The 57,260-nt window shown below is 60.9% G+C and carries 51 protein-coding genes (1 of these 51 only partly in view); 21 read left to right on the forward strand and 30 right to left on the reverse strand.

Annotated elements, in window-relative coordinates; all coding sequences use genetic code 11:
- From HBJ59_RS19625 to HBJ59_RS19650, 6 genes are all read left to right on the forward strand, one after another.
- Positions 1–181 carry the 3' end of an ABC transporter ATP-binding protein gene (locus tag HBJ59_RS19625; protein WP_167664494.1) on the forward strand. It extends 854 nt beyond the left edge of the window, so the window shows 181 of its 1,035 coding nt (coding positions 855–1,035); the start codon falls outside the window, past its left edge; its stop codon occupies positions 179–181.
- 1 nt (position 182) lies between these two features.
- Positions 183–1,112: an ABC transporter permease gene (locus tag HBJ59_RS19630; RefSeq protein ID WP_076017498.1), complete on the forward strand. Its 930-nt coding sequence runs from the start codon at positions 183–185 to the stop codon at positions 1,110–1,112.
- Positions 1,102–1,911, forward strand: coding sequence for an ABC transporter permease (locus tag HBJ59_RS19635; RefSeq protein ID WP_003209553.1), 810 nt, complete (start codon positions 1,102–1,104; stop codon positions 1,909–1,911). The genes HBJ59_RS19630 and HBJ59_RS19635 overlap by 11 nt, the downstream gene beginning before the upstream one ends.
- A 178-nt stretch (positions 1,912–2,089) precedes the next feature.
- A complete protein-coding gene (locus HBJ59_RS19640) occupies positions 2,090–3,514 on the forward strand; it encodes a gamma-aminobutyraldehyde dehydrogenase (protein WP_167664495.1) in 1,425 nt (474 codons plus the stop codon).
- 179 nt (positions 3,515–3,693) lie between these two features.
- On the forward strand, positions 3,694–5,556 hold the full coding sequence (locus HBJ59_RS19645; protein WP_167664496.1) for an FAD/NAD(P)-binding protein: 1,863 nt from the start codon (positions 3,694–3,696) through the stop codon (positions 5,554–5,556).
- A 361-nt stretch (positions 5,557–5,917) separates the two neighbouring features.
- A complete protein-coding gene (locus HBJ59_RS19650; RefSeq protein WP_167664497.1) occupies positions 5,918–7,543 on the forward strand; it encodes a glucan biosynthesis protein D in 1,626 nt (541 codons plus the stop codon).
- A gap of 45 nt (positions 7,544–7,588) precedes the next feature.
- Here HBJ59_RS19650 and HBJ59_RS19655 read toward each other — a convergent pair whose 3' ends face one another.
- The 5 genes from HBJ59_RS19655 to HBJ59_RS19675 all read right to left on the reverse strand — a co-directional run bounded on the left by HBJ59_RS19655 (position 7,589) and on the right by HBJ59_RS19675 (position 12,248).
- Entirely contained in the window at positions 7,589–7,774 is a 186-nt protein-coding gene (locus HBJ59_RS19655; protein ID WP_076017733.1) for a hypothetical protein, read from the reverse strand.
- A 201-nt stretch (positions 7,775–7,975) separates the two neighbouring features.
- Positions 7,976–8,467 (reverse strand): ATP-binding protein, encoded by a 492-nt coding sequence (locus HBJ59_RS19660; protein WP_167664498.1) that lies wholly within the window; start codon positions 8,465–8,467, stop codon positions 7,976–7,978.
- An 81-nt stretch (positions 8,468–8,548) separates the two neighbouring features.
- Positions 8,549–9,655, reverse strand: coding sequence for an NADH:flavin oxidoreductase/NADH oxidase (locus HBJ59_RS19665; RefSeq protein ID WP_076017503.1), 1,107 nt, complete (start codon positions 9,653–9,655; stop codon positions 8,549–8,551).
- Between the two features lie 151 nt (positions 9,656–9,806).
- Entirely contained in the window at positions 9,807–11,516 is a 1,710-nt protein-coding gene (gene recJ, locus HBJ59_RS19670; protein ID WP_167664499.1) for a single-stranded-DNA-specific exonuclease RecJ, read from the reverse strand.
- Between the two features lie 189 nt (positions 11,517–11,705).
- Positions 11,706–12,248 carry a YaeQ family protein gene (locus HBJ59_RS19675; RefSeq protein ID WP_003209567.1) on the reverse strand — a complete coding sequence of 181 codons (543 nt, stop codon included), beginning with the start codon at positions 12,246–12,248 and terminating at the stop codon, positions 11,706–11,708.
- A gap of 145 nt (positions 12,249–12,393) precedes the next feature.
- On the opposite strand from HBJ59_RS19675, the gene HBJ59_RS19680 reads away from it, so the two are divergent.
- The gene (locus HBJ59_RS19680) at positions 12,394–13,593 is read left to right on the forward strand and encodes a CaiB/BaiF CoA-transferase family protein (protein WP_076017505.1); all 1,200 of its coding nucleotides are present in this window, start codon (positions 12,394–12,396) and stop codon (positions 13,591–13,593) included.
- The gene (locus HBJ59_RS19685; protein WP_167664500.1) at positions 13,593–14,471 is read left to right on the forward strand and encodes a TIGR02285 family protein; all 879 of its coding nucleotides are present in this window, start codon (positions 13,593–13,595) and stop codon (positions 14,469–14,471) included. The genes HBJ59_RS19680 and HBJ59_RS19685 overlap by 1 nt, the downstream gene beginning before the upstream one ends.
- Positions 14,472–14,642: 171 nt before the next feature.
- On the opposite strand, the gene HBJ59_RS19690 is transcribed toward HBJ59_RS19685, so the two are convergent.
- Complete coding sequence (locus tag HBJ59_RS19690) at positions 14,643–14,927, reverse strand: DUF3509 domain-containing protein (RefSeq protein ID WP_076017507.1); 285 nt, start codon at positions 14,925–14,927, stop codon at positions 14,643–14,645.
- Between the two features lie 303 nt (positions 14,928–15,230).
- On the opposite strand from HBJ59_RS19690, the gene HBJ59_RS19695 reads away from it, so the two are divergent.
- A complete protein-coding gene (locus HBJ59_RS19695; protein ID WP_076017508.1) occupies positions 15,231–15,431 on the forward strand; it encodes a hypothetical protein in 201 nt (66 codons plus the stop codon).
- Between the two features lie 154 nt (positions 15,432–15,585).
- A complete protein-coding gene (locus HBJ59_RS19700) occupies positions 15,586–16,239 on the forward strand; it encodes a response regulator transcription factor (protein WP_167664501.1) in 654 nt (217 codons plus the stop codon).
- Here HBJ59_RS19700 and HBJ59_RS19705 read toward each other — a convergent pair.
- The 12 genes from HBJ59_RS19705 to ffh all read right to left on the reverse strand — a co-directional run bounded on the left by HBJ59_RS19705 (position 16,208) and on the right by ffh (position 30,212).
- Complete coding sequence (locus tag HBJ59_RS19705; RefSeq protein ID WP_167664502.1) at positions 16,208–17,452, reverse strand: EAL domain-containing protein; 1,245 nt, start codon at positions 17,450–17,452, stop codon at positions 16,208–16,210. The two genes, HBJ59_RS19700 and HBJ59_RS19705, sit on opposite strands and share 32 nt — an antisense overlap.
- Before the next feature lie 72 nt (positions 17,453–17,524).
- The gene (locus tag HBJ59_RS19710) at positions 17,525–21,106 is read right to left on the reverse strand and encodes a transporter substrate-binding domain-containing protein (protein ID WP_167664503.1); all 3,582 of its coding nucleotides are present in this window, start codon (positions 21,104–21,106) and stop codon (positions 17,525–17,527) included.
- A 109-nt stretch (positions 21,107–21,215) separates the two neighbouring features.
- A complete protein-coding gene (thrC, locus tag HBJ59_RS19715) occupies positions 21,216–22,625 on the reverse strand; it encodes a threonine synthase (protein ID WP_167664504.1) in 1,410 nt (469 codons plus the stop codon).
- Between the two features lie 67 nt (positions 22,626–22,692).
- On the reverse strand, positions 22,693–23,997 hold the full coding sequence (locus HBJ59_RS19720; protein ID WP_003209580.1) for a homoserine dehydrogenase: 1,305 nt from the start codon (positions 23,995–23,997) through the stop codon (positions 22,693–22,695).
- Between the two features lie 126 nt (positions 23,998–24,123).
- The gene (gene dsbC, locus HBJ59_RS19725) at positions 24,124–24,855 is read right to left on the reverse strand and encodes a bifunctional protein-disulfide isomerase/oxidoreductase DsbC (RefSeq protein ID WP_063032964.1); all 732 of its coding nucleotides are present in this window, start codon (positions 24,853–24,855) and stop codon (positions 24,124–24,126) included.
- Positions 24,856–25,009: 154 nt separating this feature from the next.
- Positions 25,010–25,906 carry a site-specific tyrosine recombinase XerD gene (gene xerD, locus HBJ59_RS19730; protein ID WP_167664505.1) on the reverse strand — a complete coding sequence of 299 codons (897 nt, stop codon included), beginning with the start codon at positions 25,904–25,906 and terminating at the stop codon, positions 25,010–25,012.
- A gap of 237 nt (positions 25,907–26,143) precedes the next feature.
- Positions 26,144–26,557, reverse strand: coding sequence for an acyl-CoA thioesterase (locus tag HBJ59_RS19735; protein ID WP_063032965.1), 414 nt, complete (start codon positions 26,555–26,557; stop codon positions 26,144–26,146).
- A gap of 84 nt (positions 26,558–26,641) precedes the next feature.
- Positions 26,642–26,992, reverse strand: coding sequence for a 50S ribosomal protein L19 (rplS, locus tag HBJ59_RS19740; RefSeq protein WP_003175895.1), 351 nt, complete (start codon positions 26,990–26,992; stop codon positions 26,642–26,644).
- 45 nt (positions 26,993–27,037) lie between these two features.
- Entirely contained in the window at positions 27,038–27,748 is a 711-nt protein-coding gene (trmD, locus tag HBJ59_RS19745; protein ID WP_256670863.1) for a tRNA (guanosine(37)-N1)-methyltransferase TrmD, read from the reverse strand.
- A 43-nt stretch (positions 27,749–27,791) separates the two neighbouring features.
- The gene (rimM, locus tag HBJ59_RS19750; RefSeq protein ID WP_049711676.1) at positions 27,792–28,328 is read right to left on the reverse strand and encodes a ribosome maturation factor RimM; all 537 of its coding nucleotides are present in this window, start codon (positions 28,326–28,328) and stop codon (positions 27,792–27,794) included.
- 5 nt (positions 28,329–28,333) lie between these two features.
- The gene (gene rpsP / locus HBJ59_RS19755) at positions 28,334–28,585 is read right to left on the reverse strand and encodes a 30S ribosomal protein S16 (protein ID WP_003209587.1); all 252 of its coding nucleotides are present in this window, start codon (positions 28,583–28,585) and stop codon (positions 28,334–28,336) included.
- Positions 28,586–28,835: 250 nt separating this feature from the next.
- A complete protein-coding gene (gene ffh / locus HBJ59_RS19760; RefSeq protein WP_003209589.1) occupies positions 28,836–30,212 on the reverse strand; it encodes a signal recognition particle protein in 1,377 nt (458 codons plus the stop codon).
- A gap of 234 nt (positions 30,213–30,446) precedes the next feature.
- On the opposite strand from ffh, the gene HBJ59_RS19765 reads away from it, so the two are divergent.
- From HBJ59_RS19765 to HBJ59_RS19775, 3 genes are all read left to right on the forward strand, one after another.
- Positions 30,447–31,259 carry an inner membrane protein YpjD gene (locus HBJ59_RS19765; protein ID WP_076017511.1) on the forward strand — a complete coding sequence of 271 codons (813 nt, stop codon included), beginning with the start codon at positions 30,447–30,449 and terminating at the stop codon, positions 31,257–31,259.
- Between the two features lie 12 nt (positions 31,260–31,271).
- Positions 31,272–32,489, forward strand: a complete 1,218-nt coding sequence (locus HBJ59_RS19770) for a transporter associated domain-containing protein (protein WP_167664507.1) — start codon at positions 31,272–31,274, stop codon at positions 32,487–32,489.
- Between the two features lie 231 nt (positions 32,490–32,720).
- On the forward strand, positions 32,721–34,031 hold the full coding sequence (locus HBJ59_RS19775) for an MFS transporter (RefSeq protein WP_167664508.1): 1,311 nt from the start codon (positions 32,721–32,723) through the stop codon (positions 34,029–34,031).
- Between the two features lie 94 nt (positions 34,032–34,125).
- On the opposite strand, the gene purT is transcribed toward HBJ59_RS19775, so the two are convergent.
- The 5 genes from purT to HBJ59_RS19800 form a co-directional block, all read right to left on the reverse strand.
- Positions 34,126–35,307, reverse strand: coding sequence for a formate-dependent phosphoribosylglycinamide formyltransferase (gene purT, locus HBJ59_RS19780; RefSeq protein WP_076017513.1), 1,182 nt, complete (start codon positions 35,305–35,307; stop codon positions 34,126–34,128).
- Positions 35,308–35,376: 69 nt separating this feature from the next.
- Entirely contained in the window at positions 35,377–35,844 is a 468-nt protein-coding gene (locus HBJ59_RS19785; RefSeq protein ID WP_003209599.1) for a hypothetical protein, read from the reverse strand.
- A gap of 164 nt (positions 35,845–36,008) precedes the next feature.
- Complete coding sequence (locus HBJ59_RS19790; RefSeq protein WP_167664509.1) at positions 36,009–36,224, reverse strand: DUF1289 domain-containing protein; 216 nt, start codon at positions 36,222–36,224, stop codon at positions 36,009–36,011.
- Positions 36,221–36,745, reverse strand: a complete 525-nt coding sequence (locus tag HBJ59_RS19795) for a gamma carbonic anhydrase family protein (protein ID WP_003209603.1) — start codon at positions 36,743–36,745, stop codon at positions 36,221–36,223. Before HBJ59_RS19795 ends, HBJ59_RS19790 begins: the two co-directional genes overlap by 4 nt.
- A gap of 39 nt (positions 36,746–36,784) precedes the next feature.
- The gene (locus tag HBJ59_RS19800; RefSeq protein WP_076017515.1) at positions 36,785–37,387 is read right to left on the reverse strand and encodes a CoA pyrophosphatase; all 603 of its coding nucleotides are present in this window, start codon (positions 37,385–37,387) and stop codon (positions 36,785–36,787) included.
- A 146-nt stretch (positions 37,388–37,533) separates the two neighbouring features.
- Here HBJ59_RS19800 and HBJ59_RS19805 point away from each other — a divergent pair, with 146 nt between their 5' ends.
- The 7 genes from HBJ59_RS19805 (at position 37,534) to nagE (ending at position 46,047) form a co-directional block, all read left to right on the forward strand.
- Positions 37,534–38,082: an NUDIX hydrolase gene (locus HBJ59_RS19805; protein ID WP_076017516.1), complete on the forward strand. Its 549-nt coding sequence runs from the start codon at positions 37,534–37,536 to the stop codon at positions 38,080–38,082.
- 42 nt (positions 38,083–38,124) lie between these two features.
- Positions 38,125–38,628 carry a murein L,D-transpeptidase family protein gene (locus HBJ59_RS19810; RefSeq protein ID WP_010176835.1) on the forward strand — a complete coding sequence of 168 codons (504 nt, stop codon included), beginning with the start codon at positions 38,125–38,127 and terminating at the stop codon, positions 38,626–38,628.
- Between the two features lie 263 nt (positions 38,629–38,891).
- On the forward strand, positions 38,892–39,650 hold the full coding sequence (locus HBJ59_RS19815) for a GntR family transcriptional regulator (protein WP_076017517.1): 759 nt from the start codon (positions 38,892–38,894) through the stop codon (positions 39,648–39,650).
- Between the two features lie 10 nt (positions 39,651–39,660).
- Positions 39,661–40,767, forward strand: coding sequence for an N-acetylglucosamine-6-phosphate deacetylase (gene nagA / locus HBJ59_RS19820; RefSeq protein ID WP_167664510.1), 1,107 nt, complete (start codon positions 39,661–39,663; stop codon positions 40,765–40,767).
- Positions 40,748–41,770 (forward strand): SIS domain-containing protein, encoded by a 1,023-nt coding sequence (locus HBJ59_RS19825; protein ID WP_167664511.1) that lies wholly within the window; start codon positions 40,748–40,750, stop codon positions 41,768–41,770. Before nagA ends, HBJ59_RS19825 begins: the two co-directional genes overlap by 20 nt.
- Before the next feature lie 36 nt (positions 41,771–41,806).
- A complete protein-coding gene (ptsP, locus tag HBJ59_RS19830; RefSeq protein WP_167664512.1) occupies positions 41,807–44,314 on the forward strand; it encodes a phosphoenolpyruvate--protein phosphotransferase in 2,508 nt (835 codons plus the stop codon).
- Positions 44,315–44,340: 26 nt separating this feature from the next.
- Positions 44,341–46,047, forward strand: coding sequence for an N-acetylglucosamine-specific PTS transporter subunit IIBC (nagE, locus tag HBJ59_RS19835; protein WP_167664513.1), 1,707 nt, complete (start codon positions 44,341–44,343; stop codon positions 46,045–46,047).
- Positions 46,048–46,214: 167 nt separating this feature from the next.
- Here nagE and HBJ59_RS19840 read toward each other — a convergent pair whose 3' ends face one another.
- From HBJ59_RS19840 to purL, 5 genes are all read right to left on the reverse strand, one after another.
- A complete protein-coding gene (locus tag HBJ59_RS19840) occupies positions 46,215–46,553 on the reverse strand; it encodes a DUF6124 family protein (protein ID WP_167664514.1) in 339 nt (112 codons plus the stop codon).
- Between the two features lie 359 nt (positions 46,554–46,912).
- On the reverse strand, positions 46,913–47,365 hold the full coding sequence (locus HBJ59_RS19845) for a hypothetical protein (protein WP_076017523.1): 453 nt from the start codon (positions 47,363–47,365) through the stop codon (positions 46,913–46,915).
- Positions 47,349–47,918: a DUF6036 family nucleotidyltransferase gene (locus HBJ59_RS19850; protein WP_083676738.1), complete on the reverse strand. Its 570-nt coding sequence runs from the start codon at positions 47,916–47,918 to the stop codon at positions 47,349–47,351. The genes HBJ59_RS19845 and HBJ59_RS19850 overlap by 17 nt, the downstream gene beginning before the upstream one ends.
- 298 nt (positions 47,919–48,216) lie before the next feature.
- Complete coding sequence (locus tag HBJ59_RS19855) at positions 48,217–48,528, reverse strand: NGG1p interacting factor NIF3 (protein WP_167664516.1); 312 nt, start codon at positions 48,526–48,528, stop codon at positions 48,217–48,219.
- Between the two features lie 4 nt (positions 48,529–48,532).
- On the reverse strand, positions 48,533–52,429 hold the full coding sequence (gene purL, locus HBJ59_RS19860; RefSeq protein ID WP_076017525.1) for a phosphoribosylformylglycinamidine synthase: 3,897 nt from the start codon (positions 52,427–52,429) through the stop codon (positions 48,533–48,535).
- Between the two features lie 287 nt (positions 52,430–52,716).
- Between purL and mltF the strand changes: the two genes are divergently transcribed.
- Positions 52,717–54,177 (forward strand): membrane-bound lytic murein transglycosylase MltF, encoded by a 1,461-nt coding sequence (mltF, locus tag HBJ59_RS19865; RefSeq protein ID WP_076017526.1) that lies wholly within the window; start codon positions 52,717–52,719, stop codon positions 54,175–54,177.
- A gap of 139 nt (positions 54,178–54,316) precedes the next feature.
- Here mltF and HBJ59_RS19870 read toward each other — a convergent pair whose 3' ends face one another.
- Complete coding sequence (locus HBJ59_RS19870) at positions 54,317–54,619, reverse strand: PTS transporter subunit EIIB (protein ID WP_167664517.1); 303 nt, start codon at positions 54,617–54,619, stop codon at positions 54,317–54,319.
- Position 54,620: 1 nt separating this feature from the next.
- On the reverse strand, positions 54,621–57,152 hold the full coding sequence (gene ptsP / locus HBJ59_RS19875; protein ID WP_167664518.1) for a phosphoenolpyruvate--protein phosphotransferase: 2,532 nt from the start codon (positions 57,150–57,152) through the stop codon (positions 54,621–54,623).
- Between the last annotated feature and the right edge of the window lie 108 nt (positions 57,153–57,260).

Raw genomic sequence — 57,260 nt, forward strand, 5'->3', positions numbered from 1 at the left:
GTACCAGGGCAGCGCCACCCGCTACGAACTGAAACTGGAAAACGGCCAGGCCCTGAACATCAGCCAGGCCAACAATCAATGGCTGGACACCACCGCCGGGCATCAGGTCGGCCAGTCCATCACCGCGCGCTGGGCGCGGGAAGCCATGACGCCGTTGACCGACATCGCAGGCGAGGTGTGACATGAGCCTGGCCCTGTCCCAACCCCCGATGCGCAGGTTTTCCAACCTGCTGTACAAGAAGCCCAACCTGTACCTGTCGTTGCTGCTGGTGCCGCCGCTGATCTGGTTCGGTGCGATCTACCTGGGTTCGCTGCTGACCTTGCTGTGGCAAGGCTTCTATACGTTTGATGACTTCACCATGGCGGTCACGCCGGACCTGACCCTGGCCAACTTCGCCGCCCTGTTCCAGCCATCGAACTTCGACATCATCGTGCGCACCTTGAGCATGGCGATTGTGGTGTCGATCGCCAGTGCCGTGGTGGCCTTCCCCATCGCCTATTACATGGCGCGCTACACCACGGGCAAGACCAAGGCGTTTTTCTACATCGCGGTGATGATGCCGATGTGGGCCAGCTACATCGTCAAGGCCTACGCCTGGACCCTGCTGCTGGCCAAGGGCGGCGTGGCGCAGTGGTTCGTGCAGCACCTGGGCCTGGAGCCGGCGCTGCAATTCATCATGGGCATTCCCGGCGTGGGCGGCAGCACCTTGAGCACCTCGCACCTGGGGCGGTTCATGGTGTTTGTGTACATCTGGCTGCCGTTCATGATTTTGCCGATCCAGGCCTCGCTTGAACGCCTGCCGCCGTCGTTGCTGCAAGCCTCGGCCGACCTCGGCGCCAAGCCGCGCCAGACCTTCATGCAAGTGATTTTGCCGCTGTCGGTGCCGGGGATTGCGGCGGGTTCGATCTTCACCTTCTCGCTGACCCTGGGGGACTTCATCGTGCCGCAACTGGTGGGCCCGCCGGGTTACTTCGTCGGCGGCATGGTCTACGCCCAGCAAGGCGCTATCGGCAACATGCCCATGGCCGCTGCATTCACCTTGGTGCCGATCGTGCTGATCGCGGTTTACCTGTCCATCGTCAAACGTCTGGGGGCCTTCGATGCACTCTGAAAAAGCCTCACTCAGTTTAAAAATCGCGGCTTGGGGTGGGTTGGTTTTCCTGCACTTCCCGATCCTGATCATCTTCCTCTACGCCTTCAACACCGAAGAGGCAGCCTTCAGCTTTCCACCCCAGGGCTTCACCCTGAAGTGGTTCAGCGTGGCCTTCTCGCGGCCGGACGTGCTGGAAGCCATCAAGCTGTCGCTGCAAATCGCCGCCATCGCCACGCTGATTGCGATGGTGCTCGGCACCCTGGCGTCGGCGGCGTTGTATCGCCGGGAGTTCTTCGGCAAGCAAGGCATCTCGCTGATGCTGATCCTGCCGATTGCACTGCCGGGGATCATCACCGGTATCGCGTTGCTGGCGACCTTCAAGACCCTGGGGATTGAACCGGGGATGTTCACCATCATCGTCGGCCACGCCACCTTCTGCGTGGTGATCGTCTACAACAACGTGATCGCGCGCTTGCGCCGCACTTCCCACAGCCTGATCGAAGCCTCGATGGACCTCGGTGCCGACGGCTGGCAGACCTTCCGCTACATCATCATGCCCAACCTCGGCTCGGCGTTGCTGGCCGGCGGCATGCTGGCGTTTGCGCTGTCGTTCGACGAAATCATCGTCACCACCTTCACCGCCGGCCACGAGCGCACCTTGCCGCTGTGGCTGCTCAACCAGTTGAGCCGGCCACGGGATGTGCCGGTGACCAACGTGGTGGCGATGCTGGTGATGATCGTGACGATGTTCCCGATTCTGGGTGCCTATTACCTGACCCGCGGCGGCGAAAGCGTGGCCGGTAGTGGCGGTAAATAACTGACAACACATTGCCACTGAAGGAATGAGATTCAAATGTGGGAGCGGGCTTGCTCGCGAAAGCGGTGTATCAGTCACGTGATGTATCAACTGAAAGACCGCATTCGCGAGCAAGCCCGCTCCCACACTTGAACCGGTTTCGGCAGGGGAAACGATGCAGCTTTAAGAGGACTGAACCATGCAAACCAAACTGCTGATCAACGGCCATCTGGTCGAAGGTGAAGGCCCGGCGCAGCCGGTGTTCAACCCGGCGTTGGGCCGGGTGCTGGTGGAGATCAAGGAAGCCAGCGGAGCCCAGGTCGACGCCGCCGTGCGCGCCGCCGACAGCGCCTTTGAAGGCTGGTCGCAAACTCCGCCGAAAGACCGCTCGCTGCTGCTGCTGAAACTCGCCGACGCCATCGAAGCCCACGGCGAAGAGCTGGCCAAGCTGGAGTCGGACAACTGCGGCAAACCCTACAGCGCCGCGCTGAACGACGAGATCCCGGCAGTGGCCGATGTGTTCCGTTTCTTCGCCGGCGCCAGCCGCTGCATGAGTGGTTCGGCCGGCGGTGAATACCTGCCGGGGCACACCTCGATGATCCGCCGCGACCCGGTGGGCGTCATTGCCTCCATCGCGCCGTGGAACTACCCGCTGATGATGGTCGCCTGGAAAATCGCTCCGGCGCTGGCCGCCGGTAATACCGTGGTGCTCAAGCCGTCGGAACAAACCCCGCTGACCGCGTTGCGCCTGGTGGAACTGGCCGCTGAAATTTTCCCGGCCGGTGTGCTCAACCTGGTGTTTGGTCGTGGGCCAACCGTTGGCAGCCCGCTGGTGAATCATCCGAAAGTGCGCATGGTGTCGCTGACCGGTTCGATTGCCACCGGTGCCAATATCATTTCCAGCACCGCCGACAGCGTCAAACGCATGCACATGGAACTGGGCGGCAAGGCGCCGGTGATCATCTTCAACGACGCCGATATCGACGCGGCCGTGGAAGGCATCCGTACCTTCGGTTTCTACAACGCTGGCCAGGATTGCACCGCTGCGTGCCGGATTTATGCACAGGCCGATATCTACGATGCGTTTGTCGAGAAGCTCGGCGCGGCAGTCGCCAGCATCAAATACGGTTTGCAGGATGATCCGGAGACCGAACTGGGCCCGCTGATCACCGCGCAGCATCGCGACCGTGTGGCCGGGTTTGTGGAGCGTGCCGTGGCGCAATCCCATATCCGCCTGGTGACCGGCGGCAAGGCGGTGGAAGGCAACGGGTTCTTCTTTGAGCCCACCGTGCTGGCCGACGCGCAGCAGGACGATGAGATCGTGCGCCGCGAAGTGTTCGGGCCGGTGGTGTCGGTGACCAAATTCAACGACGAGGCCCAGGTATTGGGCTGGGCCAATGACTCGGACTACGGCCTGGCGTCGTCGGTCTGGACCGCCGACGTCGGCCGCGCCCACCGCCTGGCTGCGCGCTTGCAGTACGGCTGCACCTGGGTGAACACCCACTTCATGCTGGTCAGCGAAATGCCTCATGGCGGTCAGAAACTGTCCGGCTATGGCAAGGACATGTCCATGTACGGCCTGGAGGACTACACCACCGTTCGCCATGTGATGTTCAAGCACTGACACCCTTTACCCCTGTGGAGCGGGCTCACTGTGGCGAGGGAGCTTGCTCCCGCTGGAGTGCGAAGCGCTCCCAGGATTTTTGGGGCCGCTACGCAGCCCAGCGGGAGCAAGCACCCTCGCCACAACGGCCCGCTCCCACAGGGGGTCTCCTAATAACAATAAATAATTCGTAGGTTCCCATGGACATCACCCGCCGCGACTTCCTCAACGGCGTCGCCATCACGATTGCCGCCGGTATGACCCCGCTGCAAATCCTCCAGGCCGCTCCCGATGGCCGCTACTACCCACCTGGCCTCACCGGCTTGCGTGGCAGCCATGTGGGTTCGTTCGAAATCGCCCACCAGATGGGCTGGGAAAAGAAGGTGTTCGACACCGATAAATTGCCGATCACCGAAGACTACGACCTGGTGGTGGTCGGCGGTGGCTTGAGCGGTTTGTCGGCGGCGTGGTTCTACCGTGAGAAGCATCCAAAGGCGAAGATCCTGATCCTGGAGAACCACGACGACTTCGGCGGGCATGCCAAGCGCAATGAATTCCAGGCCGGTGGCCGGCTGATCATCGGTTACGGCGGTAGCGAAGCGTTCCAGTCGCCAAACCATCTCTACAGCAAGGAAGTAAACGGGCTGTTGAAGAAACTCGGGGTGAACATCAAGCGTTTCGAGACCGCCTTCGACCGCCAGTTCTACCCGGGCCTGGGGTTATCCCGCGGGGTGTTCTTCGACAAGGAAAACTTCGGCGAAGACAAACTGGTCACCGGGGACCCGACGCCGATGGTGGCCGACGATATCGCCCCGGACCAATTGCATGCGCGCTCCATCAGCGACTTCATCAATGATTTCCCATTGCCGGAGGCCGACCGTCAGGCGCTGATCGCCCTGCACGTCGCGCCCAAGGATTACCTGCCGGGCAAATCCGCCGAAGAAAAGGCCGACTATCTGGCGGCCACCAGCTACCGCGACTTCCTGCTCAAGGACGTAGGCTTGTCGGAAGGCGCGGTGAAGTACTTCCAGAGTCGCACCAACGACTTCATGGCTCTGAGCATTGATGCCGTGGCTTCGGCCGATGCCTACAGCGTGGGTTTCCCGGGCTTTGGCGGCATGAACCTCGCGCCCATCAGCGAAGAAGCCGCCGCAGAAATGGAAGAGCCCTACATCTACCACTTCCCCGACGGCAACGCGTCCCTCGCTCGGTTGCTGGTGCGTAGCCTGATTCCGGCCGTGGCGCCCGGGCACACCATGGATGACATCGTGCTGGCGCCGTTTGACTACGCCAAGCTCGATCAGCCCAAGACGCCGGTACGGGTGCGCCTCAACAGCACGGCAGTCAGTGTGCGTAACGTCGGCGACGGCGTGCATATCGGCTACAGCCGTGGCGGCCAACTCGCACAGGTACGCGGCAAACGCTGCATCCTGGCGTGCTACAACATGATGATCCCGTACCTGCTGCGGGACCTGCCAGCGGAACAAGCCCAGGCCCTGAGCCAGAACGTGAAGTACCCGCTGGTCTACACCAAAGTGGTGGTGCGCAACTGGACGTCATTCCAGAAGCTGGGGGTGCATGAGATTTATGCGGCTACCCAGCCTTACAGCCGGATCAAGCTCGACTACCCGGTAAGCATGGGCGGCTACGAGCACCCACGCGACCCGACACAGCCGATTGGTTTGCACATGGTCTACGTGCCCACCAGCCCCAACAGCGGCATGAACGGCCGCGACCAGGCCCGCGCCGGCCGGGGCAAGTTGTATGGCCAGACATTTGAACAACTGGAAACGCAACTGCGGGATCAACTGCAACGCATGCTCGGCCCGGGCGGTTTCAACCACCAAACCGACATTCTGGCGATCACTGTCAACCGTTGGTCACACGGCTATGCGACCTTCTCCAACAGCTTGTTTGACGATGCCGATGAAAGCGAAAAACTGAAGGACCTGGCGCGTAAGCCGCTGGGGCATGTGAGCATCGCCAACTCGGACGCAGCGTGGAGTGCGTATGCCCATGCGGCGATTGATGAGGCGTATCGGGCGGTTGGAGAAGTGGGCTAATCCCGGCTTTCCTGAAGAAAGAGGTTATTGTGGCGAGGGAGCTTGCTCCCGCTGGGCTGCGCAGCAGCCCCAAACCAGGCGATCGAGATATTCCTGAAAGATTTCGATCGCCTGAGCCGGGGTCGCTTCGCGACCCAACGGGAGCAAGCTCCCTCGCCACACGGCTCCCGCAGAAACGTCTTGTTTCACATGCACTGCCATCAACCCGCCATCAATCATTTTTCCTTCCGCACCGAACCGCTTAAGCTATTTGGCATCTGTTTAATGTCCGTTGCGTTTGGCCGAAGGCATGTCCGAACCGTTTTCCTTGATCCAGCACGTGCCAGGAACGGCGCGGGATTGTTCACGACAGGTTGTATTTATGCACCGCAGGAATTTGCTCAAAGCGTCCATGGCCATTGCGGCTTACACCGGTCTATCGGCCAGTGGCCTGCTGGCCGCCCAAGCCTGGGCGGGCAATCGCGCCGCTGATGGCGAGGCCCAGGCCTTCGATTTCGAGGCGCTGAAGATCCAGGCCAAGCAACTGGCCGGCAATCGCTACCAGGACACCAAGCAGGTATTGCCGCCGACCCTGGCGACCATGACCCCGCAGAATTTCAATGCCATCGGCTACGACGGCAAGCATTCGCTGTGGAAAGAATTGAACGGCCAACTGGACGTGCAGTTCTTCCACGTCGGCATGGGCTTCAAGACGCCGGTGCGCATGTACAGCGTCGACCCGAAAACCCGCCAGGCCCGCGAGGTGCACTTCCGCCCTTCGCTGTTCAACTATGAAAAAACCACGGTAGACACCAAGCAACTGACCGGCGACCTGGGTTTCTCCGGCTTCAAGCTGTTCAAGGCCCCGGAACTGGACCGCCATGACGTGCTGTCCTTCCTCGGCGCCAGCTACTTCCGCGCGGTGGATTCCACCGGCCAGTACGGCCTTTCCGCACGTGGCCTGGCGATCGATACCTACGCGAAGAAGCGCGAGGAATTCCCGGACTTCACCAAGTTCTGGTTCGAAACCCCGGACAAGGATAGCACCCGCTTCGTGGTCTACGCCCTGCTGGATTCGCCGAGCGCCACCGGTGCCTACCGCTTCGATATCGACTGCCAGGCCAACCAGGTGGTGATGGGCATCGACGCCCACATCAATGCGCGCACCGCCATCGAACAACTGGGCATCGCGCCGATGACCAGCATGTTCAGCTGCGGCACGGTTGAGCGGCGGATGTGCGACACCATCCACCCGCAAATCCACGACTCGGATCGCCTGGCCATGTGGCGCGGCAACGGCGAGTGGATCTGCCGCCCGCTGAACAACCCGGCCACCCTGCAATTCAACGCATTTGCCGACAAAGACCCGAAAGGCTTCGGCCTGGTGCAGACCGACCATGAGTTCGCCAGCTATCAGGACACCGTGGACTGGTACAGCAAGCGCCCAAGCCTGTGGGTAGAACCTACAACCTCGTGGGGCGAAGGCTCTATCGACCTGCTGGAAATTCCTACAACCGGCGAAACCCTGGACAACATCGTGGCCTTCTGGACCCCGAAGAAACCCGTGGCAGCCGGTGAATCCCTGAACTACGGCTACAAGCTCTACTGGAGCGCCCTGCCGCCGGTCAGCACGCCACTGGCGCAGGTCAATGCCACCCGTTCGGGCATGGGCGGCTTTACCGAAGGTTGGGCACCGGGCGAGCATTACCCTGAAGTATGGGCACGGCGTTTCGCTGTGGATTTTAACGGCGGCGGGCTGGATCGGTTGCCGGAAGGCACCGGGATCGAGCCGGTGGTGACGTGCTCCCATGGCGAGGTCAAAGACTTCAGCGTATTGGTGCTGGATGCCATCAAGGGTTATCGAATCCTGTTTGATTGGTACCCGACCAGCGACAGTGTCGAGCCGGTTGAACTGCGGCTGTTCATTCGCACCCAGGACCGCACCTTGAGCGAAACCTGGCTGTACCAGTACTTCCCGCCTGCGCCAGACAAGCGCAAGTACATCTGATACCGAACGTTCCCACGCTTGCGTGGGAACATCCCTTCGGCGCTTTCAGAACCGCGAAATACTCTTCATCGCCCCAATCAAGTACCGCATCGCCACCTGATCACTCTCGGTCAGGGCGCGGTACTGTTCCAGCAATTCAGCCTCGTCCGAACTCAAGCGTCGGCCACGCAGCGACATCCTGCGGGCCAGAAAAGACGACAAAAAACCTGCAACACTGTAAGACTTGGCCATGGACTGTCTCCTCGTATCAATCAACTGCTCCTGGTTGCCCATAACCTTGTCCCGCAACCCGCAATGCCTGCGGGGACCAACAGACTGACTTCCTGGGCCAGAAATCAGACTCACTGTAAGCGTAGAAACTATCTTGCCGGGCGTGGGACTTTTTTAGAGTAATCACTTAAAAAAGTGCTTATAGGGCAATGGCCTACAGCGTTATCCCACGTCACTCCCCGACGGCTCATAGCGAATAATGTTGAAGTCCTCTTCTAGGCGGGGCGCTTCGAAATAGCCGGTGATCAAATCGAACTGGGCATCACTGGTTTCGAACGCGTGGGTGCCCGCAGCGTTGCGCGCACGCAAGCGCGCCTTGCAGACCTCGTCCGGCACATCCAGGTAATGCAATTGATGGTCGGCGCCCGCGCCTTCGAACAAAGACCGCATCCATCGACGGCTGGCCAGGGTGTTGGCGGGAAAATCCAGCACCACCGAAACGCCAGCCTTGAGCAGCGAGATGATATGGGCCGTCAACGCATCGCGCAGGTGGCCGGTGCAGCGCACGTAGTCGCCCAGGGCCTGGATCTGTCCGGGATAGAGGCGTGACAGCCACTCATCCTCGCTGATCAATACCGTCTGGGGAGACTGGGACAACTGCTGGGTCAGGGTCGATTTGCCGGATGCTATTTTGCCGCAGATCAGGTGCAACATGGGTTCCTCCGGTGTTGAAGCTAATAAAAAACCCGCCGGTTCAAGGGCGGGCTTTCATGTTTACCATTATTGCTATGCAGATCAATCCCGCAAATCCGACTCATGAATCGGCTGGTCGCGATGTGTGGCCCGCTGATACTGCGCTGGCCAGATCGCCTTGCGGCCACCCAGGTCATCGTCGGCATGCAACGGCCAGTAAGGGTCACGCAACAGCTCGCGGGCGAGGAAGATGACATCGGCCTGGCAGGTGCGCAGGATGTGCTCGGCCTGGGCGGGCTCGGTAATCATGCCCACGGTGCCGGTGGCAATTCCCGACTCTTTGCGCACACGCTCGGCGAAGCGGGTCTGGTAACCGGGGCCTGTGGGAATTTCCGCATTGGCCGCAGTACCACCGGAGGAGACGTCGATCAGGTCGACGCCCAGGTCTTTCAGGCGGCGCGCCAGTTCGACGGTTTCATCCGGGTTCCAGCCGTCCTCGACCCAATCGGTGGCCGACACTCGCACAAACAGCGGCAGCTCTTGCGGCCAGGCTTCACGCACCGCCGTGGTCACTTGCAGCACCAGGCGGATGCGGTTTTCGAACGAGCCGCCGTACTGGTCCTGACGCTGGTTGCTCAGGGGCGAAAGAAACTGATGCAGCAGGTAGCCATGGGCTGCGTGGATTTCCGCCACTTTGAAACCGGCGGTCAACGCACGTTTGGCGGCAGCCACAAAATCAGCGATCACTTGCTGGATCTGCCCTTCGTCCAGTTGCTTGGGTGAGGTGTGCTGCGGATCGAAGGCAATCGGCGATGGCCCCACCGGCACCCAACCGCCGTCTTCCGGCTTGACGCTGCCGTGCTTGCCGATCCATGGCCGGTGCGTGCTGGCCTTGCGCCCGGCGTGGGCCAGTTGAATGCCCGCCACCGCGCCCTGGGCGTTGATGAAGCGCGTGATGCGTTGCAAGGGTTCGATCTGTTCGTCGTTCCACAGGCCCAGGTCCTGGGCGGTGATGCGACCATCGGCGGTAACGGCGGTGGCTTCGGTAAAGATCAACCCGGCGCCACCAACGGCACGGCTGCCGAGGTGCACCAGGTGCCAGTCATTGGCCAGGCCATCGACGCTGGAATACTGGCACATCGGTGACACGGCGATGCGGTTGAGCAGGGTCAGTTGGCGCAGGGTATAGGGTTCAAGCAGCAGACTCATGGGGCACCTCTTTTATGCAGTGGGCAGGCTCCAGGGTTCTGTTTGAAAGGTCGACGAAAAACCCGTCCCCGGCGGGCTGAAATAAGACAAGGTCACAAGACCGATCACACAGTGCTTAGAGACTAGTCGACAACAGAGGATTGCACAGGGTTCAGCGTGGCTCGATATGGGCAATCATCAGTTGCACGGTTTCCTGGCCACGGAACTCGTTCACGTCGAGCTTGTAGGCCAGTTCCACCCAGCGAATGGTCGGGTTGGGCCAGATCTCGCGGTCGATGCCGAAGGCAATGCCATCGAGCTTCACCGAACCGCATTCGCTCTTGAGCACCACTTTCAGATGGCGCTCGCCGACGACGCGCTGCTCCACCAACTGGAACACCCCGTGAAACAACGGCTCGGGGAAATGCTGGCCCCACGGCCCGGCATTGCGCAGGGCGCGGGCCAGTTCCAGGTGAAACTCTTCAACCGCCAGGGTGCCGTCGGACAACAGCCGGCCAGTCAGGTCTTCTTCACGCAGTTGCCGGCGCACTTCGGCGTCAAAGGCCTCGGCGAACAGTGGGAAGTTGGCCTCGGGCAAGGTAAGACCTGCCGCCATGGCGTGACCGCCGTACTTGGCGATTAGCGTCGGATGCTGGCTGGCCACCACGGCCAGCGCGTCACGGATATGAAAGCCCGGTACGGAACGCCCGGAGCCCTTGAGCAGACCGTCACCGGCATCGGCAAAGGCGATGGTCGGGCGGAAGTAACGCTCTTTCATCCGCGAGGCGAGGATGCCGATCACGCCCTGGTGCCATTCCGGGTCGAACAGGCACAAGCCATACGGCATCGACTCCACCGGCAAGTCCTTGAGCTGGGCCAGGGCCTCGCGCTGCATGCCTTGTTCGATGGATTTACGGTCCTGGTTCATGCCGTCCAGTTGCGCGGCCATTTCCCGGGCAGCGGCGAAATCCGTGGTCAGCAGGCATTCGATGCCCAGGCTCATGTCATCCAGGCGACCGGCGGCGTTCAGCCGCGGACCAAGGATAAACCCGAGGTCGGTGGACGTGATACGCGCGTGATCGCGCTTGGCCACTTCGAGGATCGCCTTGATCCCCGGGCGGGCACGACCGGCACGAATGCGTTCCAGGCCTTGATAGACCAGGATGCGATTGTTGGCGTCCAGCGGGACCACATCGGCCACGCTACCCAGGGCTACCAGGTCCAGCAGTTCGCCGATGTTCGGCTGCGGCTTGTTCTCGTACCAGCCAAGGCTGCGCAAACGCGCGCGCAGGGCCATCAGCACGTAGAAGATCACGCCCACACCGGCCAGGGCCTTGCTGGGGAATTCACAGCCCGGCTGGTTCGGATTGACGATCGCATCCGCCGCCGGCAGTTCGTCGCCCGGCAAGTGGTGGTCGGTGACCAACACCTTGAGCCCCGCCGCTTTCGCCGCCGCCACGCCTTCGACGCTGGAGATGCCGTTGTCCACGGTGATCAGCAGCTGTGGCTCGCGCTGCAAGGCCACGGCGACGATTTCCGGGGTCAGGCCGTAGCCGTACTCAAAACGGTTGGGTACCAGGTAGTCGACATGGGCGGCACCCAACAAGCGCAGGCCCAGGGTGCCCACGGTGCTGGCGGTGGCGCCATCAGCGTCGAAGTCACCCACGATCAGGATCCGCTGGCGCTGTTCCAGGGCCGTCACCAGCAGGTCCACTGCGGCATCGATGCCCTTGAGCTCCTGATAGGGAATCAGCCGCGCCAGGCTTTTATCCAGCTCGGCTTCCGATTGCACCCCGCGTGCGGCGTAGAGACGGGTCAACAGCGGTGGCAATTCACCGAGGAATGGCAGGACGGCAGGCAACGGGCGAGGATCGATACGCATGGGGTGACGGAAGCTTCTCTTTTAATGTTGAAAATTAGCGGTGATCCCTTGTAGGAGCTGTCGAGCCCCAGCGAGGCTGCGATAGGATCACCTCGGTGTACCTGTCAGACCGCAGCGTCTGCATCGCAGCCGCGCTACAGCTCGACAGCTCGACAGCTCGACAGCTCCCACATTCGACCTGTCGACGTTTCAGCCGCGCTCGCCAGCCAGCCATTCCAGCTGGACTTCGTGCTGGCCACGATCATCGGTCACGAAGATCGTGCCTTCGCTGATCATCACGTCCCACTTGATCACCCGGGGCATGTCCTTGGCCAGCACTTCCAGGATTTCCTGGGGTACGGCGGCGATGCTCACGTTTTTCAGGTTTTTCGCCACCGGCACCACTTTGCCTTCCCAGACGCGCAAGCTGCCATAGGCCAGCAAGGTGGTGCGTTCGGTACGGCGGGAACACCAGGTCAGGCGGTCCGCATCCGGCTGGCCGACTTCGATCCAGTGCAGGACGCGATCATCCAGGCTTTTTTCCCACAGCGCTGGTTCGTCTACATCTGACAGGCCACGACCAAAAGACAACTGTTCGTTGTAGAAAAGTGCGTAGGCCAGCAAACGCACGGTCATGCGCTCTTCGGTTTCCGAAGGGTGGCGGGCGATGGTCTGCTTGACGCTCTCGTACACCGAACGATCAAGGTCGGTGAGGTTGAGTTCAAACTTGTAGGTCGTGGACGGCTGGGCCATGAACGGACTTCTAGAGACAGGGAAAGGCGGCAAGTCTAACCGATGGCGAGCTGATTCAACGAATCCTGCGCTGCATCATCCTTATCACTGCGCGACTCGCCTATGTTAAAAGGCTCACATCCCTGCCCTGCCCGAAAGGTTCCTCATGTCGTTTACCGCCAAACCACTTGCCGGCCTGAAAGTCATCGAACTTGGCACCTTGATCGCCGGCCCGTTTGCGTCCCGCATCTGTGCCGAGTTCGGCGCCGAGGTGATCAAGGTCGAATCCCCGGATGGCGGCGACCCGCTGCGCAAGTGGCGCAAGCTGTATGAAGGCACCTCGCTGTGGTGGTTTGTGCAGGCCCGCAACAAGAAATCCCTAACCCTGAACCTGAAACACCCGGACGGATTGGCGATCCTCAAGCAGCTGTTGGCGGACGCCGACATTTTGATCGAGAACTTTCGCCCTGGCGTGCTGGAAAAGCTCGGCCTGAGCTGGGAAACCCTGCACGCCCTGAACCCGAAACTGGTGATGGTGCGCCTCTCGGGCTTCGGCCAGACCGGGCCGATGAAGGACCAGCCAGGGTTTGGCGCGGTGGGCGAGTCGATGGGCGGCCTGCGCTACATCACCGGTTTCGAGGACCGCCCGCCGGTGCGCACCGGGATTTCCATCGGCGACTCAATTGCGGCGTTGTGGGCGGTGATCGGGGCACTGATGGCCCTGCGTCATCGCGAAGTGAATGGCGGGCTCGGCCAGGTCGTGGATGTGGCGCTGTATGAAGCGATCTTCGCGATGATGGAAAGCATGATCCCAGAGTTCGACGTATTTGGCTTTATCCGCGAACGCACCGGCAACATCATGCCGGGCATCACGCCCTCCTCGATCCACACCACCCAGGATGGCAAGCATGTGCAGATCGGCGCCAATGGCGATGCGATCTTCAAGCGGTTCATGTTGGCCATTGGTCGGGACGACCTGGCCAACGATCCGGCCCTGGCCAGCAACGATGGCCGCGACAGTCGGCGCGATGAGTTGTATGGCGTGATTGATCGCTGGGTCAATTCACTGCCGCTGGAGCAAGTGGTGGAACAGCTGAACAAGGCCGAAGTGCCCGCCAGCCGTATCTACAGCGCTGAAGACATGTTGGGAGACCCACAGTTTCTCGCCCGCGAAATGTTCCTCAAGGCCCAGCTCCCAGGCGGCAAGGACTTCAAGATGCCCGGCATCGTGCCCAAACTGTCGGACACACCGGGTAGTTGTGAGTGGGTCGGACCACAGTTGGGTGAGCACAACGCCGTGGTGCTCAATGAATTGGGCTACGACGCGGCTGCCATTACGCGCCTGCGTGAGGATGGCGCGATCTGATGGCCCGGCGCTTCATCATTCGCCTGTGCCTGCTGGGTTCACTGCTCGGGGCGTGGCCGCTGTCGAGCCAGGCACAGGACACCTTGATCTGGCTGCTGCGTGACCTGCCGCCAGTGACGATTTTCGAAGGCCCGCAAAAAGGCCAGGGCGCCCTCGACCAACTGCTGCCGATACTTGCCGAGCACATGCCGGAATATCGACACCAAATCCTCCACGTAAACCGTGCACGCGCCATGCAGATGCTCCGCGACCCCGCCACTCTCACATGCGACCCGTCTCTGCTGTGGACGGCAGAACGCGCAAAAACCGTTGTTTTTTCCGTCCAGGCCTTTGCGACGTTGAGCAACGGGGTGACGATCCGCCAAAATCAGCGGGCAGCGCTGGCGCCGTTTGTGGTGGATGGAATGTTTGACCTGGAGGCGTTTTTGAATGCGCAGGAGGCGCGCCTCGGCATCATCGCTGAGCGCAGCTATGGCGCCATTATCGATGAAGCACTGAAGCAGGCCAGTACGCATAAGTTGGCACCGCACTACGGCAATGACGCCCTCGGCAGCCTGCTACAGATGCAACGCAGAGGGCGCCTGGAGGCGGTGCTGGGTTACTGGACAGAAGTTCGCTATCAGGCGCTGCAACAGGGCATTGATCCCCAGGACCTGATCTTTTATCCCATCAAGGGCACCCCGCCCTCTCAACTGACCCATGTCGGCTGCACGGATACTGCAGCAGGGCGCGTAGCCATCGAGCGGATCAATCAGGTGCTGCGCGAAATCCCGCAGGAGCAACTGCGACAGTCCTACGCTTCATGGCTCGACCCGGTCATGCGTGAGCAATACCTGAAAGACAACCCGACGTTTTTCCAGGATGCCCCGAGGCCCTGACAAATCGCGGGCAAAAAGAAACCCCGAGCAGTGGGGAGACAGCTCGGGGTTAATAAGGGCCTAAAAAGACCAGTAACAACGAGCCACAAGCACCGGAGCACAATGCTTGGTCTCGCTGTTACAAAGTCTGACTCGCGTTACCGTAGGAAGGTTCCAAACAAAAATAAATCTTCATGCACAGGCGCTCGGCCGAGTCAGGGCCGCGTTGCGCAGAGCCGCCATGACCGAGGGCTCCAGGCGTCCTTCGGCAATCATCAAGTCGCGGTGCAAACAATCCACCACGTCGACCAATGCACGCTTGTCGGTCAATTGCGCCTGGTCGACTTCACGTTCGACCACGATGGCACCGGCCGGATTCTTTACGGTTACCAGGCATTCGCCCTGCACACCCGAGGTGGTCAGCGTGACCTGATAAGGGCTCAGTGCTTCACCGAGCAATAGGCTGATACTTTCCATCTCGATCACCACTCAATAGTTCGGGAACAATCGTGTAAACGGGAGCTGCATCTATCCTAAGTGACTATTTGTGTCGTAGGAAAGTTCGCTTTTTCGTCTTGCAAGGGTTGCCGGGGGATGACGTGTCCAGCATGCGCTTGCAACATGACAACCAAAAAACGGCAGCACATAACTGCTTACTTAATGGGTCGCCGTTTTGGCGCTGATGCCGAGAGTGAATCCATTACTCGGTGAGTGCTGATCATGCTGCCACACCGATAAACTGCGCATACCAAAAGGCCCCCGTTGCGAAGGATAAAGACCATGCTGGAACACGAAAAAGAGCAGGCTGTACTAGAGAAGATTCACGCCGACATATCAAGAATTTATGCCGAGCAACGCAAGCTCAACGCAGAATCCCACAAGATAACCCGAGAGAATTTCTGGTATCCCGTAGGTATCGCCATCGGCTTCTTCACGGCTGTCGGAACAGTAATGGCAGTCGCGCAAAAACTACTCGCATAAACGATCGCTCCGGCCGGGTCTGCCAGAAACGAAAAACGCCGCTCACCCAAGGACGGGAACGCGGCGTTTTTTTTTACGTCTTTGTAAACCGCACCTTCAGAACCTCTCCTGCGTTAACAGGCTAGAATCCCCAAATTACCCTGGGGAGCCTGTATTGAAAGAAGCGTCTGAAAAGCCATTGCGCATCGTCCTCGCCGACGACCATCCGATTTTCCTCATCGGTTTGCGGGCGGTGCTGGAACGTGACGAGCGGCTGACCATCGTCGGTGAGGCCAATTCCCCCCAAGCCCTTGCCGAGCTACTGCAACACTGCTCCTGTGACGTACTGGTCACCGACTTCATGATGCCCGCCGAGCCCCAGGCCGACGGCTTGCGCCTGATCGAACAACTGCGCCGGCATCACCCGGGCCTGCCCATCGTGGTGGTGACCATGCTGAACAACGCTGGCCTGTTCCACGCCATCCTGGAACTGGGCGTCATGGGCCTGCTGAGCAAGGCCAGTCTCGCGGACGAATTGCCTGAAGCGATCCGCCAGGTGCGTCAGCAGCGACGTTATGTGGCCCAGACCATCAGTCAGTCACTGAACCTGGCAGGCGTCGAGCGCGTGCACTCCCAGGATCAACTGTCACCCCGTGAACTGGAAGTCATCCGCCTGTTGGCCGGCGGCTTGACGGTAGGCGAGATCGCCGCGAATCTTCATCGCAGCAAGCAAACCGTCAGCGCGCAAAAAGTCAGCGCCATGCGCAAGCTGGGCCTGAGCAACGACGCCGCGCTGTTTATCTATGTGCAGGAACACGGACTGGCCTAGCCTGAGACGCGATCCACTGTTTCAGTGCCTCGACATCCATGGGCCGGGCGATAAAGCAGCCCTGCAACCACGCAGCCCCCAGCTCACTCACCGCGTGATAATCGGCGGCACTTTCAACCCCGGTCACCACCACTCCGACGCCCAGGCGCCCGGCCATACTCATGGCACCGGCAACCACTGCCGCCTTGCGATCGTCCTTGGCCATGCCGCTGGCAAACGCCGGCGGGATCTTCAATTCGCTGAAGGGCAATTCCAGCAAGCGTTGCAGGCTGGTGCCGCCCACGCCGAAATCACCAATGGACAGCTTGCACCCCATCATCCGCAAACGCAGCAAGCCGGTGACGTGGGCGCTGTCGGTGTTCAAGCGCGAGGTTTCCACCAGTTCCAGGGTCAGGCTATGAGCAGGTATTCCGTGGAGTTGCAGCAAACCTTGCAGCACCTGGGGGAAATGCGCGCGCTCCAGCATTCGCCCCGGGATATTCACCGCCACCGGCAGCACCTGGCCGGTCTCGCGCATGACGTGTGCCGCCAGGCCCAGCGCTTGCTCCAATACGTGCCAGGTAAACGCCTCTTCCATTCCGGCAAACTCCAGCACCGGTAGAAACTCGTCAGGCAACAGCAGTTCACCTTCAGGACGCTGCCAACGCGCCAGCGCCTCAACACCTTGCAACGCACCGGCCTGGCTGACGATGGGCTGATACCAGACCGTGCCACAGCGTGCGATAACGGCCTGGCTCAGATCCGCTGAAGGTGGCAATAGCTCGATTTCGCTCAAACCCAGCAACTGGCGCACCCGCTCCCAGGACATCGCCGCCGGCCCGGGCCGCAGGCGTTCCTGGCACGCCGCCAGGACTTGCCCGATCAGCTTTGCCGACGCGGGCTTGGGCAAGCAGCCGAGCACGTTGAGCCCCAACTGCCGCGCCATGTTCGCCACGCCCTCCAACACCTCAGGCTCGGCGTTGCTCAACAAGATCAACACCTGAGCCTGGCGACGTTCAGCCAGTTCGCGGATCAGCTCCAGGCCATCGCCCTGCTCCAGGTAAAGATCGCAAATCGCAATGTCCACCGCGCCCTTGCTCTCCAGTGACTGCCGAGCGGCGTCAACCGTTTCGGCAGTGCGCACATTGAATACGCCGTTGGCATTGAGCATCTGATGCAGGGCCATCAGTTGGAACGGGTTGTCTTCGAGGATCAGGACTTTAAGGGAACGCATGAAAACTTTACCGGGGAGAAGCGAGGGTGCACAGACTAGTCAAAACCCCGCACCTTCCCCATAGGACATGTCTTATTCGGACCGATCCAGACAGGCATCAAGCTCGCACCGAAACTCGATCAATGCTTCGCGCAGCGCTAACCAATGCCTTTCAATCTCAGCGTTGCGCTGCTCCCGAATACAACCTTCCAGCGCCACGCAGGCCTTGGCCAGCGGCAACGCATCCACCAGGCAGCATATGCCCTTCAGGCGGTGCAACGAGGCGACCAGCCGGGCCTGATCGTGGTCCGCCATGCCGGCGGTCATCACGCTTTGTTCCTGCTCAAGACTCCTCGCCAGCTCCTGCAACATCTGCTGCAAAACCGGTCCGTCGGCCTGGGTCATGGTGCGCAGAGTCTCGATACTGAAAGAACGCGAAGGCGCCACCCGGGCAAGCACGCGCGTCCAGTGTTCAAGGGTCACGGGCTTGACCAGCAATTCATCCATTCCAGCCTCCCGGCAGCGCTGTTGTTCGTCATCCTGGGCATTCGCCGTGCAACCCACCAGCGCCAGGCGTGGCCGTTGCTCCTGGGCTTCAAGCCGGCGGATGGCCTCGCTCAAGGCGTAGCCAGACATGCCCGGCATGTTGCAGTCGGTGACCAACAGATCAAACACCTCGTTGCGCCAATGCTGCAAGGCAGCCTCGGCCGAGTCGACGGCCACCACCTGATGGCCAAGGAACTGTAACTGCTGAACCAGTACCAGACGATTGGCCGGTAGGTCATCCACCACCAGCACCGACAGGCTGCGACCGGCGACGGGCAACGACACGGCAGGTGCCGCAGGCACGTCGTCGCTGCTGACCCGGTCCAGGTACAGCTCGATGCACACCACCGTGCCCTGCCCCACAACACTGCTCAAGGTGATACTGCCGCCCATCAACTCCACCAGTTGCTGGCAGATGCTCAAGCCCAGCCCCGTACCACCGTGCTCGGCAGCCGTCAGCGCGCTGACCTGAATAAACGGCTTGAACACCCGCGCCTGCTGCTCGATGCCAATACCCGGGCCGCTGTCCTCCACGCAGATGTGCACGTATTCGGCACCCGCCTGGTCAAGCTTGCGCGCGACACTGACCCGAACCTCGCCGCGCCGGGTGAATTTGAGCGCATTGCCCAGCAGGTTATGGATAACCTGGCGCAGGCGCAGCGGGTCGAACCAGTAGTGCCCTTGCGCCGCCGGATCAAAAGCGAGGGTCAAGTGCAGGCCCTTTTTCTGCGCCATGGCCTCAAACAGCCGTTGTATGCCCTCAAAGAAAGCTTTCAAGTCAGTGGTCTGCGGTGCCAGTTGCAGATGACCGGCTTCAATCTTCGCCAGGTCCAGGCTGTCCCCCATCAGGGCAATTAACTCGAGTGCCGAGCGATGGGCCACCCGCAACGCTTCGGATACCGGCTTGCCTTCGGCCAGGGCACGCTCCTGCTCCAGCTCAAGCAGACCGATGATCGCCGTCATTGGTGTACGAATCTCGTGGCTCAGGGTCGAGAGAAAGGCGCTTTTCGCGTAGTTCGCTTCGTCAGCGGCCTGGCGTGCGTCCATCAGTTGGTTTTCCAGGACCTTGCGCTCGTTGATGTCAATCCAGCCACCGAGCAACCCTTGCAATTGGCCCTTGGCGTCAAAGAACGGCACCGTCCACTGATAGACATGAAAGGCCCCGCCCTTGAACTCCAGTTGCCGGTCGACGAACAGCGACTGTTGGGTTGCCAACTGTTCCATATGGCCGGCGTGCAGGCGCGCGGCCGTTGCGTCAGGCATCAGGCCGCTTTCCATCAGCGTCAGGCCCTTAATATGCTCACGCTTGGTGGCCAACTGCTGTTCGTAACTGGTGTTGCAGGTCACCAGGCGTCCTTCCAGATCACGCACAAATACCGGGTTGGGCATGCCATCCAGTAACGCGCGCTTGAATGCCAACTGGTCGTTGAGCCGCTGCTCGGCCTGCAAGCGTTGGCGAATCTGGCGCTTGAGCCGGCTGTTCCAGGCCAGGGACACCAGCACAAACAACAGCGCCATCGCGACCGTCCAATACGCCCACGGTGGCACACGTTGCCAGGCGGGCACCGGGACTGGCACGGTACCCAGCCAACGCAAACGCAGGGCACTCAACTCCGCGACCGGCAGGGCCTCCAACGCTTTGTTCAAAATGCTCAGCAGCTCGGGTTGATCCTTGCGCACCGAGAGGCTGTTGGCCGACCACTTGCCCTCGACACTGCGACCGATGCGCAATTCATCGGCCGGGTAACTCTGCACTTCCACTTCACTCTGGATAGTCGCCGCCGCGCGGCCCTGCGTTACCAGCTGACGGGCCTGTGCGTAGTTATCCACCGATTGCAGCTTGATCTCGGGGTGCTCGCGACGAATGTATCCCTCCAGGACATGGCGTGCCGGCAGCGCCAGGACCTTGCCTGACAGCTCGCTCAAACTGGCCACTGGCGGTGCATCCACGCGTTGGATAAACACCCAGCCGGAACCCCCAAAACCATGGCTGAAATTGAGGAATGCCTTGCGCTCCTGATTCTCGGCCAGGGTGGTGTTCATGTCCGCCCTGCCCGTTTCCAGCAACGCCAGGGTTTGCGCCGTGGAAGACACGTCCTCCATGACGAACTGCAGGCCGGTCATGCGTGAAACGCGGTTGAGCAAGTCCACATTCAGCCCCACCCATTGGCCGTCCTTGTCCTTGAATACGTAAGGTGACAGCTGCTGTGACGCCACCACCACATGGGGATGCTGGAGCACCCAGGCCCGCTCCCGGGCCGACAAGGCGATGCGCTCGGCGGCAATGCCGACGCCCAGCCCGGTGGTCCAGCGCGCGAGGATTTCCCGGCGCACGGAGTCATCGATACTCGCCAGCGCCTGGTCCATCATCGTCCCCAGCAGCGGGTCGGCCTCCCGTGTGGCAAAGGCAAAACCAATGGGCGCCAGGCGGCTTTCCACCTTGATCTGCAAGCCCAGGTAAGGCCGCAAAGACTTGTAGGCGCGCACAATCACTTCGTTGCCGATAAACGCATCGGCATCGCCTTGTTTCAGCGCTTCCAGGCCGCTGTAGAGATTCGGCGCCAGCATGATGTGGCTGCCGGGATATGCCTGATGGACGTTCTTGACGTTGGCGTAGCCGTCCAGCAACACCAGCTTCTTGTCGTTGAGGTCTTCGTTCTGGGTAGTGTCATCCCGGCGCACAACCACCACCGAACGGTCCGGCATGTAGTCTTCGGTAAAGTGCAGCCCCGAGACGTCGCGCTCATAACCGTTGGCACTGGTAAGAATATCGATGGTGCCGTTACGCAAGGCTTCCACCGCCTGCGCCCGTTCGGCGAAACCCAGTACTTGCATCGGTGCATTCAGGCGCGCGCCGATCAGGCTCAGGTAATCGGCGCTGATGCCCTGGTAGCGATTGCGGTCGCGGGTGATATCAATCGGCTGATAGTCATCAATCGAGATGCCCACTTTCAACGGCCGATGTGCCGCCAGCCATTGCTGCTCGCTGGCCGTCAGGGCCATGGGCTCCAGGGCAATGAACGCCGGCACCAGCTTGAACGGCAGGCTGACAGCCGCGAGGCTTGCCGAACCCTGCACAAGCAACAGCACACCTGTCAGCCACACACACGCGCGGGTCGATACATACACCAGTTGGGTTTCCTTGATTATTCTTGTTGGTCGCCGCGCAAGTATGGCTCGCCAGAATGAAAAAGCCCGTCACGAAGACGGGCTTGAGCTACCACGTAAAGCCGTTGGCTCAGAGTGGCTTGCCGCGATTGCCATGCTGGCTGACAAACGCCTGCACCGCTTTCAGGTCATTGGCCAACACCGTGCAACGCTCTTCGCGTTCAAACAGGTCGGTGAGGTGCGGTGGCAATTCCAGCGCTTTGCCAACACCGGCCTTCTCCACCGCTTCCGGGAATTTGACCGGGTGCGCGGTGCCGAGAATCACCATCGGGATGTCCAGGCTGCGACGGCATTCGCGCGCGGCCTTGACGCCAATGGCGGTGTGCGGGTCCAGCAGCTCGCCGGTCTGGGCGTAGACTTCGGCAATGGTCTCGCAGGTTTGTGCATCGTCCACGGCCAGGGAGTCGAACAGCTTGCGGGTTTCAGTCCAGCGCTCTTGCTCGACGCTGAAACCGCCACCTTGCTTGAAGCTGTCCATCAGGCCAGCCAGGGCCGCGCCGTTGCGACCGTGCATGTCGAACAGCAGGCGTTCGAAGTTCGACGACACCATGATGTCCATCGACGGCGACAGCGTGGCGTGCAGGGTTTCCTTGACGTACTGGTTGCCGCTCATGAAGCGGTGCAGGATGTCGTTGCGGTTGGTGGCGACGATCAACTGGTTGATCGGCAGGCCCATGTTGCGCGCCAGGTAACCGGCGAAGATGTCGCCGAAGTTGCCGGTTGGCACCGAGAACGACACCGAACGCGCCGGGCCGCCCAACTGCAGGGACGCATGGAAGTAGTAGACGATCTGGGCCATGATCCGCGCCCAGTTGATCGAGTTCACCGCCACCAGGCGCGTGCCCTTGAGGAAGCTCTGGTCGGCAAAGCTGGCCTTGACCATTTCCTGGCAGTCATCGAAGTTGCCTTCGATGGCGATGTTGTGGATGTTCTCGCCGAAGATCGTAGTCATCTGCCGACGCTGCACTTCCGACACGCGGTTGTGCGGATGCAGGATGAAGATGTCGACGTTTTCGCAGTGCTTGCAGCCTTCGATCGCCGCCGAGCCGGTATCACCGGAAGTGGCGCCGATGATCACCACGCGCTCACCGCGTTTTTCCAACACGTAGTCCAGCAGGCGACCCAGCAGTTGCAGGGCGAAATCCTTGAACGCCAGGGTCGGGCCGTGGAACAGTTCCAGGACCCACTCGTTACCGTTCAATTGGCGCAACGGGGCGATGGCGCTGTGGGAAAACACGCCGTACGTCTCTTCCAGAATCTTTTTGAAGTCGACGTCCGGAATGCTGCCGGTGACGAACGGGCGCATGACCCGGAACGCCAGCTCGTGGTAAGGCAGGCCGGCCCAGGAAGCGATTTCTTCCTGGGTAAAGCGTGGCAGGTTTTCCGGCACGTACAGGCCGCCGTCGGTGGCCAGACCGGCCAGCAGGACGTCTTCAAAATTCAGGGCCGGTGCCTGGCCGCGGGTGCTGATATAACGCATGACTGGCTCCTCTAGAGCATGCTTGAACAAGGGCCGCCGAACGCGTGGGGCCCTTGCCGCAAAACGATTAGTTCAGGTGTTCGACGCGGATCCGCACCACTGGCCCAACCACGCCCTGCAACGCTTCAAGCGCGGCGATGGCATCGTTGATGTGCTGTTCCAGCACGCGGTGGGTCAGCAGGATCATGGGCACCAGGCCGTCTTGTTCTTCGACTTCCTTCTGCATGATCGATTCAATGTTGATGCCGCGCTCCGACAGGATGCTGGCCACCTGAGCGAGCACGCCCGGGTGATCCTTGGCCTGGATGCGCAGGTAGTAGGCACTTTCGCAGGCCTCGATCGGCAGGATCGGATGGGCCGACAGCGAGTCCGGCTGGAAGGCCAGGTGCGGTACGCGGTTTTCCGGGTCGCTGGTCATGGCACGCACCACGTCCACCAGGTCGGCGATTACCGACGAAGCCGTCGGTTCCATGCCGGCACCGGCGCCGTAGAACAGGGTGGAACCGGCGGCGTCACCGTTGACCATCACGGCGTTCATCACGCCATTGACGTTGGCGATCAGGCGGTCGGCCGGGATCAGCGTCGGGTGCACACGCAGCTCGATACCGGCCGGGGTGCTGCGCGCCACACCGAGGTGCTTGATGCGGTAGCCCAGGGCTTCGGCGTAGTTCACGTCGGCGGTGGTCAGCTTGGTGATGCCTTCGGTGTAGGCCTTGTCGAACTGCAGCGGGATACCAAAGGCGATGGACGCCAGGATCGTCAGCTTGTGGGCAGCGTCGATGCCTTCGACGTCGAAGGTCGGATCGGCTTCGGCGTAACCCAGGGCCTGGGCTTCGGCGAGCACGTCTTCGAAGGTACGGCCCTTCTCGCGCATTTCGGTGAGGATGAAGTTACCGGTGCCGTTGATGATGCCGGCCACCCAGTTGATGCGGTTGGCGGACAGGCCTTCACGGATCGCCTTGATCACCGGGATACCACCGGCCACGGCAGCTTCGAACGCCACGATCACGCCCTTCTCGCGGGCCTTGGCGAAGATTTCGTTACCGTGCACGGCGATCAGCGCCTTGTTGGCGGTGACTACGTGCTTGCCGTTTTCGATGGCCTTGAGCACCAGTTCGCGGGCCACGGTGTAGCCGCCCACCAGTTCGATGACGATATCGATTTCAGGGTTGGTGGCGACTTCGAAGACATCGTTGGTAATCGCAATACCGGTCGTTTGGAACTGAGGCTTTGGCGTACGCGTGGCAATTTGTGCCACTTCAATCCCACGCCCTGCACGGCGGGAAATTTCTTCAGCGTTACGCTGAAGTACGTTGAAGGTGCCGCCACCGACGGTCCCTAACCCACAGATGCCTACTTTGACCGGTTTCACTGAAGAACTCCCCATGAAACGGCCGACTCAAGGTCGGCCGTGAAAACAGCCGCACAACTGCGGCTCTCTATTAATGACCCGCCGAACGGTCGGCGAGTCATGATCGTCAAGGCTCGACGATTTTGCTTACTTTGCGTTGAGTGCCAGTTTGGCAACTTGCGGCGCCGGCTGGTAGCCCGGAATCACCTGGCCGTCAGCCAAAACGATGGCCGGCGTGCCGCTCACACCAATCGACTGGCCGAGGGCGAACTGCTTGGAAACCGGGTTGGCGCACTTGGCAGCCTTGATTTCCTTGCCATCGACCATCTTGTCCATGGCGGCTTTCTTGTCGGCCGAACACCAGACAGCTTGCAACTGCTCGTCACCCGGCGAACCCAAGCCCTGGCGCGGGAACGCCACGTAGCGCACTTCAACGCCGAGCTTGTTCAGCTCAGGCACTTCGGCGTGCAGCTTGTGGCAGTACGGGCAGGTGGTGTCGGTGAATACGGTGATGTGGGTCTTGGTTTCGCCAATGGCCGGGTAAACCACGGTTTCAGCCACCGGAATGCCGTTGATCAGCTTGGACACGCCCAGGCGCTCGGCTTTCTCGGTGAGGTTCACCGGCTTGCCGTCTTTCAACTGGAACAGGTAGCCCTGGACGATGTACTGGCCATCGGCGCTGGCGTACAGCACGCGGCTGCCCTTGAGCTTGACTTCATACAGGCCGGCCATCGGACTGGCGCTGATGCTTTCAATCGGAGTGTCGAGCTGGAGGGCTTCCAGGCTCTTGCGGATTGTCTTTTCTGCGGCGTCATCGGCGACGGCAAAGGTGGAGACCAACGCAATGGCTGCGATGGCGAAAATCTGGGTCAAGCGCATGGGAACTCCTGAAGGCAGATGCAGGGACGGGAGCAGGAACACCGATCTTCAAACACGGGTTTGGGCCGTCCCCTTTGCGAACCGGCAAAGCCTACCACAGTTGGGCCGCAGGGCAGCCAGTCGCGGGGAAATTGGGCTTTTTCCGAGGTGATTTTCATCCGCGGGGATGGTGCTTGGCGTGCATCTCCTGCAAACGCGCCCGGGCCACGTGGGTGTAGATCTGGGTGGTGGATAAGTCGCTGTGGCCCAGGAGCATTTGAACCACGCGCAAATCCGCGCCGTGGTTGAGCAAATGCGTGGCGAAGGCGTGACGCAGGGTGTGGGGCGACAGCGACTTGCCGATCCCCGCGACCTTGGCCTGGTGCTTGATGCGATGCCAGAAGGTCTGGCGGGTCATCTGCTCACCGCGCAGGCTGGGAAACAGTACATCGCTGGGCCGACCGTTGAGCAACTCGCTACGGGCATCGCGCATGTAGCGCTCGATCCACACAATCGCCTCTTCGCCCATGGGCACCAGGCGCTCCTTGCTGCCCTTGCCCATCACGCGCAATACGCCCTGGCGCAGGTTGACCTGCTCCAGGGTCAGGCTGATCAGCTCGGTGACGCGCAGGCCGCAGGCATACAGCACTTCCAGCATGGCGCGGTCGCGCTGACCGATGGCTTCGCTCAGGTCGGGGGCGGCCAGCAAGGCCTCGACGTCGGCTTCCGACAGGGATTTGGGCAATGGCCGGCCCAACTGTGGCATGTCGATTTGCAGGGTGGGGTCGACAGCGATCAGCTTTTCCCGCAGCAGATAGCGATAAAAGCCACGTACGCCGGAAAGAAAACGTGCGGTAGAGCGAGGTTTGTAGTTTTGCTCCAGGCGCCAGGACAAATGGTCGAGGATCAGCTCGCGACCGGCGTTGAGCAGCTCGAGGTTTTTCTCCAGCAGCCAGCCGTTGAACAATGCTAGGTCACTGCGGTAAGCCTGGCGGGTGTTGTCTGACAGGCCTTTTTCCAGCCATAGGGCATCGAGGAAGCGGTCGATCTGGGGGTGGTCGATGGCGGGCATGAGGGCTCAGGCTGGGAAAGTGGCGGTGTCGGGTAGATCCTATCGCAGCACAGGCATCTACACATCAATGAAGGCGGGCAAATAATCTGTGGCGAGGGAGCTTGCTCCCGCTGGGGCGCGAAGCGGCCCTGATTGACCATTGAGGTCCAACACAAAGACTTCTATTGCAGGTTTCAGGGCCGCTGCGCAGCGCAACGGGAGCAAGCTCCCTCGCCACAAAAGCGACTCGATTCAGGATCAGTCGGCAAACCCTGGCAGCACGGGCACCGGTCGTTTGTCAGTATCAATCGCGACAAAACTGAACACACCCTGGATGGCCTTTTCTCGTCCGTCAGCGCTCATGCTTTCGACAAATACTTCCACCTGGACCTTGAGGCTGGTGTTACCCACCTTGATCACGCGACCGATCAGTTCAACGATGGAGCCCGCCGGTATCGCGTGATTGAAGTCGATACGGTCGGTGGAGACCGTCACAAGCGGCAAGCGGCAGAAACGCGTCGCCGTAATGAACGACACTTCGTCCATCCATGCCAGTGCGGTACCGCCGAACAGCGTGTTGTGGTGGTTGGTAGTCGGTGGGAAAACGGCTTTGGTCACATGGGTAACGGAAAGGTCAGTACGACGCTGAATTTCTTCGAGGCGGGTAGTCATGAATAGATACCGGGGAAAAAGACAAATTTCAGGCAACAAAAAAGCAGCCCGTAGGCTGCTTTTTTCTGCATCGGGAAGCTGGACTTAAGCCAGTTTTTCCTTGATGCGAGCTGCTTTACCGGACAGGTCACGCAGGTAGTACAGCTTGGCTTTACGTACGTCACCGCGACGTTTAACGGCCATGCTGTCGATTTGCGGGCTGTAGGTCTGGAAAGTACGCTCTACGCCAACACCGTTGGAGATTTTACGAACAGTGAAAGCACTGTTCACACCACGGTTACGCTTGGCAATTACCACGCCTTCGAACGCTTGCAGACGCGAACGGTCGCCTTCCTTCACTTTCACCTGAACGACAATGGTGTCGCCCGGGGCAAAGGTAGGGATCTCTTTGGTCATCTGCTCTGCTTCGAGTGCAAGGATGATTTTGTTAGTCATGCTGTGCTCCTAAGGTAAGTCGTCGGACCTACCATCGATACGTTGTTAACTATCGTCCCGCCCGAGGATGTATTCCTCGAGCAGCTTCTTCTCTTCTCCAGAAAGCGAGCGGCTTTCCAGAAGATCGGCGCGTCGTTCATAGGTCCGCCCGAGGGACTGCTGTAAACGCCAACGCCGGATGTGTGCGTGATTGCCACTTAGCAATACGTCGGGAACACGCTGATCCGCATACACCTCCGGTCGGGTGTAGTGCGGGCAATCCAGCAAACCATCCGTGAAGGAATCTTCCTCCGCGGAGTCCGCATGCCCTAAAGCTCCAGGCAGCAGTCGTGTAACCGCATCTATCAGGACCATCGCCGGCAGCTCGCCGCCAGACAGGACATAGTCCCCAATCGACCACTCTTCATCGACATGAGCTTCAATAAACCGCTCGTCAATGCCTTCATAGCGACCGGCAATCAGGATTAATGCTTCCAGATTCGCCAACTCGCGTACCGCCGACTGATTCAGCTGACGGCCTTGAGGGGACAGGTAAATTACCTTCGCCTTCTCCCCGGCGACTGCCTTGGCCTGAACCAACGCATCTTCCAGGGGCTTGATCTTCATCACCATGCCCGGGCCACCGCCAAATGGGCGATCGTCCACAGTGTGATGTCGATCCGTCGTGTAGTCTCGCGGGTTCCAACAGGTGAGCTGCAAGAGCCCCTGTTTCACCGCCCGACTGGTGATGCCGTACTCGCTGATGGCGGAAAACATCTCGGGAAACAAACTGATCACTTCAACGCGCAGGTTAGCCACGTTAGAAGTCCGCGTCCCATTCCACCTTCATCTCGCCCGCTGCCAGGTCGATGGCCAACACGCATTGCTCTGTATAGGGCAACAGGCGTTCACGATCATCCAGGCTACCAGCGCAAGGCTTGACCACCATTACATCATTGGCGCCGGTTTCCAGAAGATGATCGATTTTCCCGAACAATTGCCCGAGTTGATCAATTACCTTCAGACCTTCCAGCTGGTACCAGTAGTACTCGCCGTCGGTCAATTCAGGGAACAGGTTGCGCGGCACGCAGATCTCATAACCGGCCAGAAGACGAGCTTCTTCACGATCATCAAGACCCTTGAGCTTTGCGACCAGGAACTTGTCGCTCCCGCGTCCACTGACCAGCTCTACCTGTTTCACACTACCTTCGCGCTTGAGCGTCCAGGTCTTGTACTGCAACAGGTTTTCAGTCGGATCAGTAAAGGAATACACCTTCACTTCGCCGCGAACGCCATGAACAGAATAAATCTTGCCGATAACGATCAAATCATCAGCAACCGCTGGCGTCGCGTTCATATTGCTCAGGCCGCAGCCTTAGATGCATCCTTCAACAACTGAGCAACGCGCTCAGAAGGTTGTGCACCAACGCTCAGCCAGTAGGCTACGCGCTCTTGGTTCACGGACAGACGGACTTCTTGACCACGAGCGATCGGGTTGAAGAAGCCAACTTGTTCCTTGTGAGAGCCGTCACGTGGGTTGCGGCTGTCAGTTACGGTCAAGTGGTAAAACGGGCGCTTTTTGGAGCCGCCAAGGGCAAGACGGATTGTTAGCATGTGAACATCGTTCCTGTAGTCGGTGCTGCAAATCTAAATGCACAGCGGGCATAGGTGCCCGAAAGGCCGCATATTCTAAGGAATATCCGGACTTTTGCAAATGTCTTTTTCTGGCGCCTATCAGCGTGCCATTCAGATCTGCTATAGAGCCGTCGGTTAAAACGGCAAGTCAGCTCCCGCCAACGGCGGGTTTGCTGGAGATCCCACATCCATGTGGGTCGGAGCAAAAGCAGGCTTTTGCTCGAATTCTTTACATCTTTGGCATGCCACCGCCGGGCAACATACCGCCCATGCCGCGCATCATCTTGGCCATTCCGCCTTTTGCAGAGAATTTCTTCATCATCTTCTGCATCTGCTTGTGCTGCTTGATCAAGCGACCGATGTCCTGCACCTGAGTGCCGGAACCCATGGCGATCCGACGCTTGCGCGAACCGCTGATCAGCTCAGGGTCGCGGCGCTCGGCCGGGGTCATGGAATTGATGATGGCTTCCATCTGCTTGAATTGCTTCTCTGCCGCGCCCTGGGCATTGCCCATTTGCGCCAGGTTCACGCCGCCGATGTTCGGCAGCTTATCCATCAGGCCGCCAAGGCCGCCCATGTTCTTCATCTGTTGCAGCTGGTCGCGGAAGTCTTCGAGGTCGAAGCCCTTGCCCTTCTTCAGCTTTTTAGCCAGCTTGTCGGCTTTGTCCTTGTCGAGGGTCGCTTCCGCTTGCTCGATCAGGCTGAGCACATCGCCCATGCCGAGGATACGCGAGGCGATCCGCTCAGGGTGGAACGGCTCGAGCGCTTCGCTCTTCTCGCCCATACCGATGAACTTGATCGGCTTGCCGGTAATCGCACGCACCGACAAGGCGGCACCGCCACGGGCGTCGCCGTCGACCTTGGTCAGGATCACACCGGTCAGCGGCAGCGCGTCACCAAAGGCCTTGGCGGTGTTGGCCGCATCCTGGCCGGTCATGGCGTCGACCACGAACAGGGTCTCTACCGGGTTGATCGCGGCATGCAGCGCCTTGATCTCGCCCATCATCTCTTCATCGATGTGCAGGCGACCGGCGGTATCGACGATGACCACGTCGATGAATTTCAGCTTGGCTTCTTTAATAGCAGCCTGGGCAATATCGACCGGCTTCTGGCTCAGGTCGGACGGGAAGAAGGTCACACCGACTTCGCCCGCGAGCATTTCCAGCTGTTTAATGGCGGCCGGACGGTAAACGTCCGCAGACACCACCATCACCGACTTCTTCTTGCGCTCTTTAAGGAAGCGCGCCAGTTTGCCGGCCGTGGTGGTTTTACCCGCACCTTGCAGGCCAGCCATCAGCACAACGGCTGGCGGCACGGCGCTGAGGTTCAAATCTTCGTTGGCCGCGCCCATCAGGCTTTCGAGTTCGGCCTGGACGATCTTCACAAACGCCTGGCCCGGGGTCAGGCTGCGGGACACTTCGGTGCCGACCGCGCGCTCTTTGACCGAGTTGACGAAGTCCTTCACCACCGGCAAGGCGACGTCGGCTTCCAGCAACGCCATGCGCACTTCACGCAGGGTGTCTTTAATATTGTCCTCGGTCAGCTTGGCCTTGCCGGTGACATGGCGCAGCGTCTGCGAGAGACGGTCAGTCAGATTTTCAAACATGCGCGATCCTTTCAGGCCCTATTCATCGAAATGCATTGGTAGACCGAGGTAATGGCGGCCCAGGCTGTGGTAAATCGCTATTAAAAACAGCGCTCGGCGAGCCTGCGGCGTGGGCAGGTCGCGGATTATAGCGAAGACTGCCGCCATGCACACCCGCTGTCTGGCCTGAGAGTCTTTCGTGTTACGCAGGTGTATGCCAAACTCAGCGCCTTTCGGGCCTGCTTAACAGGATTTATGCTCCCTTTGTCACCCAGTTTGCTACCCAGCCTCGCCGCCGCCATCTTGTATGCCGCTGCGACCCTCTATCAGGGCACTCGTCTGGCCCAAGGCGCCAAGGCCGACAAACGCCTGTTGGTAGGCCTTGGCGTGATCGCCCTGCTGGCCCACGCAGCCAGCCTGTTCACGCATTTGATGACACCGGTCGGCCTGGGCCTGGATTTTTTCAGCGCCGCCAGTCTGATTGCCGCCGCGGTGATCGCGCTGACCCTGATGGCCTGCTACCGGATCCCGGTGGAGAACCTGCTGGTGCTGCTGTTCCCGCTCGGGATGCTGACGGTGCTGCTGGCGCAATTCACGCCGACCGGCACCGTGCAGGTCATTGATGAAGAGCCGGGCATCCTCGCCCACATCCTGCTGTCGATCCTCGCCTACGGCATGTTCACCATCGCGGTGTTCCAGGCCTTGCTGCTGCTGTTGCAAGACCACCAGCTCAAGCACAAGCACCCTTCCGGGCTGATCAAGAACTTCCCGCCGCTGCAAACCATGGAAAGCCTGCTGTTCGGCTTCCTCTGGGCCGGCTGGACGCTGCTGTCGCTGTCGCTGATCTCCGGCTGGCTGTTCGTCGAGAACCTGTTCGCCCAGCACCTGGTGCACAAGACCCTGCTGGCGTGCCTGGCCTGGGTGGTGTTCAGCGTGCTGCTGTGGGGCCGCAACCGCCTCGGCTGGCGCGGGCACAAGGCGATCCGCTGGACCCTGGCCGGTTTCTGCCTGCTGATGCTGGCCTATTTCGGCAGCAAGCTGGTTCGCGAATACATCCTGCATATCTGACGGGCAGCCGACATGGACAACTTGCCCTTAGGGCCGATGCTTGCCGTAGTAGCCTTGCTGGTTTTATGGTCGGCGCTGTTTACCGCCATCGAAGCCGCCCAGCAACATTTGCTGGCACTGCGCCCTGGCACCCGCCAGGGTGACAAAGCCGCCGCCCGCCTGAATTTCCCGCGCAACAGCCTGATCCTCTGCAACACCCTGTGCCGCGCCGTGGTGGTGATTCTCTGCACACTGCTGGCGATCTACGCCTGGGCGGAAAACGGCCCGTGGCTCGGCTGGGTGATCTCCAGTGCGGTCCTGCTGGTGCTGGCCGACTATCTGCCGCGTGCTCTGGCTATTCGCCACCCACAAACCATCCTCGGCTTCGGTAATACGTTGCTGGGCGTGCCGCTGAAAATCCTTTCCCCACTGGCTTGGCTGCTCAATGGAATCAGCCTGTTGCTGCTGCGCCCGTTCGCCCGCAAGCCGGGCGTGGTCAAGAAAAGCGACGAGCCGCAGCCGGATCAGGACGACGAGCCGGAAGCCGAAATCCCCAACACCCGCGCACCGGGCATGCCAGGCATCCATGCCCTGGACAACATCACCGTGAACGACATCCTGGTGCCCCGCAGCGAAGTGGACGGCATCAACCTGGATGACTCGGTAGAGGAAATCATCGAGCAGCTGCGGGTTTCCACGCGTACCCGGCTGCCGGTGTTCCACAGCGACATCAACCAGGTCGAAGCGGTGCTCAACACCCGGCAGATCCGCCACCTGCTGCCAGACGCCAGCCTGACCAAGGAAGCGCTGCTGGCCGCCTGTCACGAGCCCTACTTCGTCCCGGAAAGCACGCCACTGCAACTGCAACTGCTGAACTTCCACAAGCAGCAGCGCCGCCTGGGCATGGTGGTGGATGAGTACGGCGAAGTGCTGGGCATTGTGACCCTGGAAGACATTCTTGAAGAAATCGTCGGTGAGTTCGAAAACGAGCAGCACCTCGACAACCCGCACATCCAGCCACAACTGGATGGCCGCTACGTGATCGACGGCGCCGCCTCGATTCGCGACCTGAACAAAACCCTCGGCTGGCACCTGCCCAGCGACGGCCCCAAGACCCTCAACGGCCTGGTGACCGAAGCGCTGGAGACCATCCCGGATTGCGCCGTGTGCCTGAAAATCGGCCGCTATCGCCTGGAAATCCTTGAGACCGAAGACAACCGAGTGGCCAAGGTACTGATCTGGCACATGTAGGAGCGAGCTTGCTCGCGAAAAACCCGAGAGCGCCGTTGGCTGTCAGGTTCCCCGTGTTATCGTTAACGAGCATCGCGAGCAAGCTCGCTCCTACAGGGGCCGGCGCCGCGATGTCGTGTCTGACCGGTGTTTGCTCCCATCCCGAGCCGCACTGCGCACAACCCTGATCCATGGGTGTTCGACCAATAATAATCCGCGTCCAAACGCGCAATGACCGTCAGGGATACCTCAATGAGCACCACCTATAACGAGACGGCGACCGCCGCCCCGACCAATTCGACGGCCCGGGTCGCTACCGCGAGCATCGTCGGCACCGCCATCGAGTTCTACGACTTCTATATCTACGCAACTGCCGCCGCACTGGTGATCGGGCCAGTGTTCTTCCCGCAAACCTCCGGCACGGCGCAGATGCTCGCCTCGTTCCTGACCTTCGGTATCGCGTTTATTGCTCGTCCGTTGGGTTCGGCACTGTTCGGCCACTTTGGCGACCGGATCGGCCGCAAGTCGACACTGGTGGCGTCCCTGCTGCTGATGGGCGTGTGCACCACGCTGATTGGCTTGCTGCCCGGTTATGACAGCATCGGCGCTTGGGCACCGATCCTGCTCTGCGTGCTGCGTTTTGGCCAAGGCCTCGGGCTTGGCGGCGAATGGGGTGGCGCGGCGTTGCTGGCGACCGAGAACGCACCGAAGGGCAAACGCGCCTGGTTCGGCATGTTCCCGCAACTGGGCCCGTCGATTGGCTTTTTGGCGGCCAACGGGCTGTTCCTGATCCTGGCCATGAACCTGAGCGACGAGCAGTTCCGCAGCTGGGGCTGGCGCATTCCGTTCATCCTCAGCGCAGCGCTGGTGATGGTCGGTCTTTATGCGCGGCTCAAACTGCACGAAACGCCGGTGTTCGCGAATGCCGTAGCCAAGGAAGCTCCGGTGAAAGTGCCGCTGGTGGAGCTGTTCAGCCAGCATTGGCTGCCGGTGCTGCTGGGCGCGGCGTCGATGGTGGTGTGTTATGCGCTGTTCTATATCACCACCGCGTTTTCCTTGAGCTACGGTGTGTCCACGCTGGGCTACAGCCGTGAGACCTTCCTCGGCTTGCTGTGCTTCGCCGTGCTGTTCATGGGTGCGGCGACGCCGTTGGCGGCGTGGGCAAGCGACCGTTACGGGCGTAAGCCGGTGCTGATTGTGGGTGCGATCCTGACCATCCTCTCCGGCTTCACCATGGAACCGTTGCTGACCCACGGTTCAACCTGGGCAGTGGCATTGTTCCTGGCGCTGGAGCTGTTCCTGATGGGCGTGACCTTTGCCCCGATGGGCGCAATGTTGCCGGAACTGTTCCCGACCCGCGTGCGTTATACCGGTGCTTCGGCGGCGTATAACCTGGGTGGAATCGTGGGCGCGTCGGCGGCACCGTTCTTCGCGACCAAGCTGGTGGCGATGGGCGGTTTGAGTTATGTCGGCGGGTATGTGTCGGCGGCAGCGGTGATCAGCTTGATTGCTGTGCTGTGCCTGAAAGAGACGCGCAATAACGATCTGAACAAGGTCGCCTGATAAACCGCCTTCGGGAGCAAGCCCCCTCCCACATTTTGATTTGCGAATACATTCAAATGTGGGAGCGGGCTTGCTCGCGAAGGGCGCGACTCGGTTACAGCTCTACAACAACTGCCTTCGAAGCACGGGTAGCTTTAGCCCGGGCAGCCTCAATCGACTCATCCCGCGCCAGCGCCACGCCCATGCGGCGCTGACCGTTCACTTCCGGCTTGCCGAACAAACGCAACGCCGTATCCGGCTCGCTCAACGCAGCACCCAGGTTGGCAAACGCCGTCTGGGTCGACTTGCCTTCCACAAGAATCACCGCCGAAGCCGAAGGCCCGAACTGACGGATCAACGGGATCGGCAGGCCGAGAATTGCCCGCGCATGCAGGGCAAACTGCGACAAGTCCTGGGAAATCAGCGTCACCAAACCAGTGTCATGGGGACGCGGCGATACTTCGCTGAACCACACCTGATCGCCCTTGATGAACAGCTCGACACCAAACAGACCACGACCGCCCAGGGCCTCGGTCACTGCCTTGGCAACACGCTCGGATTCCGCCAGCGCAATCGGGCTCATGGCCTGTGGCTGCCAGGATTCCTGGTAGTCGCCCTTCTCCTGACGGTGACCGACAGGCGCGCAGAAGGTGGTGCCGCCGATGTGGCGCACGGTCAGCAGGGTGATTTCGTAGTCGAAGTCGATAAAGCCTTCGATGATCACGCGGCCTTTGCCGGCACGCCCGCCTTCCTGAGCGTAATCCCAGGCTTTCTGCACGTCATCGGCACTGCGCAACAGGCTCTGGCCCTTGCCCGACGAACTCATCACCGGCTTCACCACACACGGGAAGCCCAGGTCGGTGACGGCCTTGCTGTAGTCCTCGAAGGTGTCGGCAAAGTGGTACGGCGAGGTCGGCAGGTCGAGCTCTTCAGCGGCCAGGCGACGGATGCCCTCGCGGTTCATGGTCAGCAACGTGGCGCGGGCGGTCGGGATCACGGTGAAGCCTTCGGCTTCCAGCTCAACCAGGGTCGCGGTGGCGATCGCTTCGATTTCCGGCACGATGAAGTGCGGCTTTTCGGCTTCGATCACGGCACGCAGGGCGGCGCCGTCGAGCATGTTGATCACATGGCTGCGGTGGGCAACCTGCATGGCCGGCGCGTTGGCGTAGCGATCCACGGCAATCACTTCAACGCCCAGGCGTTGCAGTTCGATTACCACTTCCTTGCCCAGCTCACCGCAGCCACACAGCATTACGCGGGTCGCGGTTGGCGACAATGGAGTTCCGATTCGGGTCATCTCAGGTCCTCAGGGGAGCGGATCATGTGGAGAAAGGCCGGCATTTTACATGAACTGTAAGGATTGGCTTCAGTTGGCGACGCGCTGGCGGCGCAAACGCCAGGCCATGGCCAGCCACACCACGGTAACGCCGGCGAACTTCGAGACCAGGGCAGTGCCGGCTACGGCAGGCGTGAGCGCGCCGATCAGGCCGAAAAAAATGAAGGTGTCGAGGGGAATACTCAGCGCCGAACTGATCCACAGGCGGTCGTGGAGCGGGCGCTTGGTGATGCTGAACACCAGCCAGTCGATGCACTCGGACACCGCGAACGCCGTGGCGCTGGCCAGGGCGATGGACGGATCGGAGGTGATATAGGACAGCACCAGCGCCGCCAGCATGGCGATGATCGCGCCGTGACCGAAGCGGGTTTGCACCATGTCCCGCAGGACAAACACCAAACCACCCCAGGCAGACCAGATGACATCCAGGTGCGGGGCGGTGGAAAAGGCGAAGTTAATCAGCACGACGCTGCTGATATAGGCAATCAGGAAGAACATGGGGCGAGGGACCTGTGAACAATGGGCACAGGGTACTTCACATTTGGAAATATGTCGTCTGGGCGGGCCCTTTCGCGAGCAAGCCCGCTCCCACATTTTGAACGCATTCCTCCAAGATAAACGCAATCAAATGTGGGAGCGGGCTTGCTCGCGAAAGCGGTCTATCAGGCGCCGGACTTCCCCGGAATCATCCACACCAACCCACTCGCCTTCGCCCGCTCATGGCACAACCCCAGCACCACCCGGCGCTCGGCGTTGTCCATGCGACTCCAGCGGGTAATCTCTTCCACCGTGCGCTGGCATCCCGTGCAGATATCATCGTCATCCAGCGCGCAAATGCTCACGCAAGGCGACGCTACTGGCCGTTCAGATACGGTCATTCTTCCTGCTCAACCAGATCACGGGCATAACGCTGGGAGTTATGCACATAGTGCGCAGCGCTGGCTTCTAGCATCTTCTTCTGCACGTCGGTCAGTTCCCGCACCACTTTGCCCGGCGAGCCCATTACCAGCGAACCATCGGGAATTTCCTTTCCCTCACCGATCAGCGAATTGGCGCCGATGATGCAGTGCTTGCCGATCTTCGCGCCGTTAAGAATCACCGCGTTGATGCCGATCAGGCTGTAATCGTCCACCGTGCAGCCATGCAACATGGCGTTATGGCCGATGGTCACGCCGGTGCCGAGGGTCAGCGGGTAACCCATGTCGGTGTGCATCACGCTGCCGTCCTGCACGTTGCTGTTCTTGCCGATCAGGATCAGCTCGTTGTCGCCGCGCAACACCGCGTTGAACCAGACGTTGGCGCCCTCCTCCAGCTTGACCTTGCCCACCAGCGTGGCATTGGGGGCCACCCAGCTGTTGGGATGGGTTTCGACTCGGGCGTCGCCCAGGCGGTATTTCATAGGTGGATCCTCACGGCAGGAACGATGGCCATCTGGCTCTTAGGTATTGATGAAACTTTTCGGCGGCCGATGCAGGCTGATGTCGGCATCGTCATAGAGCAGATTGATCAGCTCGACAATCATGATCGCCGTCAGGCCCCAGATCTTGTATTCGCCAAACCGATAACTGGGCACATACCAACTGCGGCCTTGGTAATCGATACGGTGGGTGTGTTCGCGGGGATCCTGGCGAAAAAACTCCAGGGGCACGCTGAACACAGCGGCGATCTCGGCGTCATTGGCCAGGTATTCAACGTAATCAGGGATAACGCCTACATAAGGCGTGACACGAATCCCGTGCAGGGAAATCAGCGGGCTCAGCGGACCAATCACTTCAACCAACCCCGGCGGCAGGCCGATTTCTTCTTCGGCCTCGCGCAGCGCGGTGAATATCAGGTCGGGATCTTCAGGGTCGCGGCGCCCGCCAGGGAACGCCACTTCACCGCCATGGGTGGATAGCCCGCTGGCGCGCAAGGTCAGGATCAGCTCGGGTTCGTCACTGCGGGTGATCGGCACCAGTACCGCCGCTTCCGGGAACCGACCGTCGGTCTCCAGCGTGCGTGGCGTATGATTGCTTACCCGGCGAAGTAGCTCGTCCAGCATGAGTCATCTCGGTCTGTTGGCTACCTTGCATCATGCACCAAACCTTGCGCACGCCCAACCCCAAAACCCTGGCCATGTCGCTAAACGACAACTTGCAGGCCATACCCGGTCACGCCAAGATAGGCGCACTCTCCAGGAACCCCAGCATGAACTTCTGTAGCCAGTGCGGTAAACCAGTCACCCAGCGCATTCCCGAAGGCGACGCACGCCTGCGTTATGTCTGCGATCACTGTCAGACCATTCACTACCAGAACCCCAATATCGTCGCCGGCACGGTGCCGGTGTGGGGCGAGCAGGTGCTGCTGTGCCGCCGCGCCATCGAGCCGCGCTTGGGTTTCTGGACCTTGCCTGCAGGCTTTATGGAGAACGGCGAGACCGTCGAACAGGCTGCCATGCGCGAAACCATGGAAGAAGCCTGCGCCCGGGTGCGCAACCTGAGCATCTATACCTTGATCGATGTGCCGCACATCAGCCAGGTGCACATTTTCTACCGCGCCGAACTGATCGACCTGGATTTTGCCGCAGGCCCCGAAAGCCTTGAAGTGCGCTTATTCGATGAAGCCGACATCCCTTGGTCCGAGCTGGCTTTCCGCACGGTCGGGCGTACCTTAGAATGCTTTTTTGCTGACCGCCGGCAACAGTCGTATCCGGTACGCAGCGAGTCCGTGCCGCCGCTGACCCAGTTGGCCAAATAACAATCCAGGCGGCACGTAGTCTTTTCAGGGGATACCGTTTTAATGCGTTGGTTGCTTGCTCTGATCTGCCTGTCGTTTGCCACGCTGTCGCCAGCCTCCACCCAATTGATCCTGGGGGGCAAACCCGTCGAGAAAATCCTGGTGCTCAAGTCCGCCCATCAGTTGCAACTGATCAACGACGGCAAGCCCCTCAAGACCTATCGCATCTCCCTGGGTAAAAACCCCAAGGGCACCAAGCTGATGGAAGGCGACCGCCGTACCCCGGAAGGCTTCTACTGGATCGACTGGCGCAAGACCAGCGACCGCTTCAACCTGGCCATGCACATCTCCTACCCCAACATCAGCGACTCCGCCCGCGCCCGCCGCGAAGGGGTCAAGCCCGGCAGCATGATCATGATCCACGGCACCCCCGACGCCGAGGACTACCCCGAAGAGCTGTTCCACACCCTGGACTGGACCGACGGCTGCATCGGCATGCGCAATGTCGACATGCGCGAAGTCTGGAACCTGGTGAAAGACGGCACGATGATCGAGATTCGTCCGTAATTTCCCGCCGCTCGTAAAATAATTCAAAAAAAATTCCTGCCCCGCGCAGCGCTTACCGGTGAATACCAGTTCACCCCGGCAAGCTGCGCGCTTCTGCCCGACAGAAAGACCTCTCTAATACCACTTGGATTGGCGCACTATTAAGGCGCCCGTAAACGCTCGCCTGCACCGTTTTCGCTGCATTGACATGGTATTTAAGTGGTATTAGCTTTCGATCACTACCGGGCGACAACACTCCAATAACCGCATCGGAAACCGACACGATGAACCCCATCCTGGCCCTGCGCCCCGACGATAAACAATCGACGCCGCTGTACCTGCAACTGGCCCGTAACCTCGAAGCCGCGATTCATGCTGGCCAATGGAAATCCGAGCAGGCATTGCCGTCGGAACGCGCCCTCAGCGAGCAACTGAGCATTTCCCGGGTGACCGCCCGTAAAGCGCTGGAAGTACTCTTCGAACAAGGCCTGATCCGTCGCAGCCAAGGCTCCGGAACCTTCATCACCCCACGCCTGGAACAGCCGCTGTCGCGCCTGTCGGGCTTCAGCGAAATGCTCCGGCTCAAGGGGTTTGTGCCAACGTCCCAGTGGCTGGAGCGCGATATCACCCAGCCGACCCATGAAGAGTTGATCCGCCTGGGCCTGTCGCCGAGCGACAAGGTCGCGCGCCTCAAGCGTTTACGTAAGGCCGACGACACGGTGATGGCGATTGAAATGACCGCCATGCCCGCCTCCGTCCTCCCCCACCCGCAGGCCATCGGCAACTCGCTCTACGAATACCTGGAGAGCATCGGCAAGCCCATCGTGCGCGCCCTGCAACACATCCAGGCAATCAACGCGTCGGACGAGTTTGCAGCCCTGGTGGGCATCGCCCCCGGCACCGCCATGCTGCTGATGACCCGGGTGGGCTACACCGCCGACAACACCCCGATTGAAATCACCGACACCTATTGCCGCAACGACTACTACGACTTCGTTGCAGAACTGCGCCGCCACGACTATTCCGCTGAACTGCGAATTTAGAGAACTGCCCATGTCCGAAGACAACATTCTTACGCCCAACGGCTGGATTCGCGGCCGCCTGGTGCACCAGCACGGCAAGGTCACTGCCGTTGAAGGCAGCCCGTGCGACCCGGCTGACAACGACCTGCCGTATTTGCTGCCAGGTTTTATCGACCTGCACGTGCACGGCGGTGGCGGCAAAGACATCATGGAAGGCACCGACGCCTTCCACACCATCACTCGCACCCACGTGCGGTTTGGCACCACCTCGCTGCTGGCCACCACCATGACCGCACCGGTGGACGAAATCTCCCGCGTGCTCGGCGAGATAGGCACCTATTGCGAAAGCCGTCCGACCGGAACCGCCCGTGTGCTCGGCGTGCACCTGGAAGGCCCCTACATCAATCCGGGAAAACTCGGCGCACAACCGAACTTCGCCCACACCGCCTTGATGGCCGAAGTCGAAGAATACCTGCGCCTGGCGCCGATCCGGGTGATCACCATTGCCCCGGAAATCGCCGGCCATGACGGCCTGATCCGCGCCCTCAGCGAACGTGGCGTGCGCATGCAGATCGGCCACACCCTGGGCAGCTACGAAGAAGGCGTCGCCGCCCTCGCCGCCGGCGCCACCAGCTTTACCCATTTGTATAACGCCATGAGCCCGCTGCATCACCGCGAGCCCGGCATCGTCGGTGCCGCATTGGCCCACGCCAAATACGCCGAACTGATTCCCGACTTGCTGCACGTGCACCCCGGCGCCATGCGCGTGGCGCTGCGCTCGATCCCGTGCCTGTACTGCGTCACCGATTCCACCGCCGCCGCCGGCATGCCCGACGGTGAATACAAGCTGGGCAGCCACACCGTGACTAAATGCCTGGGCGGTGTACGCCTGGCCGATGGAACGCTGGCCGGCAGCACCCTGACCATGGACCAGGCGCTGCGCAACCTGGTGAAGATCGGCCTGCCGATCAGCGAAGCCTCACAACGCCTGTCGCAATTTCCTGCGGACTACCTGGGCCTGGAAGAACGCGGTCGCCTGCAACCCGGCAGCTTTGCCGACTGCGTGCGCCTGGACCGCTCCCTGAACCTCACCGACGTAATGGTCGAAGGAGAAACCATTGACTTCAAAAATGCTTGAAGAGGCCCTGGCCTCCTGCGAGGCCATCGAGGCTCAACTGCAACGCCTGGACCCTGTGCTGGAGGAAGTCGCCGGCCGCCTGCGTCGCCAACCGCCGCAAGTGGCGATGACCATCGCCCGTGGCAGCTCGGATCACGCCGCCAGTTACTTCGCCTACCTGACCATGCAACACCTGGGGATTCCGGTGGCGTCGTTGCCGATGTCGGTGGTGACCATGCTGCAATCGCCGCTCAAAGTCAGCGGGCAAGTAGCGTTCGGGTTCTCCCAGTCGGGGCAAAGCCCGGACCTGGTCAACAGCCTGCGCCTGCTGCGCAAGCGCGGCGCCTTGAGCATCTCGATGGTCAACGCCGAAGACTCACCGCTGGAAGCCGCCTGCGAATTCCACGTGCCGCTGTGTGCCGGGCCGGAACGCAGTGTCGCCGCCACCAAAAGCTTTATCGCCACCCTGAGTGCCAGCGCCCAACTGATCGGCCACTGGAACCAGGAAGCCGAATTGCTGCAAGCCTGCCAGGCCTTGCCCGACGGTTTGCGTGAAGCCGCCAAACAAGACTGGAGCGTGGCCATCGAAGCCCTGCGCGGCTGCCAGCAACTGATGGTGATCGGCCGTGGCGCCGGTTTTGCCATTGCCCAGGAAGCCGCGCTCAAGCTCAAGGAAACCTCGGCGATCCAGGCCGAAGCGTTCAGCAGCGCTGAAGTGCGCCATGGCCCGATGGCCCTGATCGATGCCAACTACCCGCTGCTGGTTTTCGCGCCCCGTGGTGCAGAACAAGCCGGCCTGCTGAGCCTCGCCGCCGACATGCGCCAGCGTGGTGCCCGCGTGTTGCTGGCCGCTCCCGACGACATCGCCGAACGCAACCTGACCCTGAGCCGTGCCGAACACCCGGCCCTGGACCCGATCCTGGCGATCCAGAGTTTCTACGTGATGGCTGCCGGTTTGGCAGAGGCCCGGGGCATGGACCCGGACCAACCGCGTCACTTGAGCAAAGTGACCCGCACCCACTGAGTTGATTGCAGCGTTTTCCTGATGAGTACCGTGCCCATGTCCCACAATAATAAAGACCTTACCCTCAGCGCTCCCCTCAGTGGGCCGGTGCTGACCCTGGGCAACGTTCCCGACGAAGTGTTCGCCAGTGGCGCCATGGGCGACGGCATTGCCATCGACCCGCTCAATGATTGCCTGCATGCACCGTGCGACGGCGTGATCATCCACGTCGCCCGCACCGGGCACGCGCTGACCATTCGCGCCGATAACGGCGCTGAATTGCTGATGCACGTGGGCATCGACACGGTGGAGTTGAACGGCGAAGGCTTTGCGTTGCTGGTCAAGCAAGGTGCGCGGGTCAGCGAGGGCCAGGCACTGGTGCAGTTTGACCTGGACCTGATTGCGCGGCAGTGCAAAAGCCTGGTCAGCCTGATCATCCTGACCAACAGTGATGTGTTCGAACTGCGACCGATCACCCTGAAAACGGTCCGGATCGGCGAGCCGCTGCTACACGTGGTTGCGCGCTTGGCCGGGGCAGCGAAAGTGATTGATGAGTCTGTCGCCGAAGCCAGTGCGACTATTCGCATCACCCATCGTGGCGGCCTGCACGCGCGCCCCGCGGCCTTGATCCGCAAGACTGCACAGGAATTCAGCAGCCAGTCGCAGCTGCATTTCGCCGGCAAGTCGGCTTCATGCGACAGCTTGATCGGCTTGATGGGCCTGGGGATTGGTGAGCAGGACGAGGTGCAGGTCACTTGTCGCGGCAAGGATTGTGAAGCGGCGCTGCAAGCACTGATTGCCGCGTTGTCGGTGGCCGTCAGCGAAGAACATCACGCCCCGGTGGCCGCCGCCCCGCGACGCGCAAATACCGAGGCCGGGGTGCTGCAGGGCGTTTGCGCAGCGCCGGGTCTGGTCTGCGGCCCGCTGTTCCGCCTGAACGGGATCGAGTTGCCGGTGGACCCGGGCAACAACGTTCCGGATGAACAATTGCAGCACCTGGACAGTGCCCTGGAACAGGTGCGCAGCGAAATCCGCCACACCCTGGACCAGGCGCGCCAGCGCAAGGACGTTGAGGAAGAGGAGATCTTCGCCGCCCACCTGGCGCTGCTGGAAGACCCGACGCTGCTGGAAGCCGCCACCACCAGCATCGAACACGGCAGCGCTGCCACTCATGCCTGGCGCGATGCAATCCAGGCCCAATGTGCGGTGCTGCTGGCACTGGGTAAACCACTATTCGCCGAACGCGCCAACGACCTGCGGGACTTGCAACAACGCGTGCTGCGGGCGCTGTTGGGCGAGGCCTGGCATTTCGAGTTGCCGGCCGGCGCGATCGTCTCGGCCCATGAATTGACCCCCTCGGACCTGCTGCAACTGAGCAAGCAAAACGCCGCCGGCATCTGCATGGCCGAAGGCGGCGCGACTTCTCATGTGGCGATTCTGGCACGGGGCAAAGGCCTGCCGTGTGTGGTCGCTTTGGGCGAGCAAGTGCTGGAAGTGCCACAAGGTCAACGGGTGGTGCTGGATGCCGCCAATGGTCGCCTGGAACTGACGCCGGACGATGCGCGCCACGCTCAGGTCCACCAGTTGCGCGATGCGCAGAAACTGCGTCGCCAGCAGCAACACGCGGAGGCTCAAGGCACCGCCAGCACTCAGGATGGCGTGCGTATTGAAGTGGCCGCGAATGTCGCCTCCAGCGCCGAAGCCCAACTGGCCTTCGAGAACGGCGCCGATGGCGTTGGCCTGCTGCGTACCGAATTCCTCTTCGTCGATCGCCGCACTGCGCCCGACGAGCAAGAGCAGCGCCAGGCCTATCAGGCCGTGCTGGATGCCATGGGTGACAAGTCCGTGATCATCCGCACCATCGACGTCGGCGGCGACAAGCAACTCGACTACCTGCCGCTGCCGTTCGAGACCAACCCGGTGCTGGGCCTGCGGGGCATTCGCATGGCGCAAGTGCGCCCGGAAGTGCTGGACCAGCAACTGCGTGCGCTGCTGCAAGTCTCGCCACTGGAACGCTGCCGGATCCTGCTGCCAATGGTCAGCGAAGTCGACGAACTGCTGCACATCCGCCAGCGCCTCGATGAACTGTGCACCGAACTGGAACTGACCCAGCGCCCGGAGCTGGGCGTGATGATCGAAGTGCCCGCCGCCGCGCTGATGGCCGAACAACTGGCCGAGCATGCGGACTTTTTGTCCATCGGCACCAATGACCTGTCCCAGTACACCCTGGCCATGGACCGCGACCACGCCGGCCTCGCCGCCCGGGTCGACGCCATGCACCCGGCGCTGCTGCGGCTGATCGCCCAGACCTGCATCGGCGCTGCCAAGCATGGCCGCTGGGTGGGTGTGTGCGGGGCGCTTGCGTCCGACCCGCTGGCCACGCCGGTGCTGATCGGCCTGGGCATCAGCGAGCTGTCCGTCAGCCCGCCGCAAATCGGAGAAATCAAGGACCGTGTCCGTCACCTGGACGCAGCCCAATGCCGGCAACTGAGCCAAAGCCTGCTTAACCTGAGCAGCGCCAAAGCCGTTCGCCAAGCCTGTCAACACCACTGGCCGCTGAGCTGAAAACAACAAAAATAGGGAGACACGCCGTGTACCAATATTTTATCGAAGGGCTGCAACGCCTGGGCCGTGCGCTAATGCTGCCGATCGCGATTCTGCCGATCGCCGGCCTCCTGCTGCGACTGGGCGACACTGACCTGCTGAACATCGCGGTGATGCACGACGCCGGGCAGGCGATCTTCGCCAACCTGGCGCTGATCTTCGCCATCGGGATCGCCGTGGGGTTTGCCCGAGACAACAACGGCACGGCGGGCCTGGCGGGTGCCATTGGGTACCTGGTGATGGTCTCCACCCTCAAGGTGATGGACGCCAGCATCAACATGGGCATGCTTGCGGGGATCGCCAGCGGCTTGATGGCGGGTGCGCTGTATAACCGCTTCAAGGACATCAAACTGCCGGAGTACCTGGCGTTCTTTGGAGGGCGACGGTTTGTGCCGATCGTCACCGGGTTCTCAGCGGTGGCGCTGGGGGTGATTTTTGGTTTGATCTGGCCACCGATCCAGCATGGCATCAACAGCTTCGGCGTGCTGCTGATGGAAAGCGGCAGCTTTGGCGCGTTCGTGTTTGGCGTGTTCAACCGCCTGCTGATCGTCACCGGCTTGCACCATATCCTCAACAACATGGCGTGGTTTGTGTTCGGTAGCTTCACGGACCCTGCGACCGGCGCGGTAGTGACCGGCGACCTGACCCGCTACTTTGCCGGCGACCCGAAAGGCGGCCAGTTCATGACCGGCATGTTCCCGGTGATGCTGTTCGGCCTGCCAGCGGCGTGCCTGGCGATGTACCGCAATGCTCTGCCGGAGCGGCGCAAAATCATGGGCGGGATTTTCCTGTCGATGGCGCTGACCTCGTTCCTGACCGGGGTGACCGAGCCGATTGAGTTCGCGTTCATGTTCCTCGCGCCATTCCTGTATCTGCTGCATGCGTTGCTGACCGGCTTGTCGATGGCGGTCACCAACATGCTCAACATTCACCTGGGCTTTACCTTCTCCGGCGGGTTTATCGACATGGTGCTGGGTTGGGGTAAATCCACCAACGGCTGGCTGGTGTTCCCGGTTGGGCTAGCGTATGCGGTGATCTATTACAGCGTGTTCAACTACTGCATCCGTCGCTTCAATTTGAAGACGCCGGGGCGTGAGGATATTCAGGTCGTACAGGCTGAGACCATGACCGATAACCAGCGGGCCGGCGCTTACATTCGAGCGCTGGGTGGTGCGGACAATCTGCTGAGTGTGGGTGCTTGCACGACGCGCCTGCGGTTGGACATGGTGGATCGCAACAAGGCGGTGGATGCTGAGTTAAAAGCACTGGGTGCCATGGCTGTGGTTCGGCCAGGAAATGGCGGGAGCTTGCAGGTAGTGGTCGGGCCGATGGCGGACAGCATTGCCGATGAGATTCGGTTGGCGATGCCTTCGTATGTTGCGGCGCCTGCGGCGGCGGTAACGCCTGTTGAGAAGGGCACACCGGTGAATGTGCATGAGGCCGAGAAATGGCTGAGTGCGCTGGGCGGTCGGGCCAATGTTTTGCAATTGGATGCGGTGGCGATGACGCGGCTACGGGTGGAGCTGGGGGACGGTTCGGTGTTGTCGGAATCCCAACTGACTGCGCTGGGTTGCCAGGGTGTTAGCCAGCTTGAGAGTGGGGTTTGGCACTTGCTGATTGGTGACAAGGCTTCGGGGTTGGGTGAGGCGTTGGAGCGGTTGGTCAGTGGCCGCGAAGCCGTAACCGGCGCCTAGCAAAATTGTGGCGAGGGAGCTTGCTCCCGCTGGGCTGCGCAGCAGCCCCAATAAGAACGCCGCTTTTTTCCAGGTAGAACTCTGTGGCAGGTTTTGGGGCCGCTTCGCGCCCCAGCGGGAGCAAGCTCCCTCGCCACAGGGTTACTGCCTATATGGAAGAGATGTTTCTAAGCCGGGTCCGCCTGTTCAGGCACCTCATACAAGTCCAGCATCCGATCCACCATCATTTGAATCCCCTCCAGCATCCGGCAAATCCCCAGCGCCACATCACGGTGGGAACCGTCGACTTCAAACGCCAGATGAACTGTCAGCGCCTGCACTGAGGCAAGATCCTGAGAGGCGTTGGCCAGCAGGGTTTCGCTATCCAGATCAGCACATAGGGTGAATAACCCGTCGGGAGGCAATTCGGGATCGGCGGTAGGTTTCAAATAATGATTGATTGCCCGGTGGGCGGCGGCGTGAAGCGAGGCTGAATCGAGTGGTGGATTTGGACTGTCTTTGATCATGGTAAAGCTCCTTCAAAATAGGAGCTGCCAGCATCACTTGCAGATGATGGGTGGCAGCTGTGCGCGGGTCTGCAAGACCGAGGAAGGAGCTTCCCGGCAGACCCAAAGGTCTCCCTCGCACAGCCACCATTAAAACGATGGCCATGAAAAGCGCCACGATTATAGCGGCGCTTATGAGCTCCAAACATAATTTCGGCGGGCTTGCAGTCCCGGTCACTGAATTGGCAGCGACTGGCGAAGGTTAGAGAGGCAGATTCCGAGGGACAACCTGAAAGAGCTGTCAGAATATTCCGCGCCATTGAGAAACCGCAGACAACAAAAACCCGACATAAGCCGGGTTCGTTTATGGCCATTTTCGCTTAAGCAGAGGCTGCTCGTTGTTCAGCTTCGTAATGCCGAGTCTGGAAAGGCATCAGCGCTTGAGCCTTCAAACCAAGACCTTCACTCAATCCCCAAGAAACCGCCAGCTGATCGCGACGACTACGAAGCGCCACAATAGCTAGTGGCTTCGGCTCCAACTTGGGAGTCGAGCGTGTAAACAGCTCAAGGGCCTTAAAAGCTTCAGATACTCGGCCATCAGTGACGCACGAAAAACGCGTGAATCGCTCAAGCAGATAACCTGCTCGGCGAACCTCCACCTCACTGGCATGCTGCTTTAGAAAAGCTCTAGCCTCGCTGACGAGGTTGGCGTCCGAATACCAAACCGCTTTCGCCGCACTGACAAGCGCAACATCATCAGCCTGATTCAAAGGGCTTTTGACCAGCGTATCCAAAGCAGATGAGAGGACGTGGCCGTTAGGGGGCTTCGCCATCTATAGTCTCCAGGTAGTCATGCAAAATATTGGTGAGCACGGATCTGGGTGGCTCTTTGTTGCCAACATACATATCTATCGCCTGCAATGCCAGACGACGCAGCTCAGTGGTCAATATGAACCCTGACCTAAGCAGTGCCATGATGTCGCCTACGTCTTGGTCAGTGGCTCTACCCAGCTTGGAGATGACTATGTCGATAGGCGCAGCGATGTGAAGATGCAACGCCGATTCAATCGGAAACTCTTCAAGCGGCAGGCTCCGTTCCCAATACTCCTCATGAAGCGGACCAAAACCAGTGTTGTATTGGAGGTCATAGTTCAGCTCCATCAGCCGGCCGGAGCGTTCGTCGACAAATTGCTCTGGTACCTCTGCAAGTAACGTTTGAAGAAGGAACCTGTCAGGAGCCCTGGCAGAGTAAATTTCCGCATCGACATCTGTAGAAACCCGGTGGTTGGTATAAAGGTGGACAGCACAACCACCGAAAACGATCACTTTGACCGCACCAGGCTCGGCGCCCTCAAGTATCAGCTCGGCTTCGACGGATTTGAACATTGAAATCAAAGCCTTCCCAAGCGCTGTGCCCGTATTGAGTCGTGGAGCAATTACATCCGGTAATGTCATTGTTGGGTCTCAGATACTGATGTGATGAAGCTGGACGGGGCCCGAAATCTGATCCCGGTCACCGAGTGGACGGTGACCAAAGAAGGCTATTGAGGGCGGTTCCGAGCGACAACCTGAAAAGGACGTCAGAAAAATCCAAACCATCCGTAGGCTATCCACAGAACCTCAGGCAACAAAAAACCCGCTGACCAAACTGGCCCAGCGGGTTTCTTGTTTTGCAGCCGACGAATCAAAAATCCGCCAACTGCCACACCTCATACGCCGGTGTCTCATACGGATGGCTAAGCTTCAACGCAGCCACGACAGCCACGATCAACTCATCCGCCACCACCAGCTCAACCCTCCATTCTTCAACCACTTCAACCTGCCCCACCTGCCCGATAAACGGCTGGCTGCCGTCCATCGCGCGGAATTGGCCCTGGCCCAGTACCTGCCAAGCGCAGCTGTCGTAGTGGCCGATGCGCCCGCCGCCGGCTGCGAAGACGGCGGTTTTCACCGTCTCCACATGGCTGTCGGGCACAAAGAAGGCGAGCTTGTACACCGTCTTAGTTCACCCAGACGCGAGCGTTACGGAACATGCGCATCCACGCGCCGTCTTCGTTCCACTCTTCCGGGCGCCACGAGTTCTGCACGGCGCGGAATACACGCTCCGGGTGCGGCATCATGATGGTGACGCGACCGTCGCGGCTGGTCAGCCCGGTGATCCCGCGCGGCGAGCCGTTCGGGTTGGCCGGGTAGCCTTCGGTGACCTTGCCGTGGTTGTCGACGAAACGCAGGGCCACGGTACCGGACAGGTCGGCTTCCAGCAGTGCTTCTTCGCTGGCGAACTCGGCATGGCCTTCACCGTGGGCGATGGCGATCGGCATGCGCGAACCGGCCATGCCCTGCAGGAAGATCGAGTTGGATTCCTGCACCTGAACCATCGCAACCCGGGCTTCGAACTGCTCGGAACGGTTACGCACGAAGTGCGGCCAGAACTCGCTGCCCGGGATCAGTTCGCTGAGGTTGGACATCATCTGGCAACCGTTGCACACACCCAGGGTAAAGCTGTCGTTACGCTCGAAGAAGCCCTGGAACGCGTCGCGGGCACGGCTGTTGAACAGGGCCGATTTGGCCCAGCCTTCACCGGCACCCAGTACGTCGCCGTAGGAGAAACCACCGCAGGCCACGAGGCCTTTGAACTCGTTGAGATCAACGCGACCGGCGAGGATGTCGCTCATGTGCACGTCGATCGCATTGAAGCCGGCACGGTCGAACGCCGCCGCCATTTCCACCTGGCCGTTGACGCCCTGCTCACGCAGTACGGCCACTTGTGGGCGGATGCCTTTCTTGATGTAAGGCGCGGCGATGTCCTGGTTGACGTCGAAGCTGAGCTTGGTGCTCAGGCCCGGGTTGTCTTCTTCCAGGATCACCTCGAATTCCTGCTCGGCGCAGTCAGCGTTGTCACGCAGGCGCTGGATCTGGTAGCTGGTCTCGGCCCACTGGCGTTGCAACAGGCGGCGCTGGCCTTCAAACACGGTTTCGCCGTTGAAGACGATGTTGATTTCACCGTTGTTGATCGGCTGGCCAACCACGGCCACGCAGTCATCCAGGCCTGCGGCACTGAACTGTGCGAGTACGTCTGGCGTTGCGTCCTGGCGAACCTGGATCACGGCGCCCAGTTCTTCGTTGAACAGGATTGCCGCGATGTCGGCGGACGTTTCTGCCAGGCCATCGAGGTTTAGGTTCAGGCCGCAGTGACCGGCGAAGGCCATCTCCACGGCGCTGGTCAGCAAACCACCGTCGGAACGGTCGTGGTAAGCCAGCAGGTGACCGTCGGCGTTCAAGCCCTGGATCACGGCGAAGAAGGCTTTCAGGTCTTCGGCGTCGTCGACGTCCGGGGCCTGTTTGCCGAGCTTGCCGTGCACCTGGGCGAGGATCGAGGCGCCCATGCGGTTCTGGCCACGACCGAGGTCGATCAGGATCAGGTCGGTGGTGCCCTTGTCCATGCGCAGTTGCGGGGTCAGGGTCTGGCGGATGTCGGTGACCGGCGCAAAGCCGGTGACGATCAGCGACAGCGGCGAGGTGACGCTCTTGTCCACGCCTTCATCGTTCCAGCGCGTGGCCATGGACATGGAGTCCTTGCCCACCGGAATGGTGATGCCCAGCTCAGGGCACAGCTCCATGCCGACCGCTTTCACGGTGTCGTACAGACGCGCATCTTCACCCGGGTGACCGGCAGCAGACATCCAGTTGGCCGACAGTTTGATGTCGGAGATCTTGGCGATACGCGACGCTGCGATGTTGGTCAGGGTTTCGCCGATGGCCATGCGGCCCGACGCCGGGGCGTCCAGCAGGGCCAGCGGAGTGCGCTCGCCCATGGCCATCGCTTCACCGGTGTAGACGTCGAAGCTGGTGGCGGTGACGGCAACGTCAGCCACCGGAACCTGCCACGGGCCGACCATTTGATCACGGGCAACCAGACCGGTAATGGTGCGGTCGCCGATGGTGATCAGGAAGCTTTTACTGGCAACGGCCGGGTGGTGCAGGACGCGCTCCACACAGTCGGCGATGGCCAGGGTCGACGGATCGAAATCGTCGCCCAGTTCGTTTTCACGCACGGCCGAACGGTGCATGCGTGGGGCTTTGCCCAGCAGCACTTCCAGCGGCATGTCTACCGGGCTGTTGCCGAAGTGGCTGTCGGTGACCGTCAGTTGCGGCTCGGCAGTAGCTTCGCCGACCACGGCAAACGGGCAGCGCTCGCGCTCGCAGATCGCCTGGAAGCGTTCGAAGTCGGCAGGGCCGACGGCCAGGACGTAACGCTCCTGGGATTCGTTGCTCCAGATTTCGTGCGGGGCCATGCCCGGCTCGTCGTTTGGAATGTTGCGCAGTTCGAAACGGCCGCCACGGTCGCCATCGTTGACCAGTTCCGGGAAGGCGTTGGACAAACCGCCGGCGCCGACGTCGTGGATGAAGCTGATCGGGTTCTTGTCACCCAATTGCCAGCAACGGTCGATGACTTCCTGGCAACGGCGTTCCATCTCAGGGTTTTCACGCTGAACGGAAGCGAAGTCCAGATCTGCCGAGCTGGTGCCGGTAGCCATTGAGGAAGCGGCGCCGCCGCCCAGGCCGATCAGCATCGCCGGGCCGCCGAGGACGATCAGCTTGGAGCCGACCAGAATCTCGCCTTTCTGTACGTGCTCGGCGCGGATGTTGCCCATGCCGCCGGCCAACATGATCGGCTTGTGGTAACCGCGCACTTCATCGCCACGCGGAGTGGTGATGGACTGTTCGAACGTACGGAAGTAGCCGGTCAGGGCCGGACGACCGAATTCGTTGTTGAACGCGGCGCCGCCCAGCGGGCCTTCGATCATGATGTCCAGCGCGGTGACGATGCGCTCAGGTTTGCCGTACGGCACTTCCCACGGCTGTTCGAAGCCCGGGATCTGCAGGTTGGACACGGTGAAGCCAGTAAGGCCAGCCTTTGGCTTGGCGCCACGACCGGTTGCACCTTCGTCGCGAATCTCGCCGCCGGAACCGGTGGCTGCGCCCGGGAACGGGGCAATCGCGGTCGGGTGGTTGTGGGTCTCGACTTTCATCAGGATGTGCACCGGCTCCTGCACCGCACCGTATTGGCGGGTCTCAGGGTCCGGGAAGAAACGGCCGGCGACGGAGCCGACGATGACCGAGGCGTTGTCTTTATAAGCCGACAGAACGCCTTCGCTGTGCATCACGTAGGTGTTCTTGATCATGCCGAACAGGCTTTTTTCCTGGCTCTGGCCGTCAATGTCCCAACTGGCGTTGAAGATCTTGTGACGGCAGTGCTCGGAGTTCGCCTGGGCGAACATCATCAGTTCGATGTCGTGCGGGTTGCGCTTCAGCCCGATGAAGGCGTTGACCAGGTAGTCAATTTCGTCTTCGGCCAGGGCCAGGCCCAGTTCGGTGTTGGCGGTTTCCAGCGCGGCGCGACCACCACCGAGCACGTCAATCGCGGTCAGCGGCTTGGGCTCGGCGTGGCTGAACAGGCCGGCGGCCTGTTCCAGCTGGGCCACGATGATCTGGGTCATGCGGTCGTGCAGGCTGCTGGCGATCAGCTCGGCCTCGGCGTCGCTGAACTGGCCTGCTACATAGAAGGCGATCCCGCGTTCCAGGCGCTGGATTTTTTCCAGGCCGCAGTTGCGGGCGATGTCGCTGGCCTTGCTCGACCAGGGCGAGATGGTGCCGAACCGTGGCAGGACCAGGAACAAGCGGCCGTTAGGCTCTTGAACAGGAACGCTGGGACCGTACTTCAGAAGGCGCGCCAGCACTTGCTGTTCGTCGGCGGTCAAAACGCCGGTAACGTCGGCGAAGTGAGCAAATTCAGCATACAGGCCACTGACAGAAGGTACCTTCTGGCTCAGTTGCTCAAGGAGTTTGCTGTGGCGAAAGGCAGAAAGGGCAGGAGCGCCGCGCAGGATCAACATCTTCGGGACAGCCTCGGGAAGGGGGTGTGCTTTGAGGCCGTGCATTCTAGCGTAAACCGTCGCCAACGGCACCCGAAACGGCACCTATGGCCGCTGCCGGACGTCAGTTGGCATAAATCGCACGATATCAGATGGCCATCCCGGCTATTCCGGGCAGTTATTTTAACCGTCACAATCGGCTGCCAAGCCCCGTTTCTGCGGCCTGTAGCCAAGCTTTACGGGCGCTAGCAGACAAGTGCCCCGCTGTCGAGATATGGCGCCGCGAGTCCTTTGCGTATACTGCGCAGATGTTCTCCCCTACTGCTTTACGCCCGCGATGCGCCAAATGGCTCTTCGTCACCGGACTCTTCCTGCTGCTCAGCGCGTGTGTGGATAAACCCAACACGCTCGAGCGAATCAAGGAGGATGGCGTATTGCGGGTGGTTACCCGAAACAGCCCGGCCACTTATTTCCAGGACCGTAACGGCGAAACCGGTTTCGAATACGAACTGGTCAAGCGCTTTGCCGACGACCTGGGTGTAAAGCTGGAGATCCAGACCGCCGACAATCTTGACGACCTGTTCTCACAGATCGGCAAACCCAACGGCCCGGTGCTGGCCGCCGCCGGTCTGGTCAGCAGCGAGCAGCGTCGCCAAGAGGTGCGTTTCTCCCATCCGTACCTGGAAGTCACCCCGCAGATCATCTACCGCAACGGCCAGTCCCGCCCGACCACTGCGGCAGACCTGGTGGGCAAGAAGATCATGGTGCTCAAGGGCAGCACCCACGCCGAGCAACTGGCGGCGCTGAAAAAACAGTTTCCCGCAATTGAATACGAAGAATCCGACGCCGTTGAGGTGGTCGACCTGCTGCGCATGGTGGACGAAGGCCAGATCGACCTGACCCTGGTGGACTCCAACGAAGTGGCGATGAACCAGGTGTACTTCCCCAACGTGCGGGTGGCCTTTGACCTTGGTGATGCCAGCAACCAGGCGTGGGCCGTGGCCGCGGGTGATGACAACAGCCTGCTCAACGAGGTCAACAGCTACCTCGACAAGGTTGAAAAGAACGGCACCCTGCAACGCCTGAAAGACCGCTATTACGGGCACGTCGATGTACTCGGCTACGTCGGCGCCTACACCTTCGCCCAGCATCTGCAGCAGCGCCTGCCCAAATACGAGAAACACTTCCGCGCCTACGCCAAGGAAGAAAAGGTCGACTGGCGCCTGTTGGCGGCCATTGGTTATCAGGAATCACTCTGGCAGCCGGCGGTCACCTCCAAGACCGGCGTGCGCGGCCTGATGATGCTGACCCAGAACACGGCGCAAGCCATGGGCGTGTCCAACCGTTTGGACGCCAAGCAGAGCATCATGGGCGGCGCCAAGTACCTGGCCAAGATCAAGGATGAACTGGACGACAAGATTGCCGAGCCGGACCGCACCTGGTTTGCCCTGGCGGCGTACAACGTCGGCACCGGTCACCTGGATGACGCGCGCAAGCTGGCCGAGAAAGAAGGCCTGAGCCCGAACAAGTGGCTGGACGTGAAGAAGATGCTGCCACGCCTGTCGCAGAAGCAGTGGTACAGCAAGACCCGTTATGGCTATGCCCGTGGCGGTGAGCCCGTGCACTTTGTGGCGAACATCCGGCGCTACTACGACATCCTGACGTGGGTGACGCAGCCGCAGTTGGAAGGCAATCAGGTGGTGGAAGGCAACCTGCATGTGCCGGGTGTGGACAAGACCAAGCCGACCGACGAAACCCCGCCGCTCTAATCCCCCCCGATTCTCCAAACACCACAAAACCAATGTGGGAGCGGGCTTGCTCGCGAAGGCGGTGGTTCAGCCAGCACATGTATTGACTGACACACCGCCTTCGCGAGCAAGCCCGCTCCCACATTTGATCTCCGTTGATTTATAGAGCGGTGTTCAGGCCGGTGATCAGGTGCACCACTCCGCCCGCCAACACCATCACGCCCGGCACACCTGCCACCTTCAACGCCTGCGCATCCAACCGCCCCGCATCCTTCAATTGCACCCGCACCCGGGTCAGTGCCACCCGCTGCTGCGACGTGAGATTCTCCGCCCCGCCCAGCGCATTCAGCACCGCCGGCGCCAGCGCTGTTTCGCCCGCTGGCGCAACAACCGCCTGTGGCGTTTCAAGAACCAGATCCGGCGTCAGGGCCTTCCAGAACGCCCGCTGAAATTTCTCGAACATGTCAGTTCTCCACAACCAATGAGGTTTCAACGGTAGCCGCGTGGTACAGGCGCAACGCCTCGCGTACCTGCACCGCTTCTTCCAGGCCGAGCACCTGTCGAGCGATGGATTGGCAGTCGGCCAGGTCCAGCTCGCGCACGGTGGCCTTGATGGTCGGGATCAACGGCACGCTGACCGACAACTCATCCACCCCCAACCCGATCAGCACCGGCACCGCCAGCGCTTCAGACGCCAGCGCGCCACACACCCCCACCCACTTGCCATGGGCATGGGCCGCCTTGACGGTGGTGGCGATCAGGCGCAGCACCGCCGGGTGAAAGCTGTCGGCCTGGCTGGCAAGGCGCGGGTGATCACGGTCCATGGCCAGGGTGTATTGGGTCAGGTCGTTGGTGCCGATGGAGAAGAAATCCACCTCCGGCGCAAACAGGTCGGCCATCAACGCCGCCGACGGTACTTCGATCATGATTCCCAGCTTAGGCAATTCCGTCAGCCCCAAAGCCAGGGCTTCCTCTTCAAGAATCTGCCGCGCCAGGCGCAACTCCGAGAGCAGGCTGACCATCGGCAACATGATATGCAGGCGGGCGAAACCGGCACTGGCGAGGATCGCGCGGAATTGTTCGCGCAGCAGTTCCGGGCGCTCCAGGCACAGGCGAATCCCGCGCAGGCCGAGGAATGGATTGGTCTCGCTGTCCATCGGCACATAGACCAGCGGCTTGTCGCCACCGACGTCCAGGGTGCGCACCACCAGATTGCGCTCGGGGCCCAACGCGCGGGCGATGGCGCTGTAGGTGCCCGCCTGTTCTTCGGGGCTCGGTGCGCGGTTGCGGTCCAGGTAGAGGAATTCGGAACGCAGCAAACCGACACCTTCGCCCCCCAGGGACAGCGCCTGCTCCACCTCCTGCAATGACGCGACGTTGGCCGTCACTTCGACGTGATGACCGTCGCGGGTAGTGGCGGGCAACGAAGCCTGCTCCACTTCCCGCTGACGGCGCAGCACTTGCTGTTGGCGGGTGACTTGCAGCTGCTCGATCTCCGCCAGGTCCGGGTTCAGGTGCAACTCGCCTTTGTCGGCATCCAGCAGCACTTGTTTACCGTTGACCAACTCCAGCACCTGCACCGGCACGCCGCAGATGGCCGGCAAGCCAAGAGCGCGGGCAAGGATGGCGACATGGCTGGTAGCGCCACCGCCCACCGTGACGAAGCCCAATACCTTTCGAGTGTCGAGGCTGGCTGTTTGTGACGGGGTCAGTTGCTCGGCAATCAGGATCGCCTGCTCCGGCAAATCCCAGGCGCGGTCCTGAACGCCGAGGATCAGTTTCAGCACCCGCTGGCCAACGTCTGCCAGGTCGGCAGCACGCTCGGCAAGCAAGGCATTGCCCAGGCCCTGAAAAAGAGTGGCGGTGGCTTCGGTGGCGCTGTTCCAGGCGAAGGCCGCGCTTTTGCCCTGGTCCAGCAGGTCGCGGGTCTGTTCCAGCAGGGCCGGGTCGTCCAGCAATTCCTGATGGGCGCGGAAGATCTCGGACTGGGCGGTACCGACGGCCTTTTCCTGCAAGGCTTGCAGGGCCAGATTCGCGTCACTCAGGGCCTGCGTCAGCACGGCACGCTCCAGCGCTTCACCCGTACCGGCTTCGACGATGGTCAGCGCCGGCTCTTTAACCTGCACGACTTGGCCAAACGCCGAACCCGGCGAGGCGCACACACCGCGCAGCAAGGTCGCCGATGAATCAGGCGTCACGGGTTCGGCGGCAGGTTGATGAGCCGCGACGGCTTCCCCGCAACCTTCGGCCAGCAAGGTCACCAGCGCCTGGATCGCCGCTTCGGCGTCCTCGCCTGCCGCGCTGACTTGCAAGCTGTCGCCCTGCACCGTCTGCAACGCCATGATCCGCACCAGCGACTTGGCGTTGGCGCTCTCGGTTTGCTTGTGCAGGTAAATACTCGCCTTGAAGCCTTTGGCCGCCTGCGCCAGCACTGCCGCCGGGCGCGCATGCAGGCCGTTGGCGTTGGGCAGCGTCAGCGGTTTGGAGAACAGGGCTTCGCCCTCCTCGTCTTTCGCCTCATCAGCAGCGACTTGTGGAGTTACCCGCAGCAGCAGTTGCCCCACATCGACCAACCCTTGTTCGGGCGTCAGCAGTTTGAAGGGCTCGCCACTGACCACCAGCATCAGGGTCAGCAAACTACGGGCGTTGAGGGCCACGTAGTCAGCATCGAATTCAATCAACGGTTGCCCGGCTTCCACCCGCTGGCCTTCCTCGACCAGTCGGGTGAAACCCTTGCCCGCGAGATTCACGGTGTCCAGGCCGATGTGCATCAGCACCTGAACGCCGTTGTCGTCGGTGACACTCACCGCATGACCACTGTCCTGGATATTGCTGATCACCCCGTCCAGCGGCGCGCAGAGGGTCTGCGAGGTCGGATCGATGCACAGGCCATCGCCGATCAGGCGACTGGAGAACACCGGATCCGGCACCTGATCCAGGGCGAGCAGCACCCCGGACAAGGGCGCCAGCAATTCCAGGGGTTGAGTTGTGGTCATGACTTCACCTGCTGTTTTGTTCTGTAAAAATCATTGGGCGGATGTTGTTTTCTGTAGGAGCGAGCTTGCTCGCGAAAAACCCGTAGGCACCGCGTTTATCCAGGATGC

The sequence above is a fragment of the Pseudomonas sp. AN3A02 genome (assembly GCF_011765255.1).
Classification (GTDB): Bacteria; Pseudomonadota; Gammaproteobacteria; order Pseudomonadales; family Pseudomonadaceae; genus Aquipseudomonas.

What these genes read in the sequence shown, in the direction of transcription:
- HBJ59_RS19695 (WP_076017508.1), top strand. Translation starts at nt 15,231, where the DNA reads ATGCTGGAACACGAAAAAGAGCAGGCTGTACTAGAGAAGATTCACGCC.
- HBJ59_RS19770 (WP_167664507.1), top strand. Translation starts at nt 31,272, where the DNA reads ATGGACAACTTGCCCTTAGGGCCGATGCTTGCCGTAGTAGCCTTGCTG.
- ptsP (WP_167664518.1), bottom strand. Translation starts at nt 57,152, where the DNA reads ATGACCACAACTCAACCCCTGGAATTGCTGGCGCCCTTGTCCGGGGTG.
- HBJ59_RS19660 (WP_167664498.1), bottom strand. Translation starts at nt 8,467, where the DNA reads ATGTTGCACCTGATCTGCGGCAAAATAGCATCCGGCAAATCGACCCTG.
- HBJ59_RS19645 (WP_167664496.1), top strand. Translation starts at nt 3,694, where the DNA reads ATGGACATCACCCGCCGCGACTTCCTCAACGGCGTCGCCATCACGATT.
- trmD (WP_256670863.1), bottom strand. Translation starts at nt 27,748, where the DNA reads ATGTTTTCCGCCATCAGCGAGTACGGCATCACCAGTCGGGCGGTGAAA.
- rpsP (WP_003209587.1), bottom strand. Translation starts at nt 28,585, where the DNA reads ATGCTAACAATCCGTCTTGCCCTTGGCGGCTCCAAAAAGCGCCCGTTT.
- rimM (WP_049711676.1), bottom strand. Translation starts at nt 28,328, where the DNA reads ATGAACGCGACGCCAGCGGTTGCTGATGATTTGATCGTTATCGGCAAG.
- HBJ59_RS19690 (WP_076017507.1), bottom strand. Translation starts at nt 14,927, where the DNA reads ATGGAAAGTATCAGCCTATTGCTCGGTGAAGCACTGAGCCCTTATCAG.
- HBJ59_RS19790 (WP_167664509.1), bottom strand. Translation starts at nt 36,224, where the DNA reads ATGACCGTATCTGAACGGCCAGTAGCGTCGCCTTGCGTGAGCATTTGC.
- HBJ59_RS19655 (WP_076017733.1), bottom strand. Translation starts at nt 7,774, where the DNA reads ATGGCCAAGTCTTACAGTGTTGCAGGTTTTTTGTCGTCTTTTCTGGCC.
- HBJ59_RS19845 (WP_076017523.1), bottom strand. Translation starts at nt 47,365, where the DNA reads ATGGCGAAGCCCCCTAACGGCCACGTCCTCTCATCTGCTTTGGATACG.
- HBJ59_RS19705 (WP_167664502.1), bottom strand. Translation starts at nt 17,452, where the DNA reads ATGCGTTCCCTTAAAGTCCTGATCCTCGAAGACAACCCGTTCCAACTG.
- HBJ59_RS19630 (WP_076017498.1), top strand. Translation starts at nt 183, where the DNA reads ATGAGCCTGGCCCTGTCCCAACCCCCGATGCGCAGGTTTTCCAACCTG.
- HBJ59_RS19765 (WP_076017511.1), top strand. Translation starts at nt 30,447, where the DNA reads ATGCTCCCTTTGTCACCCAGTTTGCTACCCAGCCTCGCCGCCGCCATC.
- HBJ59_RS19665 (WP_076017503.1), bottom strand. Translation starts at nt 9,655, where the DNA reads ATGAGTCTGCTGCTTGAACCCTATACCCTGCGCCAACTGACCCTGCTC.
- xerD (WP_167664505.1), bottom strand. Translation starts at nt 25,906, where the DNA reads ATGCCCGCCATCGACCACCCCCAGATCGACCGCTTCCTCGATGCCCTA.
- HBJ59_RS19795 (WP_003209603.1), bottom strand. Translation starts at nt 36,745, where the DNA reads ATGAAATACCGCCTGGGCGACGCCCGAGTCGAAACCCATCCCAACAGC.
- HBJ59_RS19810 (WP_010176835.1), top strand. Translation starts at nt 38,125, where the DNA reads ATGCGTTGGTTGCTTGCTCTGATCTGCCTGTCGTTTGCCACGCTGTCG.
- HBJ59_RS19870 (WP_167664517.1), bottom strand. Translation starts at nt 54,619, where the DNA reads ATGTTCGAGAAATTTCAGCGGGCGTTCTGGAAGGCCCTGACGCCGGAT.
- HBJ59_RS19840 (WP_167664514.1), bottom strand. Translation starts at nt 46,553, where the DNA reads ATGATCAAAGACAGTCCAAATCCACCACTCGATTCAGCCTCGCTTCAC.
- HBJ59_RS19850 (WP_083676738.1), bottom strand. Translation starts at nt 47,918, where the DNA reads ATGTTCAAATCCGTCGAAGCCGAGCTGATACTTGAGGGCGCCGAGCCT.
- recJ (WP_167664499.1), bottom strand. Translation starts at nt 11,516, where the DNA reads ATGCGTATCGATCCTCGCCCGTTGCCTGCCGTCCTGCCATTCCTCGGT.
- HBJ59_RS19800 (WP_076017515.1), bottom strand. Translation starts at nt 37,387, where the DNA reads ATGCTGGACGAGCTACTTCGCCGGGTAAGCAATCATACGCCACGCACG.
- mltF (WP_076017526.1), top strand. Translation starts at nt 52,717, where the DNA reads ATGTTCTCCCCTACTGCTTTACGCCCGCGATGCGCCAAATGGCTCTTC.
- purL (WP_076017525.1), bottom strand. Translation starts at nt 52,429, where the DNA reads ATGTTGATCCTGCGCGGCGCTCCTGCCCTTTCTGCCTTTCGCCACAGC.
- HBJ59_RS19785 (WP_003209599.1), bottom strand. Translation starts at nt 35,844, where the DNA reads ATGTTCTTCCTGATTGCCTATATCAGCAGCGTCGTGCTGATTAACTTC.
- HBJ59_RS19650 (WP_167664497.1), top strand. Translation starts at nt 5,918, where the DNA reads ATGCACCGCAGGAATTTGCTCAAAGCGTCCATGGCCATTGCGGCTTAC.
- HBJ59_RS19815 (WP_076017517.1), top strand. Translation starts at nt 38,892, where the DNA reads ATGAACCCCATCCTGGCCCTGCGCCCCGACGATAAACAATCGACGCCG.
- HBJ59_RS19640 (WP_167664495.1), top strand. Translation starts at nt 2,090, where the DNA reads ATGCAAACCAAACTGCTGATCAACGGCCATCTGGTCGAAGGTGAAGGC.
- HBJ59_RS19775 (WP_167664508.1), top strand. Translation starts at nt 32,721, where the DNA reads ATGAGCACCACCTATAACGAGACGGCGACCGCCGCCCCGACCAATTCG.
- HBJ59_RS19635 (WP_003209553.1), top strand. Translation starts at nt 1,102, where the DNA reads ATGCACTCTGAAAAAGCCTCACTCAGTTTAAAAATCGCGGCTTGGGGT.
- HBJ59_RS19685 (WP_167664500.1), top strand. Translation starts at nt 13,593, where the DNA reads ATGGCCCGGCGCTTCATCATTCGCCTGTGCCTGCTGGGTTCACTGCTC.
- dsbC (WP_063032964.1), bottom strand. Translation starts at nt 24,855, where the DNA reads ATGCGCTTGACCCAGATTTTCGCCATCGCAGCCATTGCGTTGGTCTCC.
- rplS (WP_003175895.1), bottom strand. Translation starts at nt 26,992, where the DNA reads ATGACTAACAAAATCATCCTTGCACTCGAAGCAGAGCAGATGACCAAA.
- nagA (WP_167664510.1), top strand. Translation starts at nt 39,661, where the DNA reads ATGTCCGAAGACAACATTCTTACGCCCAACGGCTGGATTCGCGGCCGC.
- thrC (WP_167664504.1), bottom strand. Translation starts at nt 22,625, where the DNA reads ATGCGTTATATCAGCACCCGCGGCCAGGCACCGGCCCTGAATTTTGAA.
- ffh (WP_003209589.1), bottom strand. Translation starts at nt 30,212, where the DNA reads ATGTTTGAAAATCTGACTGACCGTCTCTCGCAGACGCTGCGCCATGTC.
- purT (WP_076017513.1), bottom strand. Translation starts at nt 35,307, where the DNA reads ATGACCCGAATCGGAACTCCATTGTCGCCAACCGCGACCCGCGTAATG.
- ptsP (WP_167664512.1), top strand. Translation starts at nt 41,807, where the DNA reads ATGTCCCACAATAATAAAGACCTTACCCTCAGCGCTCCCCTCAGTGGG.
- HBJ59_RS19675 (WP_003209567.1), bottom strand. Translation starts at nt 12,248, where the DNA reads ATGGCCCAGCCGTCCACGACCTACAAGTTTGAACTCAACCTCACCGAC.
- HBJ59_RS19680 (WP_076017505.1), top strand. Translation starts at nt 12,394, where the DNA reads ATGTCGTTTACCGCCAAACCACTTGCCGGCCTGAAAGTCATCGAACTT.
- HBJ59_RS19805 (WP_076017516.1), top strand. Translation starts at nt 37,534, where the DNA reads ATGAACTTCTGTAGCCAGTGCGGTAAACCAGTCACCCAGCGCATTCCC.
- HBJ59_RS19735 (WP_063032965.1), bottom strand. Translation starts at nt 26,557, where the DNA reads ATGACTACCCGCCTCGAAGAAATTCAGCGTCGTACTGACCTTTCCGTT.